This is a genomic window from Pseudomonas sp. TR47 (assembly GCF_044143025.1).
Classification (GTDB): domain Bacteria; phylum Pseudomonadota; class Gammaproteobacteria; order Pseudomonadales; family Pseudomonadaceae; genus Aquipseudomonas; species Aquipseudomonas putida_E.
Genome location: NZ_JBHFCS010000018.1, coordinates 1 through 55,084, shown reverse-complemented (window position 1 = coordinate 55,084; position 55,084 = coordinate 1). Strand labels below are relative to the sequence as shown.

55 protein-coding genes (1 of these 55 cut by a window edge) are annotated in these 55,084 nt (G+C 62.8%); 23 read left to right on the top strand and 32 right to left on the bottom strand.

The genetic code is table 11. The features are described 5' to 3' along the window. A protein-coding gene (locus ACEWE8_RS18495) for a response regulator transcription factor (RefSeq protein ID WP_046787756.1) crosses the window boundary here: on the top strand, positions 1–59 show its 3' portion. Its footprint begins 568 nt before the window's first position; the window shows 59 of its 627 coding nt (coding positions 569–627); its start codon lies off the left edge, out of view; its stop codon occupies positions 57–59. Between the two features lie 45 nt (positions 60–104). Here the strand turns inward: ACEWE8_RS18495 and ACEWE8_RS18490 are convergent, their stop codons facing one another. The 7 genes from ACEWE8_RS18490 to metG form a co-directional block, all read right to left on the bottom strand. Continuing rightward, positions 105–281 carry a PA3496 family putative envelope integrity protein gene (locus ACEWE8_RS18490; RefSeq protein ID WP_046787755.1) on the bottom strand — a complete coding sequence of 59 codons (177 nt, stop codon included), beginning with the start codon at positions 279–281 and terminating at the stop codon, positions 105–107. 104 nt (positions 282–385) lie between these two features. Then, positions 386–1,024: an endonuclease III gene (gene nth / locus ACEWE8_RS18485; RefSeq protein ID WP_046787754.1), complete on the bottom strand. Its 639-nt coding sequence runs from the start codon at positions 1,022–1,024 to the stop codon at positions 386–388. 4 nt (positions 1,025–1,028) lie between these two features. Beyond that, positions 1,029–1,553: an Rnf-Nqr domain containing protein gene (locus ACEWE8_RS18480; RefSeq protein ID WP_046787753.1), complete on the bottom strand. Its 525-nt coding sequence runs from the start codon at positions 1,551–1,553 to the stop codon at positions 1,029–1,031. Beyond that, complete coding sequence (locus tag ACEWE8_RS18475; protein ID WP_046787752.1) at positions 1,546–2,148, bottom strand: RnfABCDGE type electron transport complex subunit G; 603 nt, start codon at positions 2,146–2,148, stop codon at positions 1,546–1,548. Before ACEWE8_RS18475 ends, ACEWE8_RS18480 begins: the two co-directional genes overlap by 8 nt. Next, the gene (locus ACEWE8_RS18470; protein ID WP_046787751.1) at positions 2,145–3,116 is read right to left on the bottom strand and encodes an RnfABCDGE type electron transport complex subunit D; all 972 of its coding nucleotides are present in this window, start codon (positions 3,114–3,116) and stop codon (positions 2,145–2,147) included. The genes ACEWE8_RS18475 and ACEWE8_RS18470 overlap by 4 nt, the downstream gene beginning before the upstream one ends. Before the next feature lie 8 nt (positions 3,117–3,124). Next, the gene (locus ACEWE8_RS18465) at positions 3,125–3,673 is read right to left on the bottom strand and encodes an Rnf-Nqr domain containing protein (protein WP_046787750.1); all 549 of its coding nucleotides are present in this window, start codon (positions 3,671–3,673) and stop codon (positions 3,125–3,127) included. A 92-nt stretch (positions 3,674–3,765) separates the two neighbouring features. Next, positions 3,766–5,811 carry a methionine--tRNA ligase gene (gene metG / locus ACEWE8_RS18460; protein WP_046787749.1) on the bottom strand — a complete coding sequence of 682 codons (2,046 nt, stop codon included), beginning with the start codon at positions 5,809–5,811 and terminating at the stop codon, positions 3,766–3,768. Between the two features lie 156 nt (positions 5,812–5,967). On the opposite strand from metG, the gene apbC reads away from it, so the two are divergent. Then, complete coding sequence (apbC, locus tag ACEWE8_RS18455) at positions 5,968–7,062, top strand: iron-sulfur cluster carrier protein ApbC (protein WP_046787748.1); 1,095 nt, start codon at positions 5,968–5,970, stop codon at positions 7,060–7,062. Positions 7,063–7,263: 201 nt separating this feature from the next. Here apbC and ACEWE8_RS18450 read toward each other — a convergent pair whose 3' ends face one another. Next, positions 7,264–7,473, bottom strand: coding sequence for a cold-shock protein (locus tag ACEWE8_RS18450; RefSeq protein ID WP_012273869.1), 210 nt, complete (start codon positions 7,471–7,473; stop codon positions 7,264–7,266). Between the two features lie 330 nt (positions 7,474–7,803). Here ACEWE8_RS18450 and dcd point away from each other — a divergent pair, with 330 nt between their 5' ends. Then, positions 7,804–8,370, top strand: a complete 567-nt coding sequence (gene dcd, locus ACEWE8_RS18445; protein ID WP_012313046.1) for a dCTP deaminase — start codon at positions 7,804–7,806, stop codon at positions 8,368–8,370. Between the two features lie 98 nt (positions 8,371–8,468). Beyond that, on the top strand, positions 8,469–8,696 hold the full coding sequence (locus tag ACEWE8_RS18440; RefSeq protein ID WP_046787747.1) for a hypothetical protein: 228 nt from the start codon (positions 8,469–8,471) through the stop codon (positions 8,694–8,696). Between the two features lie 13 nt (positions 8,697–8,709). Here the strand turns inward: ACEWE8_RS18440 and pdeM are convergent, their stop codons facing one another. From pdeM to ACEWE8_RS18385, 11 genes are all read right to left on the bottom strand, one after another. Further along, positions 8,710–9,369 (bottom strand): ligase-associated DNA damage response endonuclease PdeM, encoded by a 660-nt coding sequence (gene pdeM / locus ACEWE8_RS18435; RefSeq protein WP_046787746.1) that lies wholly within the window; start codon positions 9,367–9,369, stop codon positions 8,710–8,712. Further along, the gene (locus tag ACEWE8_RS18430) at positions 9,366–11,819 is read right to left on the bottom strand and encodes a ligase-associated DNA damage response DEXH box helicase (RefSeq protein WP_046787745.1); all 2,454 of its coding nucleotides are present in this window, start codon (positions 11,817–11,819) and stop codon (positions 9,366–9,368) included. The genes pdeM and ACEWE8_RS18430 overlap by 4 nt, the downstream gene beginning before the upstream one ends. 68 nt (positions 11,820–11,887) lie before the next feature. Continuing rightward, on the bottom strand, positions 11,888–13,003 hold the full coding sequence (locus ACEWE8_RS18425) for a succinylglutamate desuccinylase/aspartoacylase family protein (protein ID WP_046787744.1): 1,116 nt from the start codon (positions 13,001–13,003) through the stop codon (positions 11,888–11,890). Between the two features lie 97 nt (positions 13,004–13,100). Continuing rightward, positions 13,101–14,762, bottom strand: a complete 1,662-nt coding sequence (locus tag ACEWE8_RS18420) for an ATP-dependent DNA ligase (RefSeq protein WP_046787743.1) — start codon at positions 14,760–14,762, stop codon at positions 13,101–13,103. After that, entirely contained in the window at positions 14,759–15,775 is a 1,017-nt protein-coding gene (locus tag ACEWE8_RS18415) for a ligase-associated DNA damage response exonuclease (protein WP_046787742.1), read from the bottom strand. Before ACEWE8_RS18415 ends, ACEWE8_RS18420 begins: the two co-directional genes overlap by 4 nt. 106 nt (positions 15,776–15,881) lie before the next feature. After that, positions 15,882–16,220 carry a hypothetical protein gene (locus ACEWE8_RS18410; protein ID WP_046787741.1) on the bottom strand — a complete coding sequence of 113 codons (339 nt, stop codon included), beginning with the start codon at positions 16,218–16,220 and terminating at the stop codon, positions 15,882–15,884. A gap of 108 nt (positions 16,221–16,328) precedes the next feature. Further along, positions 16,329–18,770 (bottom strand): penicillin acylase family protein, encoded by a 2,442-nt coding sequence (locus ACEWE8_RS18405; protein WP_395589342.1) that lies wholly within the window; start codon positions 18,768–18,770, stop codon positions 16,329–16,331. Between the two features lie 173 nt (positions 18,771–18,943). Continuing rightward, on the bottom strand, positions 18,944–19,147 hold the full coding sequence (locus ACEWE8_RS18400; RefSeq protein WP_012313055.1) for an SEC-C metal-binding domain-containing protein: 204 nt from the start codon (positions 19,145–19,147) through the stop codon (positions 18,944–18,946). A 7-nt stretch (positions 19,148–19,154) separates the two neighbouring features. Continuing rightward, positions 19,155–19,631, bottom strand: a complete 477-nt coding sequence (locus ACEWE8_RS18395) for an LEA type 2 family protein (RefSeq protein WP_046787739.1) — start codon at positions 19,629–19,631, stop codon at positions 19,155–19,157. A gap of 2 nt (positions 19,632–19,633) precedes the next feature. After that, positions 19,634–20,110 (bottom strand): YchJ family protein, encoded by a 477-nt coding sequence (locus tag ACEWE8_RS18390; RefSeq protein WP_046787738.1) that lies wholly within the window; start codon positions 20,108–20,110, stop codon positions 19,634–19,636. A 3-nt stretch (positions 20,111–20,113) separates the two neighbouring features. After that, complete coding sequence (locus ACEWE8_RS18385) at positions 20,114–20,608, bottom strand: DUF6231 family protein (protein ID WP_046787737.1); 495 nt, start codon at positions 20,606–20,608, stop codon at positions 20,114–20,116. 159 nt (positions 20,609–20,767) lie between these two features. Here ACEWE8_RS18385 and ACEWE8_RS18380 point away from each other — a divergent pair, with 159 nt between their 5' ends. The 3 genes from ACEWE8_RS18380 to ACEWE8_RS18370 all read left to right on the top strand — a co-directional run bounded on the left by ACEWE8_RS18380 (position 20,768) and on the right by ACEWE8_RS18370 (position 22,556). Next, positions 20,768–21,460, top strand: a complete 693-nt coding sequence (locus tag ACEWE8_RS18380) for an OmpA family protein (RefSeq protein WP_012313059.1) — start codon at positions 20,768–20,770, stop codon at positions 21,458–21,460. 87 nt (positions 21,461–21,547) lie between these two features. Further along, on the top strand, positions 21,548–22,261 hold the full coding sequence (locus tag ACEWE8_RS18375; protein ID WP_046787736.1) for an OmpA family protein: 714 nt from the start codon (positions 21,548–21,550) through the stop codon (positions 22,259–22,261). Between the two features lie 19 nt (positions 22,262–22,280). Continuing rightward, positions 22,281–22,556 carry a DUF1145 domain-containing protein gene (locus tag ACEWE8_RS18370; RefSeq protein ID WP_012313061.1) on the top strand — a complete coding sequence of 92 codons (276 nt, stop codon included), beginning with the start codon at positions 22,281–22,283 and terminating at the stop codon, positions 22,554–22,556. Between the two features lie 15 nt (positions 22,557–22,571). Here ACEWE8_RS18370 and ACEWE8_RS18365 read toward each other — a convergent pair whose 3' ends face one another. Further along, positions 22,572–23,036: a CopD family protein gene (locus ACEWE8_RS18365; RefSeq protein ID WP_046787735.1), complete on the bottom strand. Its 465-nt coding sequence runs from the start codon at positions 23,034–23,036 to the stop codon at positions 22,572–22,574. Positions 23,037–23,134: 98 nt separating this feature from the next. Between ACEWE8_RS18365 and dinG the strand changes: the two genes are divergently transcribed. The 6 genes from dinG (at position 23,135) to ACEWE8_RS18335 (ending at position 31,296) form a co-directional block, all read left to right on the top strand. Then, positions 23,135–25,279: an ATP-dependent DNA helicase DinG gene (gene dinG / locus ACEWE8_RS18360; protein ID WP_046787734.1), complete on the top strand. Its 2,145-nt coding sequence runs from the start codon at positions 23,135–23,137 to the stop codon at positions 25,277–25,279. Positions 25,280–25,360: 81 nt separating this feature from the next. After that, a complete protein-coding gene (locus tag ACEWE8_RS18355) occupies positions 25,361–27,628 on the top strand; it encodes a beta-galactosidase (protein WP_046787733.1) in 2,268 nt (755 codons plus the stop codon). A gap of 107 nt (positions 27,629–27,735) precedes the next feature. After that, positions 27,736–28,881, top strand: a complete 1,146-nt coding sequence (locus ACEWE8_RS18350; protein ID WP_046787732.1) for a serine hydrolase domain-containing protein — start codon at positions 27,736–27,738, stop codon at positions 28,879–28,881. A 99-nt stretch (positions 28,882–28,980) separates the two neighbouring features. Next, on the top strand, positions 28,981–29,964 hold the full coding sequence (locus ACEWE8_RS18345; RefSeq protein WP_046787731.1) for an OmpA family protein: 984 nt from the start codon (positions 28,981–28,983) through the stop codon (positions 29,962–29,964). A gap of 19 nt (positions 29,965–29,983) precedes the next feature. Then, positions 29,984–30,631, top strand: coding sequence for a pyridoxamine 5'-phosphate oxidase (pdxH, locus tag ACEWE8_RS18340; protein ID WP_046787730.1), 648 nt, complete (start codon positions 29,984–29,986; stop codon positions 30,629–30,631). A gap of 200 nt (positions 30,632–30,831) precedes the next feature. Further along, positions 30,832–31,296: a glycine zipper 2TM domain-containing protein gene (locus ACEWE8_RS18335; protein WP_012313068.1), complete on the top strand. Its 465-nt coding sequence runs from the start codon at positions 30,832–30,834 to the stop codon at positions 31,294–31,296. Positions 31,297–31,373: 77 nt separating this feature from the next. On the opposite strand, the gene ACEWE8_RS18330 is transcribed toward ACEWE8_RS18335, so the two are convergent. The 7 genes from ACEWE8_RS18330 to ACEWE8_RS18300 all read right to left on the bottom strand — a co-directional run bounded on the left by ACEWE8_RS18330 (position 31,374) and on the right by ACEWE8_RS18300 (position 38,926). After that, positions 31,374–32,981, bottom strand: a complete 1,608-nt coding sequence (locus ACEWE8_RS18330; RefSeq protein WP_046787729.1) for an NAD(P)/FAD-dependent oxidoreductase — start codon at positions 32,979–32,981, stop codon at positions 31,374–31,376. Positions 32,982–33,084: 103 nt separating this feature from the next. Beyond that, positions 33,085–33,759 (bottom strand): COG3650 family protein, encoded by a 675-nt coding sequence (locus tag ACEWE8_RS18325; protein WP_046787728.1) that lies wholly within the window; start codon positions 33,757–33,759, stop codon positions 33,085–33,087. 222 nt (positions 33,760–33,981) lie between these two features. Beyond that, positions 33,982–34,683, bottom strand: coding sequence for an ABC transporter ATP-binding protein (locus tag ACEWE8_RS18320; RefSeq protein ID WP_046787727.1), 702 nt, complete (start codon positions 34,681–34,683; stop codon positions 33,982–33,984). After that, positions 34,684–35,451 carry a high-affinity branched-chain amino acid ABC transporter ATP-binding protein LivG gene (gene livG, locus ACEWE8_RS18315; protein WP_039604710.1) on the bottom strand — a complete coding sequence of 256 codons (768 nt, stop codon included), beginning with the start codon at positions 35,449–35,451 and terminating at the stop codon, positions 34,684–34,686. It lies immediately after the preceding gene. Next, positions 35,448–36,704 (bottom strand): high-affinity branched-chain amino acid ABC transporter permease LivM, encoded by a 1,257-nt coding sequence (locus ACEWE8_RS18310; protein WP_012313073.1) that lies wholly within the window; start codon positions 36,702–36,704, stop codon positions 35,448–35,450. The genes livG and ACEWE8_RS18310 overlap by 4 nt, the downstream gene beginning before the upstream one ends. Continuing rightward, entirely contained in the window at positions 36,701–37,624 is a 924-nt protein-coding gene (gene livH / locus ACEWE8_RS18305) for a high-affinity branched-chain amino acid ABC transporter permease LivH (RefSeq protein WP_008097482.1), read from the bottom strand. The genes ACEWE8_RS18310 and livH overlap by 4 nt, the downstream gene beginning before the upstream one ends. Before the next feature lie 186 nt (positions 37,625–37,810). Further along, positions 37,811–38,926 (bottom strand): branched-chain amino acid ABC transporter substrate-binding protein, encoded by a 1,116-nt coding sequence (locus tag ACEWE8_RS18300; RefSeq protein WP_012313074.1) that lies wholly within the window; start codon positions 38,924–38,926, stop codon positions 37,811–37,813. A 359-nt stretch (positions 38,927–39,285) separates the two neighbouring features. Between ACEWE8_RS18300 and ACEWE8_RS18295 the strand changes: the two genes are divergently transcribed. Then, positions 39,286–39,600, top strand: a complete 315-nt coding sequence (locus tag ACEWE8_RS18295; RefSeq protein WP_046787726.1) for a DUF2288 domain-containing protein — start codon at positions 39,286–39,288, stop codon at positions 39,598–39,600. Positions 39,601–39,760: 160 nt separating this feature from the next. Further along, positions 39,761–40,648, top strand: a complete 888-nt coding sequence (locus ACEWE8_RS18290; RefSeq protein ID WP_080952187.1) for an NAD(P)-dependent oxidoreductase — start codon at positions 39,761–39,763, stop codon at positions 40,646–40,648. Here ACEWE8_RS18290 and ACEWE8_RS18285 read toward each other — a convergent pair. Both ACEWE8_RS18285 and rapA read right to left on the bottom strand, forming a co-directional pair. Further along, a complete protein-coding gene (locus tag ACEWE8_RS18285) occupies positions 40,548–42,812 on the bottom strand; it encodes a bifunctional diguanylate cyclase/phosphodiesterase (RefSeq protein WP_119688372.1) in 2,265 nt (754 codons plus the stop codon). The genes ACEWE8_RS18290 and ACEWE8_RS18285 overlap by 101 nt on opposite strands. Before the next feature lie 201 nt (positions 42,813–43,013). Next, positions 43,014–45,860 (bottom strand): RNA polymerase-associated protein RapA, encoded by a 2,847-nt coding sequence (gene rapA, locus ACEWE8_RS18280; RefSeq protein WP_012313078.1) that lies wholly within the window; start codon positions 45,858–45,860, stop codon positions 43,014–43,016. A gap of 130 nt (positions 45,861–45,990) precedes the next feature. On the opposite strand from rapA, the gene ACEWE8_RS18275 reads away from it, so the two are divergent. The 7 genes from ACEWE8_RS18275 (at position 45,991) to ACEWE8_RS18245 (ending at position 50,856) form a co-directional block, all read left to right on the top strand. Further along, a complete protein-coding gene (locus ACEWE8_RS18275; RefSeq protein WP_046787723.1) occupies positions 45,991–46,686 on the top strand; it encodes a M949_RS01915 family surface polysaccharide biosynthesis protein in 696 nt (231 codons plus the stop codon). A 108-nt stretch (positions 46,687–46,794) separates the two neighbouring features. Then, the gene (locus ACEWE8_RS18270; protein WP_046787722.1) at positions 46,795–47,124 is read left to right on the top strand and encodes a hypothetical protein; all 330 of its coding nucleotides are present in this window, start codon (positions 46,795–46,797) and stop codon (positions 47,122–47,124) included. A gap of 78 nt (positions 47,125–47,202) precedes the next feature. Continuing rightward, entirely contained in the window at positions 47,203–47,364 is a 162-nt protein-coding gene (locus ACEWE8_RS18265) for a hypothetical protein (RefSeq protein WP_168216549.1), read from the top strand. A 135-nt stretch (positions 47,365–47,499) separates the two neighbouring features. Further along, entirely contained in the window at positions 47,500–47,616 is a 117-nt protein-coding gene (ccoM, locus tag ACEWE8_RS18260) for a cytochrome c oxidase subunit CcoM (RefSeq protein ID WP_008097462.1), read from the top strand. A 180-nt stretch (positions 47,617–47,796) separates the two neighbouring features. Beyond that, positions 47,797–49,785: an FUSC family protein gene (locus ACEWE8_RS18255; RefSeq protein ID WP_046787721.1), complete on the top strand. Its 1,989-nt coding sequence runs from the start codon at positions 47,797–47,799 to the stop codon at positions 49,783–49,785. Further along, on the top strand, positions 49,772–49,978 hold the full coding sequence (locus ACEWE8_RS18250) for a DUF1656 domain-containing protein (protein WP_046787720.1): 207 nt from the start codon (positions 49,772–49,774) through the stop codon (positions 49,976–49,978). The genes ACEWE8_RS18255 and ACEWE8_RS18250 overlap by 14 nt, the downstream gene beginning before the upstream one ends. An 11-nt stretch (positions 49,979–49,989) precedes the next feature. Beyond that, positions 49,990–50,856, top strand: coding sequence for an HlyD family secretion protein (locus tag ACEWE8_RS18245; protein WP_046787719.1), 867 nt, complete (start codon positions 49,990–49,992; stop codon positions 50,854–50,856). A 13-nt stretch (positions 50,857–50,869) separates the two neighbouring features. Here ACEWE8_RS18245 and ACEWE8_RS18240 read toward each other — a convergent pair whose 3' ends face one another. Further along, the gene (locus ACEWE8_RS18240) at positions 50,870–52,084 is read right to left on the bottom strand and encodes a GAF domain-containing sensor histidine kinase (RefSeq protein ID WP_046787718.1); all 1,215 of its coding nucleotides are present in this window, start codon (positions 52,082–52,084) and stop codon (positions 50,870–50,872) included. 185 nt (positions 52,085–52,269) lie between these two features. Between ACEWE8_RS18240 and ACEWE8_RS18235 the strand changes: the two genes are divergently transcribed. Beyond that, complete coding sequence (locus tag ACEWE8_RS18235; protein ID WP_046787717.1) at positions 52,270–52,593, top strand: DUF2025 family protein; 324 nt, start codon at positions 52,270–52,272, stop codon at positions 52,591–52,593. A gap of 14 nt (positions 52,594–52,607) precedes the next feature. Here ACEWE8_RS18235 and ACEWE8_RS18230 read toward each other — a convergent pair whose 3' ends face one another. After that, positions 52,608–53,693 (bottom strand): diguanylate cyclase, encoded by a 1,086-nt coding sequence (locus tag ACEWE8_RS18230; RefSeq protein ID WP_046787716.1) that lies wholly within the window; start codon positions 53,691–53,693, stop codon positions 52,608–52,610. 223 nt (positions 53,694–53,916) lie between these two features. Further along, complete coding sequence (locus tag ACEWE8_RS18225; RefSeq protein ID WP_012313088.1) at positions 53,917–54,813, bottom strand: formate/nitrite transporter family protein; 897 nt, start codon at positions 54,811–54,813, stop codon at positions 53,917–53,919. Positions 54,814–55,084 lie beyond the last annotated feature (271 nt).

Genomic DNA, 55,084 nt, shown 5'->3' with positions numbered 1-55,084 from the left:
TCAATGCTCACTCGCTGGTGGACTTGATCGAATTGGCCCGGCGCCATGGCCTGACGTGACCCTGAATACAGATAGCCTCCTTGAGGGAGGCTTTCTCGGTGTCGTTACAGGTCGTAGTCGAAATCGGCGAGTTGCCGTTGCAGGCGCCGCTCTTCTAGGAGGTTGTCAATGGTGCGACGCTTGCTCAGGTTGGTCTTTGCGGTTTCAACCAGAGGTTCGGCGTCGTCTTCAGCTGTGACAAAGTCTTCTTCGATCGACAGTTCGTCTTTATCGGTACTCATGAGTCGCTCCAAGCCAAGGGGCCATTGGCCGTCCTTATAGCGAGAAAGCGAAGTTTGGTAAAAAAGATTTTTTCAATCGGGGCGCGCATGAAATCGCTATCGAATCAATCGTCCGACGTCTTCTGCTTGAACTCGCACAGGTCTTCGATCCGGCAACTGCCGCAACGTGGCTTGCGTGCCTGGCACACGTAACGCCCGTGCAGGATGAGCCAATGATGGGCATCGAGCAGATAATCCTTGGGTACGAACTTGAGCAGTTTTTTCTCGACTTCCAGCACGGTCTTGCCCGGCGCGATACCGGTGCGATTGCTGACCCTGAAAATATGCGTGTCGACCGCCATGGTGGGCTGGCGGAAGGCTGTATTGAGTACCACGTTGGCGGTCTTGCGGCCAACACCGGGCAGCGCCTCTAGCGCTTCACGGCTTTGCGGAACTTCGCCTCCATGCCGTTCGATCAACAAGCGACAGGCTTCGATCACATTCCTGGCCTTGCTGTTATACAGCCCAATGGTCTTGATGTACTCGCTCAGGCCTTCGACCCCGAGTGCGTAGATGGCGTGGGGGGTGTTGGCGACCGGGAACAGGCGGGCAGTGGCCTTGTTGACGCCGACGTCGGTGGACTGTGCAGACAGTGTCACGGCCACGAGTAGTTCGAAAGGGGTGGTGTAAGCCAGCTCTGTCTTGGGGTCGGGATTGTCTTCGTGCAGCCTGCGAAAGATCTCCAGGCGTTTTGCGGCATTCATGGGGTCAACGCTTTCCTTGACGACGTGAGAGGGCGGGGCCCGGGCGTAGACGATTGTACAAGGCCAACAGCATGCCGAGCAGTATCAGTGCGCCGGGAGCAAGACTGGCCAAGGGTATGCCCAGCCCCTCGGTCAGCCACTGACGGATAACGCCAAGCGACAGGCAGAGGCCCATCAGGCCGGTCATCTGCAGGCAAAGTTGACGCCAGCGGTCCTTGTCTACCAACAGGTGGTCCGTAACCAGGCACTGCAGGCAGATCAGCGCCGGGAAGTAACCCAGCGCCAGGGCAAGCGGCAACGCCCAGGCGCGCAATGCCATCTGCAGGCAACTGACAAGGGCCGCTAGCAGTAGCAGGCTTGCCAGCGTGTACAGCGCACCGCCAAGCCTTGAGCGCACAAGAGTCAGCAGGGCCTGGTGAAGCACCGTCAGCACCAGCATGCTGGTGCCGATGACGGCGGCTTGAGTGAGCGTGCGTGTGGCGCCGAGTACAGGCGCAAGGCCTGCCACCAAAAGCCAGAACCTAGTCATGGGCGAGCGTCCCGAGCAGAAGTGCACGATGCTGGTCGAAGTAGCGCAGGGCATCCTGCTGTGCCTCGATCACCGCACGCGAAGTGACCGTCGCGCCGGCCAGTTGGTCGAAATCACCTTGGTCGCGCTTGAGTGCCCAGCGATCCTCCAGGCGACGGTCGGCAAATTGCGCGAGCCAGTTCACTTGCGGGTCGCTGATGCGTCCTCCGAGCCCCGGGCTTTCCTGATGGTCGATCACTTGTGTGCCGATCAGTCGACCTTGCACGTTTATGGCAATGGTCAAACGGATTGGTGCGGCGTAACCCTGTACCTGGCTAACCAGGACGACGGCTACGGGGGTCGTGCCGCGGTCAGCACGGTAGGCGGCCATTATGCGGCTATGCGGCGGTTGTTCTGCAGGGAGTGGCACCGGGGTGCTCAGTGGCTGATTGTCATAGCTGTGGGGGGGCAGCACCGAGAGAAACCGGCGTGCGTAAAACTGTTGCTCGGCCTCGGCGATGGGGGCGCGGGTCCAGCGCTGCCAGGCCAACGTGCTCGCCAGTGCCAGGCTGCCCACTGCCAGCAGTATCAATGCGCTGCGCACGTGGCGCCTCATGGCCTCACCTGCCGGTACCGCAAGGCAAGGCGGTCCAGCGAGGGTACCGCAAGGTTCATCAGCAGGATGGCGAAAGCGGTACCATCGGGGTAACTGCCCCACGTCCTGATCAGGTAGATCAAAGCCCCTGCGCTCAGCCCGAACAGCAGCCTGGCAACGTCGGTCTTGGGGCCGGAAACAGGTTCCGTGGCAATGAAAAACGCTGCCAGCATGGTCGAGCCGCTGAGCAGGTGTAGCAGTGGTGAGCCGTTGGAGTCCGAGCCGGAGCCATTCCAGGCCAGCAGGCTGAACAGAAACAATCCTGCCAGCAAACCTGCAGGCGCATGCCAACTGAACACCTTGCGCTGCAACAGAAAAAGCCCACCCGACAGGAACGCCAGATTGACCCATTCGATGCCATGGCCACCAACGTTGCCGAAGCCTGGGTGGCTGGCGAACAGCTCATCGATGGTCAGGCTACGGTTGTGCCTGAGGCCGTCGAGTGCGGTGGGTCCAGCCCACGCATCGATCTGCTCGCCATGGGCAAAGACCAACTGCAGACTATCGCTCAAGCCTGGCGCTTGTGCCGGCCAGTGGTTCATCTGCAATGGGAAGCTCAGCAGCACGAAGGCGTACCCAACCATCGCCGGGTTGAACACGTTACGGCCGGCCCCGCCGAAAGCTTGCTTGCCCAGGCCTATGGCAATCCCCGCTGCAATCACCGGCAACCACCACGGCGCCCCGGTGGGCAGGGCGAGGGCCAGGAGCACTGCAGTGACCAAGGCGCTACCATCGCTCAGTGCCGATGTGACCGGTTGGTTGCGCAACGCCAGCGCTGCCGCCTCGCAGCAAACAGCGGTGATCGCGCACAGCCCCAGGCTCCAGAGCAGGCCCCACCCCAGTAGCCAGAACGAAGCCAGCAGGCCAGGCAGGCAGGCCAACAAGACCAGGCCCATGGCTTTGCGCAGGCGTGGGTCAGGTGGTGCCATGGTCGGGCTCATTGCGTGAATATGCCGTTGAGGCCAGAGAACGCCATACCCATCACACTGGCGCCAAGCAGGGCGATGGGTAGGCCGCGCAGTGCGCCTGGCACCTGTGCGTGTTCGCAGCGCTGACGGAGGTCGTCGAACCACGCCAGGGCCAGCCAGAAGCCAAGCCCCGCCAGAGCCCCCCAACTCAGCGTGGCCAGCCATTCGCCCTGTTCACCTATTGCCTGAAGTGTCAGGCCCAGGGCCATGACATTCCCCAGTATCGGCCACATGAGGCTCTGCGTGGGCCACTGCGGGCGCAGCCTGGCAAGCGTCTGGGGGATGCCCCACGCGAGTAGCGCCTGCCAGGGCAGCAGCAGGAACATACGCAGCTCCTGCAGTTGCCAAGGCGCCACGATCAAGTGTTCAAGCAGTTGGCCGCCGGTGACTGCCAACATTATCGACAACGCGCAGGCCAGGCCGCACACATGTACGCGCAGCCGGGAGGCAGGCTGTCGGTGCAAAAGCAGGTGGCTGACCAGTGCGGCGCTGATCAGAATCAGGACATAGTCGTTCATGCAAATGACGATAGCCGTGAATCGCCTGCGCTGTCCGGCAATGCGCAAGGAGGATGAAAAAGCCCCGGCGGTGAGGCCGGGGCTGAGGGAGGTTACTTGATACGCTGGCCTGGCTTTGCGCCACTGTCAGGGCTGAGCAGGTAGATTTCTTCACCGCCAGGGCCTGCTGCCATGACCATGCCTTCGGAGACGCCAAAGCGCATTTTCCGTGGCTTGAGGTTGGCAACCATCATGGTCAGGCGGCCTTCGAGCCTGGATGGATCAGGGTAGGCCGACTTGATGCCCGAGAACACATTGCGGCGTTCGTCACCGATGTCCAGGGTCAGTTGCAGCAGCTTGTCGGCACCCGGCACCGCTTCGGCCTTGACGATCAGCGCCACGCGCAGGTCGACGGCAGCGAAGGTGTCGAATTCGATCTCTGCCGACAGCGGGTCCTTGGCCAGTTCGCCATTGCCGGCCGGTGCCTGCGCCTGGCCTTCGGCTGCCAGCAGGTCTTCCTTGCTGGCGGCAATCATGGCTTCGACCTTGGCAGGTTCTATGCGGCTCATCAGGGGCTTGAACGGGTTGAGCTTGTGGCTTTCCAGGCGCGACAGGTGGTCGCTCCAGGCCAGTGGCGCGACATTCAGGAATGCCTCGGCGTCGGCAGCCAGCACCGGTAGTACCGGCTTGAGGAAGATCACCAGCTGGCGGAACAGGTTGATGCCCTGGGCACAGATCGCCTGCACTTCGTCCTGCTTGCCTTCCTGCTTGGCCAGCGACCAGGGGGCTTTGTCGGCGATCCAGGCATTGGCACGGTCAGCCAGGGCCATGATCTCGCGCATGGCGCGGCCAAAGTCGCGGGCCTCGTAGGCTTCGGCGATGCCCGGGGCAGCAGCCAGGAATGCCTCGGTCAGCTCCGGGGCTGCGTCGCCGGCAACCATCACGCCGTCATTGCCTTTGTGGATGAAGCCTGCGCAGCGGCTGGCGATGTTGACCACTTTGCCGACCAGGTCTGAGTTGACCTTTTGCACGAAGTCCTCAAGGTTCAGGTCGAGGTCATCGACGCCGCGCCCCAGCTTGGCTGCGTAGTAGTAACGCAGGTATTCGGGCTGCAGGTGATCCAGGTAGGTGCGGGCCTTGATGAAGGTGCCGCGCGATTTCGACATCTTCGCGCCGTTGACGGACAGGTAGCCGTGCACGTTGACCGCTGTTGGCTTGCGCAGGCCCGCGCCTTCGAGCATGGCTGGCCAGAACAGGGCATGGAAGTTGACGATATCCTTGCCGATGAAATGGTACAGCTCGGCCTTGGAGTCTTTGTTCCAGAACGCATCGAAGTCCAGTTCCGGGCGGCGCGCGCACAGGTTCTTGAAGCTGGCCATGTAGCCGATCGGCGCATCCAGCCAGACGTAGAAGTACTTGCCAGGCTCGCCCGGGATCTCGAAACCGAAGTACGGCGCATCACGCGAGATGTCCCACTCCTGCAGCCCGGAGTCCAGCCATTCGGCGAGCTTGTTGGCCACCGCATCCTGCAAGGTGCCGCTGCGGGTCCACTGCTGCAGCATGGCCTGGAAGTCCGGCAGCTTGAAGAAGAAATGCTGCGAGTCGCGCAGCACCGGGGTGGCACCGGAGATGGCCGACTTGGGGTTTTTCAGTTCGGTCGGCGCGTAGGTGGCGCCGCATTTTTCACAGTTGTCGCCGTACTGGTCGTCAGCCGCACACTTTGGGCAGGTGCCCTTGATGAAACGGTCGGCCAGGAACATGCCCTTTTCAGGGTCGAAGTACTGGGTGACCGAACGGGTGGCAATGTGACCGGCGTCGCGCAGGCGCGAGTAGATCAGGCTGGACAGCTCGCGGTTTTCTTCACTGTGGGTGGAGTGGAAGTTGTCGAAATCCACCAGGAAGTCGGCAAAATCGCTGCTGTGCTCGGCCTGTACATTGGCAATCAGTTGCTCCGGCGTGATGCCTTCCTTTTCGGCGCGCAGCATGATGGCCGAACCGTGGGCGTCATCGGCGCAGACGTAGATGCACTGGTTGCCGCGCATCTTCTGAAAGCGAACCCACATATCCGTCTGGATGTACTCGAGCATATGGCCAAGGTGGATGGACCCATTGGCATAGGGCAGGGCGCTGGTGACGAGAATCTGACGTGGCTCGGACATGGTGGCTCGGCTACTTATCTGGCTCGGGGTAAATTGAAGGTGATCGGCCACTATAAAGGGCTGGCGAATATATTTCACCCCATGGACGCAACGGCTGACGATTGACGGGTTAGGATAGGCGCCTGTTCGATCAATCGTATGCCAATGGGAGCCTCCATGAGTGCCGTCACCCGTGCCGCCGTCGAAGGCGTGCTTCGTCAGTACACCGACCCTTATCTGAACCAGGACCCGGTCAGCGCCGGCTGTGTGCGTGCCATCGACATCCAGGGCGGGCAGGTCGCTGTGCAGCTGCAACTGGGGTATGCCGCCGGCTTGTTCAAAAATGGCTGGGCGCAGGTGCTGCAGACCGCAATCGAGAACCTAGACGGTGTCAGCTCGGCCCAGGTAACGATCGACTGCGTGGTCGCCGCGCACAAGGCGCAGGCCCAGGTGCCGGCCATGGCCAATGTCAAGAACGTCATTGCCGTGGCTTCGGGCAAAGGGGGCGTCGGCAAATCGACCACAGCCGCCAACCTGGCGCTGGCCCTGGTTCGCGAAGGTGCGAGGGTAGGCATTCTCGATGCGGATATCTACGGCCCCAGCCAAGGGGTGATGTTCGGCATCGCCGAAGGTACCCGCCCGCAGATCCGCGAGCAGAAATGGTTTGTACCGATCAAGGCGCACGGCGTGGAGGTCATGTCGATGGCGTTCCTCACCGATGACAACACGCCGATGGTCTGGCGTGGCCCGATGGTTTCCGGCGCGTTGCTGCAGCTGGTGACCCAGACAGCCTGGGATGACCTCGATTACCTGGTGATCGACATGCCCCCGGGGACCGGTGATATCCAGCTGACCCTGGCGCAGAAGGTGCCGGTGGCAGGTTCCGTGATCGTCACCACGCCGCAGGACCTGGCGCTGCTGGATGCCAAGAAAGGTGTGGAGATGTTCCGCAAGGTCAACATCCCGGTGCTTGGCGTGGTGGAGAACATGGCGGTGCACATCTGCTCGAACTGCGGCCATGCCGAACACTTGTTCGGTGAAGGTGGCGGCGAGAAGCTGGCCGCGCAGTATGATGTCGAGCTATTGGCTTCGCTGCCCTTGTCGATGCTGATCCGTGAGCAGGCTGACAGCGGCAAGCCGACGGCGATTGCCGAGCCGGAAAGCCAGATCGCCATGGTCTACCAGGAGCTCGCCCGTCAGGTGGGTGCGCGGATCGTGCTGCAGGAAGCGGCAGCACCGGCGATGCCGAGCATTACCATCAGCGAGGATTGAATAAGCGGGGGAGCCTGCGCAGCCTGCATGTGGGCGATGATGCAGCTCCACGGGCGACATGCCCCGCCGCATGAAATGCCGGGGCCGCTTTGCGGCCCTTTACGACCGGTCCGGCGCCCCGGCAAGGCTGCCCCTGCAAACGGCCATAAAAAAACCCGCCAGAAGGCGGGTTTTTTTTGAAAGCGAGGAAGCTAAATCGACTTAGGCGATTTGAACTTCTTCAGCCTGCATGCCTTTCTGGCCGCGGGTAGCGACGAAAGTAACAGCCTGGCCTTCTTTCAGGGTTTTGAAGCCGTCAGCTTGGATGGCTTTGAAGTGTACGAACAGATCGTCACCCGACTGAGGGGTGATGAAGCCGTAGCCTTTCTCGTCGTTGAACCACTTAACAGTACCGTTTTGACGGTTGGACATTTTTCTGTCTCCTTGGACAAAGTTGATAACGGTCAGGAAAAACCCTGCCCGGGACTGAGCGCAAAGAGAGCAGAAAATTCAGCGTTGGGCCGATCAGGATCGTGCATCAAACTAGAGATTCTCGGTGTCACGTGCAGCACAGTGGTGTCACCTTAACCCACTTTCCGCAACCTGCCAATCACCAAGATGGCCTTTGATGAAATTCAGATCGGCGGCGGGCGCCAAGCCCCGTCTGACGCGGGATGTGGTATGGAACTTTAACCTGAGCGCCGGGACCGGTAATATGCGCTTCTCGTTTTTTCACCTCGCAACTCTCAGGACACCCCCGCCATGAGCATCAAATCGGACAAGTGGATTCGCCGCATGGCGCAGGAACACGGCATGATCGAACCGTTCGTCGAGCGCCAGGTGCGCGGCGAGCACGACAGCCGGGTGATCTCGTTCGGCGTCTCCAGCTACGGTTACGACGTGCGTTGCGCCGACGAATTCAAGGTGTTCACCAACATCAATTCGGCCACCGTCGACCCGAAAAACTTTGACGCCGGCAGCTTCGTCGACGTCAAGAGCGATGTCTGCATCATCCCGCCGAACTCCTTTGCCCTGGCCCGCACCGTCGAATACTTCCGCATTCCGCGCAACGTCCTGACCATCTGCCTGGGCAAGAGCACCTATGCCCGTTGCGGCATCATCGTCAACGTCACCCCGCTCGAGCCAGAGTGGGAAGGCCACGTGACGCTGGAGTTCTCCAACACCACCACCTTGCCGGCCAAGATCTACGCCAATGAAGGCGTGGCGCAGATGCTCTTCCTCGAATCCGATGAAGAATGCGAAGTGTCGTACAAAGACCGTGGTGGCAAGTATCAGGGCCAGCGCGGCGTCACCCTGCCACGCACCTGAGCCGACGAGCGCGGGGAATTAGTTTTCGCTCGGGTACTCCAAGCTAATGAACAGTGCCGCCATGCATGATGCGTGGCGGCCCTCGTCAGGAGTTGCCCATGAAACTCGATCCCGTAATCAGTGCGAAGCTGGCTGTGCTGCAGCCCAACCAGATCGGCTTGCTGGCATGGTCCCTGCTGGCCCATCCTGCCCCGATGCATCTGGGCGGCGTACCAGGTCAGCCCGACCCGGATACCCCGCAACCGGCCCAACCTGGCGACACGCCGCCCATGGAGCCGGGTGAGCCAACCCTGCCCGACGAACCTCCACCTGCGCCGGTGGCATGAACGCTCGATGAGATCAGACTTGCAGGGCCCAGACTTGATCTGTGCCCGCAAGGTAGATGCGACTCCCTAGGCCGGGCTCGACAGTCCATCCCCCGGTGAATTCACCGAACGCCGGTAGCAGGCTGACCTGCTGGTCCATCAGGAAGCAGGGCAGCCTGAGCCGCTGACGAGCGCGCCCGCGCAAGACGAATACCGGATGCACATGGCCGCACAGCACCGGGTGATCAGGGTGTGCGACCGGTTCGTGCTGGAGCGCGAACGGTGCCAGTAGCCAAGGTTCTTCCTCCACTTCAATGTCCAGCTGGGCTGGTGGATCGCCGGCATGGCGGTCATGGTTGCCGCGTACCAGCACGATGCGCAAACCGCAGTGCTGTTCTCTCCAGGCCTGTAACTGAGCCATCGTTGCAGGCGCGTGCGCCGTTCGGGCGTGCAGGAAGTCGCCAAGAATGATCAATTGTTCGCACTCACAGGCTGCCAGCAGAGCGTCCAGGCGCTTGAGCGTGGTTTGGGTGGTACCGCGCGGCACGGGTTGATGCAGTGCGCGGTAACTGGCGGCTTTGCCGATATGCACGTCAGCGACCAGCAACGCTCGCCGGGCAGGCCAATAGAGCGCGCGGTCCGGCATCAGCCACAGTGTTTGCCCGCAATGCTCGATGACCAGGTGCGTACTCATGCCTTCCTGCTCGCTGCTTGTTCAAGGTCCGCGACCATGCGCGCAATGCGATCGGCCAGTTTCTCTGTGGTCAGGGTCTCACGCATGCCTTCGACCAGTAACGTGAAAGCCAGTGGCCCGGGCCGTTGCAATTCACGCACATCCAGGCGCAGCTTGCTCATCCTGGCCAATTGACCTTGCAAGCGTTCGACCTCCAGTTCCTCACGCAGCACCTCATCCCGCGCCTGGCCAAGCAGTAGGTTATCGGCGTCATGCTTGCGAAACACCTCGTAGAACAGCCCGCTGGAGGCCTGAATTTGTCGGGTGCTTTTCTGCGCGCCCGGGTATCCGCCGAACACCAGCCCGGAGATCTGGGCGATTTCGCGAAAACGCCGCAAGGCCATTTCACTGGCGTTCAGGCTAGCCAGTACATCGTCCAGCAAGTGTTCGGTGGACATCGCTGCGGGCAGGTGGCCTGCCCAGTCCACAGGGGCCGGGCTAAGCAGTTCGAAGCCGTAGTCGCTGACGGCAATGGATACCGATAGCGGTTGGTTGCGGCTGACTCGCCAGGCAATCAGGTTGGCCAGACCAAGGTTGGCCATGCGGCCGGCAAACGGGTAGACAAACAGGTGCGAGCCTTGGCGTGTGACAAGGGTTTCGGCCAGCAGCGTCTGCGTGGTAGGCAAGGCCGACCACTGGCCTTGGAGTGCGAGCAAGGGCCGCACCGTGCGCATTTCTCGATCATCGAAATGGCCGCGGGCTGCGGCGTCGAGTTTCTCCACCAGGGCATCGGCCAGTTCGCTGGACAGCGGCATGCGCCCGCCATTCCAGCGGGCTACGGCGGCTTTACGGGCGGTGCTGCGGCGTACATAAGCGGTCATGTTCTCCACCCTCACAAGCTCGAGTATCCGCCCGGCGAACACCAGGGTATCGCCTGGACGCAGGCGGGCGATGAAGGCTTCCTCGACACTGCCCAGATGCTTGCCGCCGCCGCCTTTGCTCCAATACTTGAGCTGCAGGCTGGCGTCGCTGACGATGGTGCCGATGCCCATGCGGTGGCGCCGCGCCAGGCGCTCGCTGACGACCCGCCACACGCCATCGCTGTGGGCCTCGACGCGCTGGTAATCGGGGTAGGCACTGAGCGAGCTGCCGCCGTGGCAGGCAAAGTCCAGTGCCCACTGCCACTGGCTGTCGCGCAGATCGCAAAAAGCCCAGGTGCTGCGTACCTCGGTGAGTAGCTCAGCGGGGCGAAAGCCGCCGCCCAACGCCATGCTGACCAGGTGCTGAACCAATACATCCATGCACAGGCGCGGGGAGCGACGGGCCTCGATATGGCCCGCCGCAAGTGCACTGCGAGCGGCTGCGGCCTCGACCAGCTCCAGGCTGTGAGTCGGCACCAGGGTGACCCGTGACTGGCGCCCCGGGGCGTGCCCGGAGCGCCCGGCCCGTTGCATCAGGCGGGCGACGCCTTTGGCCGAGCCAATTTGCAACACCCGTTCCACGGGCAAAAAGTCTACTCCCAGGTCCAGGCTGGAGGTACAGATCACTGCCTTGAGCGTGCCCTGCTTGAGGCTCAGTTCCACCCAGTCGCGGGTTGCGCGGGCCAGCGAGGCGTGGTGCAGGGCAATCTGCCCGGCCCAGTCGGGACGGGCGTCAAGCAGGGCCTGGTACCACAGTTCGGCTTGGGCACGGGTGTTGGTGAATACCAGGCTGCTGGCGCTGCTGTCGAGCTCCCGGGCAACCTGAGCGAGCATCTTCAGGCCCATGTGCCCGGCCCAGGGAAAGCGTTCGATGGTCTCGGGCAGGAGTGTGTCGACGACCAGGCGCTTGTCCTGGCGGCCCTTTATCAGTTGGCCACCCTTTGGCACCAGTACCTCGAGCGCATGCGGCAGGTTGCCCAGGGTGGCAGACAGCCCCCAGGTCACCAGTTGCGGATGCCAGCGACGCAAGCGTGCCAGGGCCAATTGCAGCTGTACGCCGCGTTTGTTCCCGAGCAGTTCGTGCCATTCATCCACCACGACCATGCGCAGGCTGGCGAAATCATCGCAGGCATTCGCACGCGTCAATAGCAGGGTCAGGCTCTCGGGTGTGGTGATCAATGTACTCGGCAGGCGCCGGGCCTGGCGGGCGCGCTCGGTGCTGCCAGTGTCGCCGCTGCGCACGCCGACACTCCAGTTCAGGTCAAGGTCGTCCAGCGGCGCTTGCAATGCGCGTGCGGTATCGGCCGCCAGCGCGCGCATGGGGGTAATCCACAAGACCTGCAATGGCGCCGGCTGACGCCCTGCGCGCGGCTTGGCGAAGGTGCGCAGTGCCGCCAGCCAGAGGGCGTAGGTCTTGCCGGCGCCGGTACTGGCATGCAGCAGCCCCGACTCGCCACGGCCGACTGCGGCCCAGGCTTGGCGCTGGAAGGCGAAGGGCTTCCAGCCGCGCATGCGAAACCAGGCATTGGCAATGTCAGGAGGGCTTGGCATGGGGCCGTCGGGTCCTTCGAAGGTTGTGCTTCTACTGACCACCGGCCCGGCGGTTTGGTTTTACCGGGTCAGTTGGCCAGCAGGTAGCCGCTGCGACACACCTGTTCACCGGCGACATGTGCAATGACCATGCCCGTCGTGGCCATGCGCCGAACGCTGCGGGCATACAGCAGGCCAGGCTGGCGGTTGTGCACGGCAGTCACCCGGTCGCTGAGCGGGTCGATGACTTCAGCGACCAGTTGCCCGGCTTCCAGATACTGACCGGGGCGGGCGTGATACACCAGCAGCCCGCCCAGCGGGGCCGATATCGGCTCGACGGCGGCCAACGGGGTCGCAGCCCGGGGCAGGGGTGGCAAGGGCACTGCAGGGCCTTCGATGACTCCGGCGTGAATCAGGTAATCGAGGATCGCCTGGCAGTCATGGCTGGCCAGGTCATGGCTGACATCGGCCTGGCCGCGCAACTCGACAGTTACCGACACGCTACCCAAAGGGATCGGGAAACGCTTGCCGAAGCGTTGCTGCAACTGCCACCAGACCAGGCTGAAGCATTCGTCGAACGACTGCCCGCCGGAGTCGGTGGCCAGCAAACTGGCCTGTGCACCCAGGTAGCGAGCCAGCGGCTCGACCTGAGGCCAGGCTTCCGGGGTGGTGTAGAGGTGTTCTACCGCCTCGAAGTCGCAGTGCAGGTCCAGGACCAGGTCGGCATCGCAGGCCAGCCGCTGCAGGGTCAGGCGCTGGGACTGCAAGGGGGTGTGTGCCGGGTGTGCGTCCAGGCCACGGCGCAGGTACTCGCGAATCAAGGCAAGGTTGTGGTCGGCGTCCTGGGTCAGATGGCCCTCCACCTGGTCGCCAATGCTGTCGGAAAGGTCGACGAAGTTGCGGTTGAAGTTCTCGCCGCTCTGTAATTCGAAACGACCCAGTGGTGCGTCCAGCATCACTTGCTCCAGGCCTACCGGGTTGGCCACCGGCACCAGGACGATTTCGCGGCGCAGGCGCCCTTGCTGCTCCAGTTCGGCCAGGCGACGCTTGAGGTGCCAGGCGACCAGCATGCCGGGCAACTCATCGGCATGCAGCGAGGCCTGTATGTACACCTTGGCGCCACCGCGCGGGCCGAAGTGGAAGCTGTGGAGTTGGCGAATGATGCCCGGTACGGGCGAGAGCAGGTCGTGTGTCGAATGGTGCATGGTGGTCCTGGCTGCGTGGCGAAAACGGTCTGCGACACGGGTCGGCACAAAGATAGAAGCATAATTTTAGCCAGTATGCTTCACCGTGCTGCCTTCTTCAGGCCAGCAGTGCCTGCAGGGTCGCCAGGTCATCGGCCTCCTCCACAGGTTTATCCAGGCGCCAGCGCAGCATGCGCGGAAAGCGCACGGCTATGCCGCTCTTGTGCCGTTTTGACAGGGCGATGCCCTCGAACCCCAGTTCGAACACCAGGGTTGGCTTGACGCTGCGCACCGGTCCGAAGGTCTCTACCGTGGTCTTGCGAATGATTGCATCGACCTTGCGCATTTCTTCATCGCTCAGGCCCGAGTAGGCTTTGGCAAAAGGCACCAAGGCACGCTCGGGGTCGCCGGGTGGCCCGCTCCAGACCGCGAAGGTGTAGTCACTGTACAGGCTGGCCCGCCGGCCGTGGCCGCGCTGGGCATAGATCAGCACGGCATCTACGCTGAACGGGTCGATCTTCCACTTCCACCACACCCCCATGTCCTTGGTCCGGCCCACCCCGTACAACGCATCGCGCTGTTTGAGCATCAGGCCCTCGACGCCCAGGCTGCGCGATCGTTCGCGCTGGATGGCAAGCGCGTGCCAAGTCTGCCCTTCGAGCAGAGGCGAAAGCAGTACCGGGGCCAAGGGATAGCTTTCCACGACACGCTGCAATTGCTGGCGGCGCTCATGTTGGGGGCGGCTACGCCAGTCCTCGCCTTGCCATTCCAGCAAATCGTACGCCTGCAATACCACCGGCGCATCGGCCAGCAGCTTCTTGCCCAGCGTCTTGCGGCCAATGCGCTGCTGCAGTAGTGCGAAAGGTTGCACGGCCAGTGCTTGGTCGTTACCCGAATCAGGCTTCCAGACCAGGATCTCACCGTCGAGCACGACGCCGTCGGGAAGGTTCTGCGCCAGGCTGTGCAGTTCCGGGAAGCGGTCGGTGACCAGTTCTTCGCCGCGTGACCACACCCACACCTGGCCATCGCGCTTGACCACTTGTGCGCGGATGCCATCCCACTTCCACTCGATCTGCCAGGCGCTGGGCGGGCCGAGCAGGGCGTCGAACTGTTCGATGGGGGCCTGCAGGGCATGCGCCAGGAAGAACGGGTATGGTTGGCCACCACGTTGGCTATGTTCGTCGGCCGATTCAGCGGCGATCAGCTTGTGGTAACTGTTGGCTGTCGGGCGATGGCTGATGTCGGTATAGCCCACCAGGCGCTGAGCTATGCGTTTGGCATCCAGCCCCGCCAGCTGCGCCAGTGCCCGGGTGACCAGCAGCTTGGACACGCCCACGCGAAAGCTGCCAGTGATCAGCTTCAGGCACAGCATCAGGCTGGGGCGATCCAACTGTGCCCACAGTGGCGGCAGGCGCTGCTGGACCTCTTCGGCGGGCAGCCCACGCAGTGGCAGCAGATGGGCTTCGACCCAATGGGCCAGCCCGCTCTCGCTACCTTGCTGGTTTTCAGGCAGCAACAAAGAGATGGTTTCCGCCAGGTCGCCCACGGCCTGATAGCTCTCTTCGAACAACCAGCCCGGCAGCCCGGCCAATGCCGTTGCCAGCTCGCGCAGCACCCGGGTGGGCACCAACTGCCGTGGCCGGCCACCGGAGAGAAAATAGACAGCCCAGGCGGCATCCTCGGCGGGGGCTGCGGCAAAGTAGTCGCGCAACGCTTGCAGTTTGGCATTGCTGGAGGTGGTGGCATCCAGGCGCAGGTAGAGTAGGGCAAAGGCCTTCATGCCTCAGCCTCCATTGCTGGAGTGTCGTCCTCGTCACCGTACTCGGTAACGAACGCTCGGGCATCGAGGCCACGTTCGCAGAGGTAGCGTACCAGCACATTGACCGAGCCGTGGGTGACCATGACCCGCTCGGCGCCGGTCTGTTCGATGGCCCATAGCAGCCCAGGCCAGTCTGCATGGTCGGAGAGTACGAAACCGCGGTCTACGCCGCGCCGGCGTCGGGTGCCGCGCAGCAGCATCCAGCCGCTGGCGAAGGCATCGCTGTAATCACCGAAGCGACGCATCCAGCTGCTGCCGGCGGCAGAGGGGGGCGCCAACACGATGGCCTGGCGCATGAGCGGGTCATTACGGGGAATATCACCGGCATAAAGGGTTTGTGGCAGGTGTACACCGCCCTCTCGGTATACCTGGTTCAGCGGCTCGACTGCGCCATGTACCAGGATCGGCCCGATGCTCGGATCCAGGCCATGGAGGATTCGTTGAGCCTTGCCGAAGGCATAGCAGAACAGCACGCTGGCCTTGCCCTGCTCGCGATTGGCCCGCCACCATTCATTCACCCCCGCAAATACCTGTGCCTGGCTGGGCCAGCGGTAGATGGGCAGGCCGAAGGTCGACTCGGTGATGAATGTGTGACAGCGCACTGGCTCGAACGGAGCACAGGTGCCATCCGGCTCGACTTTGTAGTCCCCGGAGGCAACCCAGACTTCGCCTTCATGTTCCAGGCGCACCTGTGCCGAGCCCAGTACGTGCCCGGCCGGGTGCAGGCTCAGGGTGACGCCGTGGTGGCGGATACGCTCGCCGTAGGGCAGGGCCAGTAGGTCGATATCCTGGCCCAGGCGGCTGCGCAGGATGCCGGCCCCAGGGGCTGCGGTCAGGTAATGAGTGTTGCCACGACGGGCATGATCGCCATGGCCGTGGGTGATGATGGCGCGCTCCACGGGCCGCCAAGGGTCGATGTAAAAATCACCGGGCGGGCAGTAAAGGCCTTCGGGACGGGCGATGACGAGGTCCATGGCGATGCCTGGCAAGAGGGCTTACAGGCTCAGAGCATCAGCGGGGTGTGGAAGTTCGCGTGGTGTTGGCAGCCAGCCCTGCACGTCAGGGCTGGCTGCGGGCTATTCAGCGCAGGGCCATTTTCCAGGCCGCGCCTTTGGTCTGTGCCACGCTGATTTTTTCGGCGTAGGCGATGTTCTTGATGAAGCCGCCATGCACCAGCCGTGGGGAGGTATGGAAGTAGTCCCAGGTGGTGGTGCCGTCATGGCTCTGCAGGTCTTGACTGTCGTAAGGGATTTCGAGGGTGACTGGCGACGCGGTTGCTGGCGTCGAGAAATCGCCGTCGATCATGCTGTAGCCTGCCTTGTCGTTACCGACCCACAGCTGAATGTCAATGGTGCTGCCCTGCGGCACGGCCAGCGATGCAGGCCAGGACACTTCGATCGTGAGGGTTTCTTTGCTCATGCTGAACATCCTTTTTTGATGGGTTGACCGCACTCGCTGTCTGAACGAGTGCGGCAAGAAAGGATGCTAAGCGCCGAGGCTTGAGGGATGCAGATGGAAACGCTGGGCCTACCGGCCTGGCACCAGGGTCAGCCGCTGGTTGCCATAGGCCCGGGCAAAATGCTGCGGCTGTACTGGCAGGCTCATGAACCGGCCCTTGAACCAGGCATCGAGCCCGTCGCTGTAATGGGCACTGGCCGGGTTACCGGATTGTCCGGTGCTGGTCAGTACCTGTAGTGGTTCTGCCTGGCCAAAGTCGACGATCATGCGTGCCGAGGCCGGCAGGCGGGTGTCGAAATCGCTGCCCCACGCATAAGGCGTCAGGGCCAGGGTGCTGAAGTCACCGCCAGCCGCCTGTGGCGATCGGCTGAGCGCATCGCCCAGGCCGTGGTAAGCAGGGGCAGGCCAGCGATATTGGTGCAATTTGCCCCATTGCCAGGCGCGGCGATCGGCACCCAGCTGGGCTGTACCTGCATCCACGGCAGCGGCCAGGCTGCGGGCCAGGATGGCCGGTTTGTCTTCCTTCTGCGCCGTGGTGCGATCATCCCAGAACGGGCTGTCTTCGCGGCCAAGCAGGTGGTCTGCCTGGGCCGAGTAGGACAGGCGCGCATTGCTGACGAACGCCTGCCAGGCAGTGCCGGATTGCGGGCCGAGGTCGTCGAGGAAGGTCTGGAGCGCCACTTCCTGTAGGAACAGCTCATACAGCGCGGCATCCGCTGATACCGGGCTCAGGCGACCATCGAACGCCTTGAGGCGGGCCAGCGCGTCGCGGGCCTTGTCGCGCTGGGCGGCTGGTAGAGCGTCGATCGCTTGCTTGAGCGGCTGGGCCATGCCAGGGGCGTCGAACATCTGCTTGAGCTTGTCGGCCAGCAGCGTCTGCTGGTCGTTTTGCAGGGCCATCAGGCTGCGGCTGTCGTGACGGCCATTGCCGGCCAGCTGGCCCAGGCGCTCGGCGCGTTCGGGGTAATACCAGGTGTTGGACCGCTGCATGCCGTAGCCGCGTGGCAAGCTGCGCTGGTTGGCATGGGCGATCCAGCCGGCCGGCGGGTCCTGGTCGTAGGGGTGCAGCATCGGGTCGGCGTAACCGTCCCAGTCGTAGTGACCCTCCCAGCCCGGAGATGGCAGCAGGCCCTGGCCCTCACGGCGGTTCGGGTAGCGGCCGCTGACTTGCCAGCCAATGTGCTCAGGTTCGGCAAACACGAAGTTGAGTGCGGCAGCCGCCACCTCGCGGGTGCTGTCAAACGCGCGTTCCACGGTTTGCGCTCGGGTCAGGTCGAACAGCGCATCCAGGCTGCGATCACCCTTGGGCTGCGGCAAGTTAAGGGCCAGCCCAAGGCTGGGGCTGCCGGTCTGGGCGAGCAGGGTACCGTGGCGGGTGTCGTACATCACTTCGCGCAGCGGGCGTTGGCCACGGACGAAGAAGGTTTCGCTGCGTGCGCGAGCCGGCAACCACTTGCCGTCGGCCAGGTAGCTGACCTGGCTGCCGTGATGGCGCAGCCGTTCCAGGTACAGGTCCTGGTTGTCGGCCATCACCGCGCTGCTGCTCCAGGCCAGCTTGCCGTTGTAGCCGGCCAGGACGATGGGCAGGCCCGGCAACGACAGGCCTGCAACCTGGTACTTGCCGGTGTGGATCTGCACCGGGCTCAGGGCCCATGCTGCGCGGCTGTCGCTTGCCAACAGGCTTTTTCCGCTGCGGCTGCGTTGCGGGCCCAGGGCCAGGTTGGCCGAGCCCGGGCTGCCGAGCAGGTTCAGGTCGGCGAGCTTCTGGCTGGCGGCTGCCAGCGCAGCCAGGCCCGGTAGTTGGCTGCTCAGGTTCAGACCCTTCAGCTTGTCCGCCTCAGCTTCAGCCAGGGGTTCGTCTGGCGCGCCAGGCAGCAGCCAAGGCAGCTTATCGCTGCCGACCTTTTGCGCCAGGGTCAGGGCGCTGAGTTCTTCCTGCAGGTTCACCGACTGGCTGAAGGCATACAGGCTGAAGATCAGCGCCGAATCCTCGGGCTTCCAGTATTCCGGGCGGTAGCCGCTGCTGGCGAGGTTGGCCGGCAGTTTGTCGCGGTAGCGGAACAGGTAGGCATTGACCCCGCGGGCGTAGACTTCGAAGAAGCGCTTGAGCCGGGGCGAAGCATCGGCGTACAGCTGGGTGGCGTTTTGCTTGAGGTTGGCGGCGCGCATCAGGCGGTCGATGTCCAGCGCCTCGCTTCCGGCCAGTTCCGCCAGGCGGCCCTGGGCCAGCAGGCGCATGGCGAGCATTTGCCCTATACGGTCGCCGGCGTGGACGTAGCCGAGGCTGAACAGTGCATCATGGAAGCTGCTGCTTTCGATCAGCGGTGCGCCCATGGCGTTGCGGCGCACCGAAACATTCTGCGCCAGGCCTTTGAGCGGCTGAACGCCGGTGGTCGGTGGCACACTGTCCTGATAGCCGCCCATCTGGCAACCGGCAAGCCCGAGCATGCCGAGCAGCGTGGCAGCGGTGGCGAACCGTGGGCGGAAGGGAGGAAGGACGGGGGCGGCCATGACAAGGGCTCCTGCAAGGCGTGGCGGGGTTCGAATGGCGCTAAGGTAGTGAGCGCGCAGGCGCCGTGCAAGGTGCGGTGAAGCTTTATTTACCAGCGGTCGGTAGCTTCAAGCTGCATGAGGTGCGGGCCTGCATTTTCCTGCAACTTGAAGCTTGCCGCTTGAAGGCTTGATCAGGCCCCGTGGCACTTCTTGAATTTCTTTTCGCTGCCGCACGGGCACGGGTCGTTGCGGCCGACGTCCTTCAATGCATTGCGAACCGGCTCCTGATGGCCGTGATTGCAATGCGGGCCGTGCACATGGCCGTGGTCGTGATCGTGGTGATGATCGTGTCCGTGGTTGCAGTCGGGGCCATGAACATGGGGTTGTTGGGTCATTGCAGGGTTACTCCGGTAAGAAATCACCGGGGATTATCTCACCACTGCGCGATAAGTGCAGGTCCCGGTGGATGATCAGCCCGGTCTCGAGTTCGCCCTGCAAGCGGTAGTGCAGCGGCTGCTCGCTCTTGAGCAGTTTGGCCAACGGCTTGAGCTGGCGCCACAGATTGGTCCGCGCAGTGATCTTGAAGGTGCGCCGGGCATGCCCGCCGACACTGCGCCAGACACTGGCCTGATCCTCTACCAGCATCAGGTCGTTGAGCCAGACCGAATAAGCCAGGTTACGAATGAACAGGCGGCTGTCATTGGGGTTGTCGACACGCAGGTGCAAGACGAACTCCTGCTCCAGCAAGCGCGCCTTGACTGTTTCGACCTTGACCAGGTGCACCTGCGGGTCGCGCCAGTCATCGTCACCCCATATCGCGCAACCCGCCGGCAACGTCAGCAGAGCGCTGAGCAGGAACAGGCGGGCCAGGGCGATCACGCTCAGTTACCGACGTAGCCGGCGCAGCATTTCTTGAATTTCTGCCCGCTGTTGCAGGGGCAGGGGTCATTGCGGCCAGCCTTGAGCTCGACGGTCGGGTCGATGAAGTACCAGCGCCCGTCATGCTGCACGAAGGCGGAGCGCTCGCGGTGCTGGTGATCACCCTCCAGATCGTGCCAGCGCGCCGTGAACGTGACAAAGGCATGCTCAGGCTGGCCTCCGAGCACCTCGGCGTTCTCCACCTCCAGGCCAAGCCAGGTGCTCTGGGCGCTCCAGGCCGCAATCGCGTTGCGATCCAGACCCGTCTGCTGGGCTGGCAAGGTGGTGCCTACCAGGTAATCGATCAGGCCGAGCACGTAGGCGCTGTAGCGCGAGCGCATCAGTGCCTGGGCATCCGGTGCCGGGGTGCCGGCGTGGTAGTGCCCGCAGCAGGCGTCCAGCAGGTTACCGCTGCCACAGGGGCAAACCGAGACACTCATTGATCACCACCAGTACTTGCCGAAGTTTTCAGGGTTGGCCCAGAACCTGGCGTTGAGCCAGTCGGGGACCTGCTTGTAGTCATGTAGATCATAGGTGAACAGGCTCAAGACCTGCTCGTCGCGTCGGAATTTCTCGCTGGCCGACAGGGCCAGGGCAAAAAAATCGGTCTCCTGCCAGCCACAGGCGTGCAGGTCGGCCAGCACGGCGACACGGCTGGCGTTGAGGTTGCGGATGCCACCCAGCAGTTCCAGGCCAGCGCGTTTGGGCAAATGTTCCAGGCAGTCCACCAGCAATGCCAGGTCGAAGCGTTGTGCGGCAACATGCGCTGCAAGCGCGCCTGGCTGGCACGTCTCGATCGTCACCTGCGGATGTGCCTGGGCAAACGCCTCCAGGGCAGGAAAACGCGTGCCTACCAGCAGCAGACGTTGCGGGGTGAAGCGCTCCAGCAGGGCCGCCAGGGCCTGCTGGGGTGTGCGTTGGGAAAAACCGTCGGTCATTGCCAATCCTCGTTCAGGTCTTCCAAGACTAACGGGCTGTCGGCCGTGGGCAAAGCACCGTATGACCCTGTCGTGGCTTATTGGTGGCAGGGATGAGATGCGCGGTCTTTACTCCCATGGATCGGCCTTATGCCGATTCCCCCTAGGAGAAGCTACGAAATGAGCATAGTACGCACAGCGATACCCCTGGTACTGCTCACCAGTGTGTTGACTGGTTGTGCAGGTTTGCAAAAAACCGACTGGCCGAAGTGTGCTGCCGTCGGGGGTGTGGGCGGCGCTGCCCTGGGCGCCATCGAAAGCTCCAGCTGGGCTGGCTGGGGTGCGTTGCTGGGCGGTGGCCTGGCAGCTGGCTACTGCTGGGCCAACGGCGATGGTGACGAGGATGGCGATGGTGTGCCGGACAGCCGTGACAAGTGCCCAGGTACTCCGCGTGGTGTGCAGGTCGATGCCAATGGCTGTCCGCCCGAGCCGGCGCCTGTGGTCGAGGAAGTCGTGGTACAGAAGGAGGAAGTCATCGTCATCCGTGACGTACACTTCGAGTTCGACTCTGCGCGCCTGACCCCAGCCGACAAGGAACGCCTGAACACCATTTCCACACGCCTGAAGCAGGAAGCGCCGAGCGCTCGTCTGAGCGTCACCGGCCACACCGACAGCGTGGGCTCCGACAGTTACAACCAGAACCTGTCCGAGCGCCGTGCCCACTCGGTGACCGATTACCTGGTCGAGAGCGGTGTACCACGCGCCAGCTTCGTGTCGGTGGTCGGTGCCGGCGAAACCCAGCCTGTAGCGGACAACGCCACAGCCGATGGGCGTTCGATGAACCGTCGCACCGAGATCAAGATCGAGCGCTGACGGCGTGCGCCCGCGCCTTGAGAAGTGGCGCGGGCGCGTCTTTACTCCTGTAGGCCGGTTGCGGCCAACGACACAGGAGCATTCATCATGAGTGTCATGTCAAAGGCGGCGCTGCCGTTGCTGGTGGTTTCCAGTCTGCTGGCAGGCTGCGCCACCCACAGTGACGGCAGTGCGCCCCTCAATCAACGGACCTGGCCCATCTGCAGCCTGCTCGGTGGGCTGGCCGGCGGTGGCCTGGGCGCTATCGAAAGCTCGAGCTGGGCTGCAGGCGCTGGCGCCCTGGGTGCGATCGCCGGCGGCCTGATCTGTTACGCCCAGGATGGGGACGAAGATGAGGATGGCGTCTTCGATCGCCGTGACCGTTGCCCTGACACGCCTGCCGGCACGGCGGTCGACCACATGGGCTGCCCGCTGCCGCAGTATCCGCCCAGCCAACCTGCGCCTGAGCCCCAGCCAGAGGTGATCTCCCTCGACGATCAGGGCCAGGTGATGTTCGCATTCGACTCTGCCGACTTGACGGTGGGCAGCCAGCAACGGCTGCAAAGCCTGTTGCCCAGGCTCAGCGAGTTGGGTGTATCGCGGATCAAGGTGGTTGGCCATACCGACAATGTCGGGTCTGACAGTTACAACCAGGCACTCTCCGAGCGGCGCGCGGCCAGCGTCGCACAGTATTTGATCAGCCAGGGCCTGGCACCGCAGAAGGTAACGAGCGAAGGGCGCGGGGCTAGCGAGCCGGTGGCAGAAAACGACACCGAACAAGGCCGTGCGCAAAACCGGCGGGTGGACCTGCACCTGAACTGAGCAGCGATGGGAGCGGCAGATGAAATTCATTCTGGGCGTGGGTAAAACCCTGACCATCGCTTTCTGGGGCGTGGTGCTGTTCAACCAGATGCTGCCACAGCCGCTGCCGTTCAATCTGTTGATCAATGCTGCGGGTATCGCCTTGCTGGGGCTGCACGTTCTGGAAGTGCTGTTCTTCAACGGCAGCTTGCGTGGGCGCAGCCACCGCTGGTTCGATCGTTTGCAGATACTGCTGACGGGCATTTTCCACGTGATGTCCATACCGCGGCAGGCAGAGCTGACGCGCCGTGGCTGACACGGCGCCGCCTCGCTATGTCGGTAACCGCGAACTGGCCACCGCCACCACCGCCAGCCCCAGCAGGAGGTTGGCCCCTACCATGCGCCGGATCCGGCCCAGCGCCGCAGCACCTGCGGCCCAGTCTTCGGCCTGCACGGCAGCCTTCAGCTCAGGCAGCAACAGCGCCTGGATACGCATGAACAGCGCGAACATGGCGATCCCGCCCCCCATCATCACCTGTACATACCGGGGGGCTGTCTCGAAACCGTTGAAGCGCATGTGCAACATGCCGATACCACTTATCGCCAGAATGGCTACCGCCAGCCAGACCCATCTGAAGAAACGTCGGAAAACTTCCACCCAGAGCCGAAGCCGGGCTGGCCCCTCAAGGGCTGCAACCGTTGCCGGGCGCAGCACCAGCCAGGCGAAGAACATGCCGCCGACCCACACAAGGGCGGCCAGGACATGCAGTGTGTAGGGGAGGGCAAAGGCAAGCATCCGGATCTCCATGCGGCACAATGGGCAATAGCGGGGTATGATAGCCGCCCCATGCGAAACACTGAAAATATATCCAGCCCTTCGGGCGCCTGCAGACCATGATCAGCAACGAACTCAAAGCCACCATCCAGGGCGCCTACTCGCGTTTTCTCGAAGCCAAGAGCCTCAAGCCGCGTTATGGCCAGCGCCTGATGATCGCCGAAGTGGCCAAGGTACTCGGCGACATCGCCTGCGACGACGAAGGCCGCCGTGCGGGCGAGCCTGCCGTGGTCGCGGTCGAGGCAGGGACCGGTACCGGCAAGACGGTTGCCTACAGCCTGGCCGCAATCCCGGCTGCCAAGGCGGCTGGCAAGCGCCTGGTGATCGCCACCGCGACCGTGGCCCTGCAGGAGCAGATCGTCTTCAAGGACCTGCCCGACCTCATGCGCAGCAGCGGCCTGAACTTCAGCTTCGCCCTGGCCAAGGGGCGCGGCCGCTACCTGTGCCTGTCCAAGCTCGACGTCCTGCTGCAGGAGGGCCATGCGCAATCGGCCACTGCCCAGCTGTTCGAGGAAGAGGGCTTTCACATCGAGGTCGACGAGCGCAGCCAGAAGCTGTTCAACAGCATGATCGAGAAGCTCGCCGGCAATCGCTGGGACGGCGACCGTGACAGCTGGCCCGAGGCCCTGGAAGACCAGGACTGGGCGCGGCTGACCACCGACCACAGCCAATGTACCGGCCGCCACTGCCCGAACTTCCAGCAGTGCGTGTTCTACAAGGCCCGCGAAGGCATGGGCAAGGTCGATGTGATCGTCACCAACCACGACATGGTCCTGGCCGACCTGGCCCTGGGTGGCGGCGCGGTGCTGCCTGACCCGCGTGACACGATGTATGTGTTCGACGAAGGCCACCACCTGCCCGACAAGGCCATCGGCCACTTCGCGCACTTTTCCCGTTTGCGCTCCACTGCCGACTGGCTGGAGCAGACCGCCAAGAACCTGACCAAGCTGTTGGCCCAGCACCCGTTGCCGGGCGATCTGGGCAAGCTGATCGAGCAGGTGCCGGAGCTGGCGCGGGAAATCCGCACCCAGCAACAGTTCATGTTCACCTTGTGCGAGCAAGTCGCCGACTTCCGTCCCAGCGAGGACGTGGAGGGGCGTGAGCGCCCGCGCTATCGATTTGAAGGCGGCGTGGTACCCGAGCAGATCCGCGACGTCGGCATCGAGCTGAAAAAGGGCTTCGCCCGCCTCAACGACCTGTTCACTCGCCTGGCCGACCTGCTCAAGGAAGGCATGGACGGCGAGGTCAACATCGGTATCGCCAGCCATCAGGCCGAAGAGTGGTACCCCTTGTTCGGCAGCCTGGTCACCCGCGCCCAAGGCAACTGGGAGCTGTGGACCGCCTTCACTGCCGAGGACCCGCAAGACAGCCCGCCCATGGCCCGCTGGTTGACCCTGGCCGAAAGCGGCGCGCTGTTCGACATCGAGGTCAACGCCAGCCCCATTCTGGCAGCCGAAATGCTGCGGCGCAGCCTGTGGAGCGTGGCCCATGGCGCGCTGGTAACCTCGGCGACGCTGACCGCGCTGGGCAAGTTCGACCGTTTCCGCATGCGCTCGGGCCTGCCGCGCGATGCGATGACCTGCGTGGTGCCCAGCCCGTTCGTGCATGGCGATGCCGGCCTGCTGCGGGTGCCCGACCTCAAGGCCGACCCGCGCGATGCTGCGGCGCATACCGCTGCGATCATCCGCGAGCTGCCGAACATCGTCGAGGACGCCCGCGGTGCGCTGGTACTGTTCTCCTCGCGCAAACAGATGCAGGAAGTCTTCGACGGCCTGGACCGCGACTGGCGCAAGCTGGTGCTGATTCAGGGCAACCTGTCCAAGCAGGAAACCCTGAACAAGCACAAGGCGCGGGTCGATGATGGCCAGCACAGTGTGCTGTTCGGTCTGGCCAGCTTCGCCGAGGGCGTCGACCTGCCCGGTGCCTACTGCGAGCATGTGGTGATCGCCAAGATCCCCTTCGCCGTGCCTGACGATCCGGTCGAGGCGGCACTGGCCGAGTGGATCGAGGCCCGCGGTGGCAACCCCTTCATGGAAATTGCCGTACCCGATGCATCGTTGAAGCTGATTCAGGCCTGCGGTCGCCTGCTGCGTACCGAGCAGGACCGGGGCGTCATTACCTTGCTTGACCGGCGTCTGGTCACCCAACGCTACGGCAAGGCTATTCTCAATGCGCTGCCGCCCTTCCGGCGGGAGATTTCCTGAAGGCCGGAGCATGATGTGCCGGCCCGTTGTCCACCACTCTGTCGCGGGCCCATGAGGGCCTGGAAGGAGAGCCTGAGCCCTATGATCCGCCGCACCTTGCCTGCTGTTCTCACCCTGTTGTTCAGCGCCTCTGCGATGGCCGGGCAGCAGACGCTGTTCAGCTTCGTGCGCCCGGCTTCGGTCGTCAATGTGGCCACTGAAGGGGCCGGGATGCCGCAGTACAACGCAGAACAGACCGCAGAAGGCGAGGTGTTGCGGCGGGTGGTGTTCAACCCGGTCGAACGGCCGACCCTGCGGCTGAGCCCTCACAGTGGCGCATGGGATTGGTCGGCCGGGCAGTTTCTGACCTTGCGCCTGCAAAGTGCCATGGACTGGGCACTGACCGTCGATGTCACGGTGCTGGGCAGCGATGGCCGTACCCTGACCAGCCGTATCGACCTGCCTGCAGGGCCCGCGCAGACGGTCATGGTGCCGCTCAAGGCCAGTTCCCCCCTGAGCCAGGGCATGCGCGCCGGCCCACCGATGCCCTGGACCCATGAAGGGCAACGGTTGCTGCTGACCAGCAGCGCCGGTGAGGTCGATCTCAAGCAGGTGGTATCTGTCAGCCTGAGCATCCCCGGCCCCAAGGTTGCGCAGAACCTGCTGATCGAGAAGGTCGGTATTCAGGACGACGACCTTGCCTACCGGGCGGCCTACCACGCACTGATCGATGCTTATGGCCAGTCCACGCGCGGCCGCTGGCCCGAAAAGGTGGTCAACGATGAACAACTGAAAGCTGCTGACAACCGCGAGCAGCAACAGCTCAAGGCCTGGCTGGCCGAGCATCACAAGCAACAGCTGGACAGCTACGGCGGCCTGCTTGCCGGGCCGGCGTTCGACGCCAAGGGTTTCTTCCGTACGGAAAAGCGTGACGGCCGCTGGCACCTGGTGACCCCCGAGGGCCATCCGTTCTACTCGTTGGGCGTCAATGCCGTGGCTGCCGATGGCGGGCGTACCTATGTCGCGGGCCGCGAAGGGATGTTCGGCGTGCTGCCGGGCGAAGGTGACGCGCTTGCCGCCTTTTATGGCGAGGGCAACAACGATGATGGCAATGCATCGTCGCAGGGGCGCAACTTCAAGAAGGGGCGTTGGTTCGACTTCTATGCAGCCAACATCCAGCGCGCCCATGGCAAACCTTGCCCGGCAGGGGAGGAGGGGCAACCTGCCGCGCCCTGCCCGCCCCTTGCGCTGGATAGCGCTCGTTGGCAGGCGCATACGCTCGACCGGTTGCAGGCCTGGGGCTTCAACACCCTGGGCAACTGGAGCGACCCCGAACTCGGCCAGGCCAAACGCATGCCCTATACCCTGCCGCTGTCGATCGTCGGTGACTATGCCAGCATCAGCACAGGCATGGACTGGTGGGGGCGCATGCCCGACCCGTTCGATCCGCGTTTCGCCATGGCCACCGAGCGAGCCGTGGCCATCGCCGCGCGTGACCACCGGGATGATCCCTGGCTGATTGGGTACTTTGCCGATAACGAGCTGGCCTGGGCTGCGCCTGGTAATGACCCCAAGGCCCGTTACGGCCTTGCCTATGGCACCCTGCGTCTGACAACCGATGTACCGGCCAAGCGTGCCTTCCTCAAGCAACTGCGCGACAAGTACCGTAACCAGCAGGGGCTGTCCAAGGCCTGGGGCATCGACCTGCAAGCCTGGGAATTGATGGAAGACCCAGGCTTCGAGGCGCCGCTGCCCAACCCCGAGCACCCTGAGATCGAACGCGATTACCAGCACTTCCAGCAGGTGTTCGCCGAAACCTATTTCAAGACCATCGCCGATTCGCTGAACTGGCATGCGCCCAACCATCTTCTGCTGGGCGGGCGCTTTGCCGTCAGCACACCCGAAGCGGTCAAGGCCTGCGCCGAGTTCTGCGATGTGCTGAGCTTCAACTTCTATACCCTCAAACCCGATGACGGCTACGACTTCGCCCAGCTGGCGGAGCTGGACAAGCCGGTGCTGGTGTCCGAATTCCAGTTCGGTTCCCGTGACCGTGGGCCTTTCTGGCCGGGGCCGGTGGAAGTGGCGCGTGAAGAGGATCGGGGCCCGGCCTACGGCAACTTCCTCAAGGCGGCACTGGCGCAGCCGATGATTGTCGGCGCTCACTGGTTCCAGTACCTCGACCAGCCTGCCAGCGGGCGTTTGCTCGATGGCGAAAACGGGCACCTCGGGCTGGTGGCGATCACCGATATGCCATATCCGGGTTTTGTCGAGGCGGTGCGCAAGAGTAACCGGCAGGCCGTTGGTCAGTTGAGCAGCCTGTTGCACGAAGGGGGCTCTACCACGGGCGCGCCAACCGACGAGGCGCCCTGAAAAGGGTGCTTTTCTGCGTGATCATCCAGCCTTGCCCAGTAGGCAAAACCGCCAACTACTGAAACAATGCCTCCCTTTTTCAGCAAGGTCGAACGGAGAACAGGCGGGTGCAGATCCAGGGTCACTATGAGCTGAAGTTCGAGGCAGTGCGCGAAGCGTTTGCGGCATTGTTCGATGATCCCCAGGAGCGCGGCGCGGCGCTGTGCATTCAAGTCGGTGGCGAGACTGTAATCGACCTTTGGGCGGGCAGCGCCGACAAAGATGGCCAGCAGGCCTGGCACAGCGATACCATCGCCAATCTGTTCTCCTGCACCAAGACCTTCACTGCCGTCACCGCACTGCAACTGGTCGGTGAGGGCAAGCTGGCGCTGGATGCTCCGGTGGCGCGCTACTGGCCCGAGTTTGCCCAGGCAGGCAAAGAGAGCGTCACCCTGCGCCAGCTGCTCAGCCACAGGGCGGGTTTGCCCGCCATCCGCGAGCTGCTGCCAGCAGAGGCCCTGTATGACTGGCAAACCATGGTCGATGCGCTAGCCGCCGAAACACCTTGGTGGGCGCCGGGTACCGCGCACGGCTATGCCGCCATCACCTACGGCTGGCTGATCGGCGAGCTGATCCGCCGCGCCGATGGCCGTGGCCCAGGGGAGTCGATCGTGGCGCGTACCGCGCGGCCGCTGGGGCTGGACTTCCATGTAGGCCTGGCGGACGAAGAATTCGATCGCGTGGCCCATATCGCACGCGGCAAGGGCAACGCCGGCGATGCTGCCGCCCAGCGCTTGCTGCAGGTGACCATGCGTGAGCCCGAGGCGTTGTCTACCCGTGCGTTCACCAACCCGCCGGCCATCCTCACCAGCACCAACAAGCCTGAGTGGCGCCGCATGCAGCAACCGGCGGCCAACGGTCACGGCAATGCCCGTAGCCTGGCGGGTTTCTATGCCGGCCTGCTCGACGGCAGCCTGCTCGAGTCTGAATTGCTCGATGAACTGACGCGTGAACACAGCATCGGCGAGGATCGTACCCTGCTGACCCAGACCCGTTTCGGCCTTGGCTGCATGCTGGACCAGCCTACAGTGGCCAACGCCACCTTCGGCCTGGGGGCGCGGGCCTTTGGGCATCCCGGCGCAGGTGGTTCGGTCGGTTTTGCCGACCCCGAGCACGACGTTGCCTTCGGTTTCGTGGTCAATACCCTTGGCCCTTACGTGCTCATGGACCCAAGAGCCCAGCAACTGGTGCGTGTCCTTGGCACTTGCCTTTGATCGGGTAACGCGGGTATTGCGCAACCCCTTTGACTATCCTCAATGCCAACGCCTCAAGTGTGTGGGCAAAATTTCTTTCTATTTCATGGTGTATCGCTGATGTCTTCACATAAAACCTTAGCTCTCGCCCTGTGCCTGACCGCTATGACCGGCTGCGCCAGCCATTCCCAGGATGCCGCGAAGGGCGGCCTCAGCAGCTGGTGGCCATTCGGTACGGACGAGGTCGCCGAGCAGGAAGTGAAGCAGGCCGTCACCGAAAAAGTCGCCAAGGCCGATGCCAAGTCCGAGAGCGCCAGCCGCTGGTGGTGGCCCTTTGGCGGTGACGACAAGCAGGCCAAGGGCCCGGTTGTACCAAAAATCGACGAAAAGGCCACCCAGGCCTGGCTCGATCAGTACGAGCCAAAACTGCGTGAAGCGATCAAGGACAGCAAACTGGAGCTGGAGCGCCGTGAGAATGTGTTGGTTGTGACCATCCCGGCTGACAGCTCCTACAACCCGGACCGTCCGAACATGCTGTTGCCTATGAGCCTGGGCCCGATTACCCGTGTGGCCAAAGCCGTCGAAGGCGACCCCAAGACTGCCGTGCTGGTGCTGGGCCACGCCGACACCAGCGGCGCTGCTGCTACCAACCAGAAGCTCAGCCTGGAGCGCGCCGCTTCCGTGTCGGCGATCTTCCGTTTGAGCGGCTTGAAGCGTGACCGTCTTTCGCTCAAGGGCATGGGCTCTGAAATGCCGCGCGCGGCCAACGACAGCGTCGAAGGCCGGTCCCTTAACCGCCGCGTGGAGATGCTGTTGACCCCGCAGAACACCATGCTTGCCCTGATGGCCAAATATCAGCGGCCAGCGCCGGCACCGGCCTCGATGGTCGCTGTCCAGGACGCTAAGGCACCCGCTACCAAGGCAGCTGTTACCAAACCAGCCGCCAAGGCAGCGGCCAAACCTGCTGCCAAAAAGCCTGCAGCCAAAGCCAAGGCACCTGCTAAAACCACCGCCAAAAAGAAAGCCGCGCCGGCCAAGCCCGCTGCCAAGAAAGCTACCGCCGAGAAAAAAGTAGCCGCCAACAGCCCTGCGAAGACCAACTGATCGTCAAGGAAACGCAGCCATGACCCAATCCCTGGCCGATATGCGCCGCGACTACACCCGTGATGGCCTGGCAGAAGCCCAGGCGCCGGGCGAGCCGTTCGCTCTGTTCCATCAGTGGTTCGCCGATGCGGTAAAGACCGAGCAGGCACCGGTGGAGGCCAATGCCATGACCCTCGCCACGGTCGACGGTGATGGCCGTCCCCATTGCCGCGTTTTGCTGCTCAAGGGGCTCGACGACCGAGGGTTCACCTTCTTCACCAACTACGACAGCGCCAAGGGCCAGCAACTCCAGGCCAACCCCTACGCTGCCATGACCTTCTTCTGGCCGGCGCTGGAACGTCAGGTGCGCATTGAGGGGCGTGTGGAAAAGGTTACGCCCCAAGAGTCGGATGACTATTACCAGGTCCGCCCGCTGGGTAGCCGCCTTGGGGCCTGGGCGTCACCGCAAAGCCGGGTGATTGCCAGCCGCGAGGCGCTCGAAGGGCTGGTGAAGGCCACTGAGGCCCGGTTCTCCGACACCCAGCCCCACTGCCCCGAGCATTGGGGAGGCTACCGCCTGCTGCCCGAGCGCATCGAGTTCTGGCAAGGGCGGGCGAGCCGGCTGCACGACCGGCTGAACTATCGGTGGGTCGATGGCCAGTGGCAGCGCGAGCGCCTGGCTCCGTGACGTTCATGGGGCTGCGCGGTAGCCCCATGCATACTGTCACCACTTCAATGCAGTAAACCCTGACTATCCTCTGTCTAGATTTCCAGGCCCGGCTCGGAGACTGTACCGTAGCTGAACGGAAATAATTTTATGGCTTTGCTACCGTGACAGCCGTCGAGGTGCAGCGTCTAATGGACACCTGACTTATGGAGACTTTACCCATGCGTAAATCCGCTTTGCTGGTGGCGACTTTTACCACCATGTCGTTGTTGTTGGGCGGCTGTGCTTCGAGCCTGACCGGCGACAGTTACTCCCGTGATGAGGCCCGTCGCGTGCAGACCGTGCGCATGGGTACTATCGAGTCCCTGCGTCCGGTCAAGATCGAAGGCACCAAAACCCCTATCGGCGGCGGTGCAGGCGCGATTGTCGGTGGTGTTGCCGGCAGTGCCATTGGTGGTGGCCGTGGCAGTATCGTTGCAGCGGTAATCGGTGCCGTGGCCGGTGGCCTGGCGGGTTCTGCTGCCGAGGAAGGCATCACCCGCACCCAAGGTGTCGAAATCACCGTGCGTGAGGACGATGGCAGCATGCGCGCCTACGTTCAGGCCGTGCAGGAGAACGAAATCTTCCGCGTCGGTGAGCGTGTGCGCATCATGACTGTCGACGGTACCAGCCGCGTTACGCACTGACCGCGCGCAAACAAAACCCCGAACTGGCCAGGCCCGCTCGGGGTTTTTTATTTGCCTGCCCTGGCCCTGTCGCCGGCTTACAGCCCAAGCATATCCCGCGCCACGGCTTCGGCAATGCGAATGCCATCAACACCCGCCGAAAGAATGCCCCCGGCGTACCCGGCACCTTCACCTGCAGGGAACAACCCCTTCACGTTCAGGCTCTGGTAATCCTCGCCGCGGGTGATGCGCAGCGGCGAGGAGGTGCGTGTCTCGATGCCAGTCAGCACTGCATCATGCAGGTTGTAGCCTTTGATCTGTCGATCGAAGGCTGGCAGCGCCTCGCGGATGGCCTCGATGGCGAAATCCGGCAAACTCGGCGCCAGGTCACCCAAGGTCACGCCCGGCTTGTAAGACGGCTCGACGCTACCCAGCGCGGTGGAGGGTTTGCCTGCAACGAAGTCACCCACCAACTGTGCCGGTGCCTGATAGTTGCTACCGCCCATTACATAAGCGTGCGCCTCCAGGCGCTCCTGCAGCTCGATACCCGCCAGCGGGCCGCCCGGGTAATCGCGCTCAGGGTCGATACCGACCACGATGCCGGAGTTGGCGTTGCGCTCGTTACGCGAATACTGGCTCATGCCATTGGTGACGACGCGGCCTGGTTCGCTGGTGGCAGCGACCACGGTACCGCCGGGGCACATGCAGAAGCTGTATACAGAGCGGCCGTTCTTGGCGTGGTACACCAGCTTGTAGTCAGCGGCACCCAGTTTCGGGTGACCGGCATATTTGCCAAGGCGCGCCTTGTCGATCAGCGTTTGCGGGTGCTCGATACGGAAGCCCACCGAGAAGGGCTTGGCTTCCATGAACACGCCTTTGCCGTGCAGCATGCGGAAGGTGTCACGGGCGCTGTGGCCCAAGGCAAGCACCACGTGGCGCGACTGCAACAGCTCGCCGCTTTCCAGCACCACGCCGCTCAGTTGGCCATCGTCGATCAGCAGGTCGGTGACTTTTTCCTGGAAGCGCACTTCACCGCCCAGGGCGATGATGTCCTGGCGCATCTGCTCGACCATGCCGGTCAGGCGGAAGGTACCGATGTGCGGCTTGTTGATGTAGAGGATCTCGTCCGGCGCACCGGCCTTGACGAACTCTTCCAGTACCTTGCGGCCATGGTGAAGCGGGTCCTTGATCTGGCTGTACAGCTTGCCGTCGGAGAAGGTCCCGGCACCGCCTTCGCCGAACTGCACGTTGGACTCGGGGTTGAGCACGCTCTTGCGCCACAGGCCCCAGGTGTCCTTGGTGCGCTGGCGCACTTCCTTGCCACGCTCGAGGATGATCGGCTTGAAGCCCATCTGGGCCAGCAGCAGGCCGGCGAAGATACCGCACGGGCCGAAGCCGACCACGACCGGACGCTCCTGCAGGTCGGCAGGGGCGTGGCCAACGTACTTGTAGGTGACATCCGGCGCGACGCTGATGTTGCGATCGTCAGCGAACTTGGCTAGTAGCTCCGCTTCGTTGCTGGCTTCAAGGTCGATGGTGTAGATGAACAGCAATTCGCTGTTCTTCTTGCGCGCATCGTAGCTGCGCTTGAACAGGTTGAAGCTGAGCAGTTGCTCATCGCGGATGCCCAGGCGCTGGACAATGGCTTCGCGCAGCGCTTCGTCGGGATGGTCCAGGGGCAGCTTCAGTTCGGTGATTCGTAGCATGGCAGGGTCCAGTATCCCGGCCATGGGCGGCCGGCGGCTTTACACAAACCGCCAAGTATAAGCTGTTCGCCGCCCTGACTGGCAGGATAAAAGTGCCCGGCGATCAGTTGTCGCGTGCACCGCCGTAGTAGCCGCAGCCCTGCAGGGTCTGGCCATCGATGCGCAGCTCGGCGCGCAGGTGGTGCACGGCACCGGTGGCAGTATCGACGCAACGCTGCGGGGCGACCCACAGTTCCACCTGCTGGCCGTTGGCTTCGCTGCTCAGGGTCAGGCCGCCGCCGGGCACTTCCTCTTCCAGGAAGGGCAGCGGCAATGGCTCCTTGCCAATGCGGTTGAGCACCATGCCTTTGCCACTGGCCTTGATGTCCCACTCAGGCTCATGGCCGCTGGCGCGCAGGGTCAGCTGCTTGAAGTTGGGATCTTCGCAGGCGCGGGTGGACGGGTCCAGGCGGTACAGGCGGCGCACCTCGAGCTGGCCGTCGCTGTTGGCCTGCTTGCTGCCGGTGAGGCGCCCGCGCACATCGGCGAACAGTTTGTCACCGGCGTCGTCTGCCAGGTTGGCGGCTTCCTGCAAAATGCCGGTGCCGGCCACATCCTTGATCACGAAGCGACGGGGTTCATTGCAGGGCTTGAACAGCAACTGGCCGCCCCCGGCGCTCAATTCGCCCTGCATGCGCACAGTGCCGATGTTCGGATCGCTTGGTGGGGCGGCCAGCATCTGGCAGCCGGCGAACAGGGGCAGCAGGGCGGTGAGTAGCAGGGAAGGGGTGAGGCGCATGGGACGGGGCTCCGGGATGCTTGCTGAAGTGCAGGCCACGGTACCCATGCCAGGCGCTGATCACAAGAGAAAGCAATTTGGGGCCGCTTTGCGGCCCATCGCCGGCAAGCCGGCTGCTACAGGAACAGCGCTGACCCTGTAGGCGCTGGCTTGCCGGCGATGGGCTGCGTAGCAGCCCTCATAAAGCTAACTGACTGGCCTGAACCCGAGGCCCTTTGCCAGTCAACCGCCCAGGTAGGCGTCACGCACTTTCGGGTCGGTCAGCAGCGCCTCCCCCGTGCCTTGCATTACAACCCGGCCATTCTCCAGCACATAGGCCCGATCTGCGACTTTCAACGCCTGGTTGGCGTTCTGTTCCACCAGGAACACCGTCACGCCATCGCGGCGCAACTGTTCGATGATGTCGAAGATCTGCTGGATGATGATAGGCGCCAGGCCCAACGAGGGCTCGTCGAGCAGCAGCAGCTTGGGCTTGCTCATCAGCGCCCTGCCGATGGCCAGCATCTGCTGCTCGCCGCCGGACATGGTGCCGCCGCGCTGGAGATAACGCTCTTTCAGCCTCGGGAACAGTTGCAGGACTTTGTCCAGTTGCTCCTGATAGTCGCCTTTGTCGGTGAAGAAGCCGCCCATGGCGAGGTTTTCCTCGACGGTCAGGCGGGCGAACACACGGCGGCCCTCGGGGACCACGGCGATGCTCTTGCGCATGATGTGCGAAGAAGGCTGGCCGACCAGCTCTTCACCCAGGTACTTGATGCTGCCGCTGTGCGCCTGCGGCGAGCCGCACAGGGTCATCAGCAAGGTTGACTTGCCCGCACCGTTGGCACCAATCAGGGTGACGATCTCACCCTGATTGATCTCGACGTTGACGCTGTGCAACGCCTGGATCTTGCCGTAGAAGGTGGAGACGTTCTCGAACTTCAGCATTTACGCTTCCCCCAGGTAGGCTTTGATCACGTCAGGGTTGTCGCGAATTTCCTCCGGTGTGCCGTTTGCCAGGGGCGTGCCCTGGTTGATGACGACGATATGGTCGGAAATGCTCATCACCAGCTTCATGTCGTGTTCGATCAGCAGCACGGTGACGTTGTGCGACTCACGCAGATAGGCGATCAACGCCTTGAGGTCCTCGGTTTCCTTGGGGTTCAGGCCCGCTGCCGGCTCGTCCAGCATGATGATCCGCGGCTGGGTCATCATGCAGCGGGCGATTTCCAGGCGGCGTTGCTGGCCGTAGGCGAGGGTGCCGGCGGTACGGTTGGCGAACTCGGTCAGGTTGACCTTCTCCAGCCAGTACTGCGCGCGCTCCAAGGCCTCTTTCTCGCTGCGGCGGAAGCTTGGGGTCTTGAACAGGCCGGCGAAGAAGTTGGTGTTGAGGTGGCGGTGCTGGGCGATCAGCAGGTTTTCCAGCGCGGTCATCTCTTTGAACAGGCGCACGTTCTGGAAGGTCCGCACCACGCCCTTGCGGGCGATCTGGTGGCCGGCCAGGCCTTGGATCGGCTGGCCGTCGAGCAGGATGGTGCCGCCGCTGGGCTTGTAGAAGCCGGTGAGGCAGTTGAACACGGTGGTCTTGCCGGCGCCGTTCGGGCCGATCAGCGCCACTACCTGTTTTTCCTTGACGGTCAGGGCCACGCCGTTGACCGCCAACAAGCCGCCGAAGCGCATGCTCAGGCCGCTGACTTGCAGAATTTCGCGGCTCATCGACGCAGCTCCATGTGTGGACGTTGCATAGGCAGCAAGCCTTGCGGACGCCAGATCATCATCAACACCATCAGCGCACCGAACATCAACATCCGGTATTCGCTGAACTCACGCATCAGCTCAGGTAGCAGGATCATCACGATGGCCGCGAGGATCACGCCCAGTTGTGAGCCCATGCCGCCAAGCACGACGATGGCGAGGATGATCGCCGACTCGATGAAGGTGAACGACTCGGGTGTCACCAACCCTTGACGGGCGGCGAAGAAGCTGCCGGCGAAACCGGCGAAGCAGGCGCCCAGGGTGAATGCCGAGAGCTTGATCACGGTCGGGTTCAGGCCCAGCGCGCGGCAGGCGATCTCATCTTCACGCAGCGCCTCCCAGGCGCGCCCGATGGGCATGCGCAGCAGGCGATTGATGACGAACAGCGCCAGCAGTGCCAGCAACAGTGCCACCAGGTAGAGGAAGATGACCTTGTTGATCGAGTTGTACGGCAACCCGAAGTACTCGTGGAAGGTCTGCATCCCCTCGGCAGCACGCCGCTCGAAGGTGAGGCCGAAGAGCTCCGGTTTGGGGATGTTGCTGATGCCGTTGGGGCCGCCGGTCCAGTCGGTCAGGTTTCGCAGGAACAGGCGGATGATCTCGCCGAAGCCCAGGGTCACGATCGCCAGGTAGTCACCGCGCAGGCGCAGCACCGGGAAGCCGAGCAGGAAGCCGAAGGTGGCGGCCATCAGGCCGGCGATCGGCAAGCATACCCAGAAGCTCCAGCCCAGGTAGTGCGACAGCATCGCATAGCTGTAGGCGCCGACAGCGTAGAAGCCGACGTAACCCAGGTCCAGCAGGCCCGCCAGGCCGACCACGATGTTCAGGCCCAGGCCCAGCAACACGTAGATCAGGATCAGCGTGGCGATGTCGACGGCGCCGCGCGAGCCGAAGAACGGCCAGACCAGCGCCACCACGATCAGCCCGATGATGATCCAGCGTTGTGTCTTGGGCAGGGTCAGGTAATTGCTTACCGCGGGCGAGATCAGCTTGCGATCCGAGCGGCGGCCCATCACCGAGCTCCACTGCCTGTCGAACAGCACGCGCAGGAACATCAGCACCGAGCAGGCGGCGATGATGCCGATGGTGAACGAGCCCTGGCTGTGCACCACCAGGCTGATGCCATCGATGCTCAGTTTCAGGCCCAGCACCGGGAAGGCCACGGCCCACACCAGCAAGGCGCTGAAGAACGCCTGTTTGAGATTTCTGTTCATACTTTTTCAACCTCCGGGCGGCCGAGGATGCCGGTCGGCCGGAACAGCAGGACAAGAACCAACAGGCCGAATGCCACCACGTCCTTGTACTGGTCGCCGAAGATGTCAGCGCCAAAGGCTTCGGCCACGCCCAGCACCAGGCCACCGAGCATCGCGCCCGGAATGCTGCCGATGCCACCCAGTACCGCCGCCGTGAAGGCCTTCAGGCCCACCAGGAAACCGGCGTTGGGGTTGATCACGCCGTACTGCATGCTCAGCAGCACAGCCGCCACCGCCGCCAGCGCGGCACCGATGACGAAGGTCAGGGCGATGATGTTGTTGGTGTTGATGCCCAGCAGGTTGGCCATCTTGATGTCCTCGGCGCAGGCGCGGCAGGCGCGCCCCAGGCGAGAGCGGGAGATGAACAGGGTCAGCAGGGTCATGGCCACCAGGGTGACCACGAACACCAGGATCTGCATGTAGCTGATCAGGACTTCTTCAGCACCGCCTGGCCCGAAGGAGAAGCTCCCGGGGATCAGGTTAGGGATGGATTTGTCCTTGGAATCCTGCGACAGCAGCACGGTGTTCTGCAGGAAAATCGACATGCCGATGGCGGAAATCAGCGGGATCAGACGGTTGCTGTTGCGCAGGGGGCGGTAGGCAACCCGTTCGATGCTGTAGCCATAGGCGCTGGTGACGAAGATCGTCGCGACGAAGGCAACGGTCATCAGGATCGGCAGCGAATGGATACCCATCATGGCCAGCCCTGCGAGGGCGATGAAGGCCACATAGGAACCGATCATGTACACCTCGCCATGGGCGAAGTTGATCATGCCAATGATGCCGTACACCATCGTGTAACCGATGGCGATCAAGGCATAGGTGCTGCCGATGGTCAATCCATTAACCAGTTGTTGGAAGAAATGGTAGATCTCAGGCATTACAGCGCTCCTAAAAACCTGATTTGCATTTCGCTGGCGGGGGTAGGCCAGGAAACCGCGAGTGACGGTTTTAAGATTTTCAGGTGAACCGGCCCCCGGATCGCGGGAGTCAGGTCCATGAACCTCGTAAAACAAAGCCCACTGCTCGCACAGTGGGCTTTTACGGTCAGCTATTCAGTCACGCAGTTACTGAGGGGAGACTTCGGTCTTCGGCTTGCCGAAGTGCCATTCGTAGACCACGAACTTGAAGTCTTTGAGGTCGCCTTTTTCGTCGTACGACAGCGTGCCGGTCGGGGTCTTGAACGAGCCGGCGTGGATGGCGGCTGCCACCTTGTCGGTGTCTTCGGACTTGGCAGCCTCGATGCCTTTGGCGATCAGCTCCACGGCGGAGTAGGCCGGGAACACGAACGGACCGCTCGGGTCCTTGCCGTCAGCCTTGATGGCATCGACGATGGCCTTGTTCTCAGGGTCGGCGTCGAACGACTTCGGCAGGGTGACCAGCAGGCCTTCGGAGGCGTTCTGGGCGATCTGCGAGATCGAGTCGTTGCCTACGCCTTCTGGCCCCATGAACTTGGCTTTCAGGCCTTTTTCCTGAGCCTGGCGCAGGATCAGGCCCAGCTCTGGGTGGTAGCCGCCGTAGTAGACGAAGTCGACGTTGTTCTGCTTGAGCTTCTGGATGATCGAGGAGAAGTCCTTGTCACCGGCGTTCAGGCCTTCGAAGACGGCAACCTTGGTGCCTTTGCCTTCCAGGGTCTGCTTGACGGCGGTGGCGATGCCTTCACCGTACTGCTGCTTGTCGTGCAGCACTGCAACGACCTTCGGCTTGACGTGGTCGGCGATGTAGTTGCCGGCCGCAGGGCCTTGGGCGCTGTCCAGGCCGATGGTGCGGAAGATCAGCTTGTAACCACGGGCGGTGATTTCCGGGCTGGTGGCGGCCGGGGTGATCATGATCACGCCTTCGTCTTCGTAGATGTCGGACGCTGGCTGGGTGGAGCTGGAGCACAGGTGGCCGATGACGAACTTGACGCCGTCGTTGACCACTTTGTTGGCGACTGCCACGGCCTGTTTAGGGTCGCACGCGTCGTCGTATTCCTTGGCTTCAAGCATTTTGCCATCGACGCCGCCCTTGGCGTTGATGTCCTTGATGGCCTGTTTTGCGCCGATGAACTGCATGTCGCCGTACTGGGTCACAGGACCGGTTTTCGGACCGGCGATGCCGATCTTGATGGTATCGGCGGCAAACGAATGGCTGGCTACCCCGGCCAGTACCATTGCGGCGAACAGCTTGGAAATCTTGATCATAGTGCTCCACTCATTCTGTTGTAATTCTTATAGTCCTGGCGGCCAGGGCTACAGACCGGGCGGGATTTGCGGTATGGCCACGCCACACTGCATGCCCACCTTCCCCCGGAACATGTCCCGGAACTGTACCGGTACAGTGTAGAGCGCTGCCCGAGCGCTTGAAAAGCGGGCGAAAAGCGCCTGTTTCGCGGGTTGTCGCATGATCGACACAAAGATACAGAAAGGCGCCATTACATCGCCTGCATCTTCGGCCCTACCCCACAAGTTCTGGGCCAATCGACCAAATTACATATTTGAAACCGGGTTTTTCTGCAAAAATGCCGGCCTTTTTTATTGGCCGATATTTGCGGTAAAAACCCATGACTGATCAAACAAGCACCCTCTATGCCAAATTGCTCGGCGAGACGGCAACTATCGAGTGGAAGGCATTGGAGCGTTTTTGGGCAAAGGGTGACCTGATTTGGGTCGACCCCAGCCTGGACCTGATAGCGGTTGCCGAAGTGATGGCGCAGAATCGCAGCGAGATGTTCGCCAAGTGGCGTGATGATGGCACCGTGGGCCCTGTCACGGCCGAACAGGCGCTCGACCTGCAAACCCGCGATCCAGAGATATGGGCGGTCGTGGTTTCGCCGTTCATCGTGATTCAGGTGAAGAGCGCCAAATCCGCCGGATGATTTTGGTGCGCGAAAATGCGCAGCCGCCCCATTCTGGTGCTCGATGGCGTTCAGGTGGGGTGGAGGTAGGTAACAATTCGGCGTGGCGGTAACAGTTTACGGGATGCGTAATGGGGCCGTGGTACGGCCCGGATAACTATCGGATTTGCCAGGAGTCGTTATGAGCACTGAACTGCCTTCGCTTGGATTCGCCGGGATTGGTCTGATGGGGCTGCCGATGTGTCGGCGCCTGCTGGCCGCAGGTTACCCGCTGACCGTCTGGAACCGCAGCCCGGAAAAGTGTGCCGAGCTGGTCGCGGCTGGCGCGCAGCTGGCTGCCGACCCTGCCGGGTTGTGCCGGGGCAGCGACATGGTGCTGCTGTGCCTGGCCGATACGGAGGTGGTACGCGAGGTGGTTTTCGGCGAGCAGGGTATCGCCCAGGGTGGGCGTAGCGGGCAACTGCTGGTCGACTTGTCCAGCCTTGAGCCGACCGCTACCCGCGAGATGGCTGCCGAACTGGCCGCCCTGTGTGGCATGGCGTGGCTGGATGCGCCTGTCTCCGGTGGCACGCCGGGCGCCGAGGCCGGCAGCCTGGCGATCATGGTCGGCGGCGAGGCTGCCGACCTGGAACGAGCGCGCCCGGTATTGCTTACCCTTGGCCAGCGGGTCACGCACATGGGCGGGGTGGGGGCGGGGCAGGTGACCAAGGCCTGCAATCAGATGATCGTGGCCTGCAATGCCTTGGTGGTTGCTGAAGTCGTGGCGTTGGCCGAGCAGTCAGGTGTGGACGCAACGCTCATCGCCCAAGCCCTGGCCGGTGGTTTTGCCGACTCCAGGCCACTGCAGATCCTGGCACCGCAGATGGCCGAAAGCCGTTTCGAACCGGTGAAATGGCATGTGCGCACGCTGCTCAAGGACCTCGACGGTGCGGTCAAGTTCTCCCGCGAACAGGGCACGGCGACCCCCCTCAGTGGCCTCGCCGCGCAATTGATGCGCCTGCACGGTAGCCAGGGTTATCTGCAAAAAGATCCGGCGACCCTGGTAGAGCTGTATCGCAACAAGCGCTGAAGGCTTCTTCCTGGCGGTCGAGCCGTTCCAGGATCGGCCGCAGGTCCGCCAGCGGTACCGGCCGGCTGAGCAGGTAGCCCTGCAGGTAGTCGCAGCCGTTGGCGGCCAGAAACTCATGCTGCTCGACAGTTTCTACACCCTCGCTGACCACCTGTAGATGCAGGGTATGGGCCATTGCGATGATCGCCTGGACGATCTCACGGTCCTTCAGGCTGGCAGGCACGTCCTGAAGAAAGCTACGGTCGATCTTGAGGACGTCCAGAGGCAGGCGCTTGAGGTAAGCCAGTGACGAGTACCCTGTGCCGAAGTCATCGATCGAAAGGCTGACACCTTGGCCACGAATTCGCTTGAGCAGGCTGAGCGTGCGCTGGATGTCACCCATCAGGGCATTCTCGGTGACCTCAAGTTCCAGGTGTCGAGGTGCCAGGCCCGCTTGGAACAGTGCCATTTCCACTTCTTTGGGCAACCCGTCATGGCCCAGCGTCACCGCTGAGCAGTTGACCGTGAGCTTGAGGTCGGCGAAGCCATGGCGATGCAACTGCGCCAGGTCATCACAGGCGTGGCGCAACACCCACAGGTCCAGGTCGACGATCAGGCCGTTGGCTTCGGCAATGCCGATGAACCGGTCCGGGCTCAGCAGCCCATGCTGCGGATGCTGCCAGCGTACCAAGGCTTCAAGCTTGGCTACCTGGCCGCTACCCAAGTCATAGATGGGCTGGTAATGCACGCGCAGCCCACGTTCTTCAAGCAAGGCGATGCGCAGCTCTTCTTCCAGTTGCAGTTCAAGGGTGGCGCGGTTTTTCAGGCTGCTGTTGAAAAAATGCAGGCTGTTGCGCCCGCTGCCCTTGGATTGATACAGGGCAAGGTCGGCGTGCTTGAGCAGCTCTTCAGCGGTGAGGCCGTCGTCGGGGTAAATGCTGACGCCGATGCTGGTGGTCATGACCATGCGCCGCCCGCCCAGGTCGATGGGGTCCTTCATGCGCTGCATGATGCGCTGCGCCAGATGGCGAGCTTCGTCAGGCCCATTGAGGCTGGTAACCACGCAGAATTCGTCGCCGCCGAAGCGTGCCACCAGGTCGTGGCTGCGTGTGGCCGCTTTGATATGGCTGGCGATCACCTTGAGCAGTTGGTCACCGGCGTCATGGCCGAGGCTGTCGTTGATCCGTTTGAAATGGTCGATATCGAGGAACATCACCGCCAGGCGGTGCACTTCGGGGTTCTGTTCGGCCAGGCGTTCGGCGAACACCTGGTTGAAGCCTCGACGGTTGACCAGGCTGGTCAGTGCATCGTAGTGAGCGGCTTGCTGCAAAGAAGCGCGGGCCTGGTCCAGTTGGCTGAGCAGCATGTTCACCCTGCGCAGGTCGTGTTCCTTGCTCTGCAGCTTTTTGTCGGCCAGGGCAGCGCTGATGCTGCTTGCGCTGATCAGCAGGGTGATGAAGGCCACGGTCAGGCCCAGTTGCAGGCTGTTGTCGGCGGAGGGCAAGCGCAGGGCGGTGTCGGCAGGAATGACCAGCGTCATCGCGGCCATTGCGGTGAAATGGGTGGCAACGATGCCGCCGGCCATGAGCAGGCTCGCGCCATATTTCAGGGCTTGATGCACAGTGCCGCTGCCGTTGCGGAAGTAGCGGGCCATCAGCAGTGCGGCCAGGCTGGTCAGCAGTGCGATGGCCGTGCTGGCCAGCAACAGTTCGGTCTGGTAGTACTGCTTGGCCCCGGTCTGCAACGCCGCCATGCCGACAAAATGCATGAGGATGATACCCAGGCCGATCAGCATGGCGCTTTGCAGGTAATGCTGCGGCCCCATGCGCTCGCGATCGAGGCTGGTCATCGCCATCCAGGCCACACCCAGTGCAATCAGCAGCGAAAGGCCGCTCAGTGAGGCGTCGTAGTGCATTTCCAGCGGTGCCCTGAACGCCAGCATGCTGATGAAGTGCATCGCCCAGATCCCTCCGGCCAGGCAGCAGGCACCCAGCATGCGCCATTGCCTCTGGGCAGCCGGTTGCTCGCTGTGGGATTGGCGCTCGGCCATGTCCAGGGTGGCAAAGCAGGCAGCGCTGGCCACAGCGAAGGCGATCAGGATCAGTAGTGGTTCATGACGGCAGTCGATAACGATGCTACCGCTAGCCGGCACATCGGAGAACAGTTGCAGTCCCAGCCATTCCATTGCTTGCCCCATGGTCGAGTTCGCACTGGTCTCCAATCAACCCCCAAGGAGACTATCCAGAAAGGAGTATAGGAACGGGTGTTTAAACCTTCCGGGGTAATGGCTCTTTGATTGCAACGATTTGGTTATTGGGGTGATAACGCGCGGGTATAAAGGAGAGGGGAGGTGCATGGGCACCTCCCCAATGGCTGCAATCCAGTCTTAGCCAGCGACCAGCACGCGGATCGCCTCCAGGCGCAGTGCGGCCTTTTCGAGCATTGCCAGGCCATCTTCGCGCTGCTTGCGCAGGGCGTCGATTTCGCTGTCGCGTACGCTCGGGTTGACGGCTTTCAGAGCGGTCAGGCGCGCCAGTTCTTCGTCGGCTTCGGCGGCCAAGCGGCGTTGCGCCTCTGCCACACGCTCGACGTGGGTCGGCATGATCTTGGCTTCACCGCCACTGATGCGCTTGGCCAGCACGTCACGCTGGGCCTGTACGAACTTGTTGGCGCTGGCCCGAGGCACGCTTTCGAGCTGCTCGTTGAGCGTTTCGAAGGCCACGCGCGAGGCCAGGTCGTTGCCGTTGGCATCGAGCAGGCAGCGCAGCGCCGCAGGCGGCAGGTAGCGGCCCAGTTGCAGGCTGCGCGGCGCCACCACCTCGCTGACGAACAGCAGTTCAAGCAGCACGGTGCCAGGCTTGAGCGCCTTGTTCTTGATCAGCGCGACGGCGGTGTTGCCCATCGAACCGGACAGTACCAGGTCCATGCCGCCCTGCACCATCGGGTGTTCCCAGGTGAGGAACTGCATGTCTTCGCGCGACAGCGCCTGGCCACGGTCGTAGGTGATGGTGACGCCTTCGTCATCGCCCAGCGGGAAGCTGGCGTCGAGCATCTTCTCGCTCGGCTTGAGGATGAGGGCGTTTTCCGAGTGGTCTTCGCTGTCGATGCCAAAGGCGTCGAACAGGGTTTCCATGTAGATCGGCAGAGCGAACTGGTCGTCCTGCTCAAGGATGTCCTCGACCAGCGCCTGGCCTTCGCCGGCACCGCCGGAGTTGAGCTCCAGCAGGCGGTCGCGGCCGCTGTGCAGTTCTGCTTCCAGGCGTTCACGCTCACCTTTGGCTTCGGCTACCAGGGCATCCCAGGCCTTGCTGTCCCCGCCTTCGAGCATCGGCAGCAGGCGCGGGCCGAACTGGTGCTGCAGGGCGTTGCCGGTCGGGCAGGTGTTGAGGAAGGCGTTGAGTGCTTCGTGGTACCACTGGAACAGGCGCTCTTGCGGGCCTTCCTGCAGGTAGGGGATGTGCAACTGAATGACGTGCTTCTGACCGATCCGGTCAAGGCGGCCGATGCGCTGCTCGAGCAGGTCCGGGTGGGCCGGCAGGTCGAACATCACCAGGTGGTGGGCGAACTGGAAGTTGCGCCCTTCGCTGCCGATCTCGGAGCAGATCAGCACCTGGGCGCCGAACTCTTCGTCGGCGAAATAGGCTGCGGCGCGGTCGCGCTCAAGGATGCTCATGCCTTCATGGAACACCGAGGCAGGAATGCCGGAGCGCACGCGCAGCGCGTCTTCCAGGTCCATGGCGGTTTCGGCGTGGGCGCAGATCACCAGGACCTTGGTGCGCTTGAGCATCTTCAGGGTGTCGATCAGCCAGTCGACGCGAGGGTCGAAACGCCACCAGCGCTCGTCGTCGCTGACTTCACCTTGTGCCTGGAACGCGACTTCCGGGTACAGCTCGGCGTGCTCGCCGGCTGGCAGGTCGCGGTACTGTTCCGGCATCGGCAGCGGGTAAGGGTGCAGTTCGCGCTCCGGGAAACCCTGGATGGCCGCACGGGTGTTGCGGAACAGGACGCGGCCAGTGCCATGGCGGTCGAGCAGCTCGCGGATCAGGCGGGCGCTGGCCTGGCTGTCGCCATCGCTGACTGCAGCCAGCAGGGCTTCGCCCTCGGCACCCAGGAAACCCTGGATGGTGGCGTGGGCCTTGGGTGACAGGCGGCCTTCGTCGAGCAGTTCCTGTACGGCTTCAGCCACCGGGCGATAGTGCTCGCTTTCGGCACGGAAGGCTGCCAGGTCATGGAAGCGATTGGGGTCGAGCAGGCGCAGGCGGGCGAAGTGACTGTCCTGACCAAGCTGCTCGGGGGTGGCGGTGAGCAACAGTACGCCCGGGATGACCTGGGCCAGTTGCTCGACCAGGCTGTATTCGGTGCTGGCCTTGTCTTCGTGCCATACCAGGTGGTGGGCTTCATCGACCACCATCAGGTCCCAGCCTGCGGCGAACAGCGCGTCCTGGGCCTTTTCGTCCTCGACCAGCCACTCCAGGGCGACCAGTGCCAACTGGGCGTCCTCGAACGGGTTGCTGGCGTCGCTTTCAATGAAACGTTCGGCGTCGAACAGTGCCACCTGCAGGTTGAAGCGCCGACGCATTTCCACCAGCCATTGGTGCTGGAGGTTTTCCGGTACCAGGATCAGCACGCGGTTGGCACGCCCGGTCAGCAACTGGCGGTGGATCACCAGGCCGGCTTCGATGGTTTTGCCCAGGCCCACTTCGTCGGCCAGCAGTACGCGAGGTGCGCTGCGGTCCGCCACTTCGCGGGCGATGTGCAACTGGTGGGCGATCGGCTGCGCGCGGCAGCCTCCCAGGCCCCACAGCGACGACTGGACCTGCTTGCTGGTGTGCTGCAGCGTGTTGTAGCGCAGGCTGAACCAGGACAGCGGGTCGATCTGACCGGCGAACAGACGGTCGCTGGCCAGGCGGAACTGGATGAAGTTCGACAGCTGGGTTTCCGGCAGGGTGCGCGGCTGGTTCTGGCCGTCGAGGCCGTGGTAGACCATCAGCCCGTCGATGTCCTCGACTTCGCGTACCGTCAGCTTCCAGCCTTCGAAGTGGGTGATCTGGTCACCTGGCGAGAAGCGCACGCGGGTCAGCGGCGCATTGCGCAGGGAATACTGGCGGGTGTCGCCAGTGGCCGGGTAGAGCACGGTCAGCAAGCGGCCATCCTGGGCCAGGATGGTCCCCAGGCCGAGCTCCGCTTCGCTGTCACTGATCCAGCGTTGCCCCGGTTGATACTGCTGCGCCATACTGCCTGAACTCCCGCGATGAAAAGCCGGCTATGTTAACGGATAGGCCCGGCGGACCATAGAGTTGAAGTCCAAGAGTCTAGCTGTTTCATCGCAGAACACCGTCTTGCCGATGAGGGCTACGCACGCCATGCCGCTCAAGCACCGCTGGTTGAACGCCTCTCTGGCCGTGGGCAGCCTCGCGCTGCTGGCCGCTTGCGAGCAGAAAAACTTCGAGAGCCTGCCGGCGATCCCGGTGGAGCAGCTTGAGGTGCTGGGTGTGCAGACGCCGATCAAGAGCGTGCATTTCCGTGACCGTGACGGTGAAGGCCTGCTGGTGCTCAGCCGCAGCGATGGCCAGGCGGTCGATGCCGAGTCCGAGCAGGAAGTGGACAAGGTAGAGCTCAAGGCCACGCTGTACGGGCGAGCCACCGAGGGCGACGGGTTCAAGCCGCGCTGGCAGATCGAGCAGGAAACCACCTGCCCTGGCCTGGACCTCGATGTCGACTTCTACAACGATGTCAGCGATGTGGGTGACCTGAACAAGGACGGCATCGCCGAGGTGACGGTGGCCAGCCATTCGTTCTGTGGCGGCGGCATCGACCCGCATGACATTGCCATCGAGATGCGTGAGGGCCAGGCCAGTTACACCATCACTGGGCAGTCGCTGATCACCCCGGCAGGCGAAGACCCGATCGGCGGTGAGCGCGAGGACAGTGCCTCGCTGAAGAACGCGGCGCCAGTGCTGCGCGAGCACATGAACGCCGTCTGGCAGCAGGTCTTCAAGCGCCCTTGGAGCGAGGCCAGCCCGCCAAGTGACGACGACCCTGACGACGAAGCTCCATAGCAGCTGTCTATACTGGCATGACGTGGCCGGTTTCGGCCGCATTACCCTATTCGCCGACCCTCAAGGCGGCTGACAACCGGCCGATACCCTGGGCACAGGAGAATTCTCATGCTGCCGCCGATCATTCCGCTCAGTGCCGCCCCAGTGACCTCGCAACAGGACCCGGTCAAGCCGACCCCGGACATCAAGCCCGTGGTCCCCACGCAGCCTGCCTCAGGGGAGAGCGCCATTGACCTCAAGCAGCAACGCGACCCGCAGGAGCAGGTCTTGCTGCTGCGTGAGGAGCAGCGCCGGCAGCAGCGGCGTAATAAACAGGGTGGCGACGAGCGCTACAGTGCCTTGCCGGGTGAAGAAGTCAACGGCGACAACACCGTACCGGTGGCCCCGCTCATGGGCGAACAGCCGCGCCAGGGCCTGCTGGTCGATATCGAAGTCTAGGCGCCCTGTGCCGCAGGGCTGGTCATGGCCAACGCCTGGCGGCATCATGCAAGTCTCTGTTGATCCTCGAGCCCGCCCATGAGCCAAGACAACCTCATCGACTTCGATGCCGAACGTGCCAAGCGCGTGCACGACCTCAAGGAAAAGCGCCTGAACGAAGTGCGTCAGGCGTTCGAGCAAGCCATGCCGCTGGGCAAGTCGAAGAAAAAGAAGCCCAAGAACAAGCCCAAGAAGCGCTGAAACTTGACGCAGGTCAACCCTGCATCCGCCTCGCGTGCCCGGCTCCGGGCACCATTGACCTCGATCAATTTCCCCGTCCCCCGTATTCGTTACCTTGCATCCATCGGACAACGGCAAACGAATCGGGAGGCCAACATGTTCTTCGACAATGTGGTTATCGCTGGTGTGGTAACGGTCGGGTTGATGTTCGCGTTCTTTGCCGGTCTTGGCATTTTCATCTGGAAGGACTCGAACAAGCGCAAGCCGCGCTGACCTTCCAGGTTCACGGGCACGCAAGGCATTTAGGGCGACTTCGGTCGCCCATTTTTTTTTGCCTTGATCGGTTGATATGACAGCGCCTAAAGATGATTAGCTAGCTAATTATTTGTTTCAGCATTATCCTTCCCTTCATTGTCTATCGTTTACCAGATCATCCCCCGCAAGGTCCGTTTCGTGCCCATCACCTTCCAGGCCCTGTTCGCACCCAGCAGCCTCGCCATCAAATTCGCCATCAAAACCCTGCTTGGCGGCGGCCTTGCCCTGTGGCTGGCCATGCGCTGGGGGCTGGAGCAGCCGGCCTGGGCGCTGATGACCGCGTTCATCGTGGCCCAACCCCTGTCGGGCATGGTGATACAGAAGGGCCTTGCTCGCTTGGCCGGGACCTTGGTCGGCACCTTCATGTCAGTGCTGTTCATCGGCCTGTTCGCGCAGACGCCATGGCTTTTTCTCATCACACTGGCGTTGTGGCTGGCCCTGTGTACCGCGGCTTCGACCCAACTGCGAAGCGCCTGGGCTTATGCCTTTGTGCTGGCCGGCTACACCGCAGCGATCATTGCCTTGCCCGCGATCGACAAGCCCCTGCAAGTGTTCGATCAGGCGGTGGCGCGCTGTACCGAGATCTGCCTGGGGATCTTCTGTGCAACGGCCACCAGCGCGTTGCTCTGGCCGATGCGCGTGGAGCAGCAACTTGCCGGGCAGGCGCGCCAGGCCTGGCACAGCGGTTTCCAGACGGCCAGTGCCATGCTTGGCGGTGAAGACCAAACGCGCGAAGGCCTGCTGGAGATCCTGGGGCGTATCGTTGCCATCGATACCCAGCGCGAACATGCCTGGTTCGAAGGCCCGCGTGGGCGCCAGCGGGCAAGGGCCATTCGTGGCCTGAGCCAGAAACTGATGGTGCTGCTGCGGATCTCACGCTCGGTGCGTCGCCAGTGGCGGCAACTGGATGAGCAGCAAACCCTGCGTCTTGGCCCATGGCTGGAAGAAGTGCGCGCCCTGTTGGCCAAGCCCGATCAGCCGAGCCTGTTGTTGTTGCGTCAGCGCATCTGGGACGCCGCGCATGACGAGCAGATCAGCTCTGCCGAGCATTTTTGCCTGGCCCGCATGACCCTGCTACTGGACTACGCCATGGCTGCCACCCAGGCTCTCGATGATGTCGAAGTGGGCAGGGCGCCGAAGGATGTGGCGCAGGGGCTGGCAGCCCACCGCGACTGGTCGCTGGCGTTGCTGTTCGGTTCACGCAGTGCGCTGGCATTTCTGGTGATGAGTGGTTTCTGGCTTGCCACCGCCTGGCCCTCTGCGCCCGGTGGCCTGGTGTTGACGTGTGTGGTCTGCAGCCTGTTCGCCAGCCGTGAAAATGGTGCGCAGATCGGGCTCAGCTTCTTGCGTGGCATCCTGCTGGCGATCCCGACGGCATTGCTGGTGGGGCAAATCATCCTGCCGCAGTGGAGCAGTTTTGCAATGCTTTGCCTGGGCATGGGCGTACCTCTGTTCTTTGGGGCTCTGGGTATGGCTCACCCGCGCACCGGGGCCACGGCGACTTCTTATTGCCTGCACTTCATCGTACTGGTGTCGCCGCTCAATGCCATGCAGTTCGGTGTGGCGAGCATGCTCAACAGTGCGCTGGCCATGCTGGTGGGTGTAGGTGCGGCGGTCATGGCGTTTCGCCTGCTGGTGTTCCGCCACCCGGCCTGGCTTGGCCGGCGCCTGCGCGCGGCGACCCAAAGCGACCTGGTGCGTCTGGCCCGGCGCGACCTGCGTGGTGCCGACAGCTGGTTTGGCGGGCGCATGGCCGACCGTCTGATGCAATTGGCACGGCACGCCGGCGAGCTGCGCGAGGCCGAACGCAAGCGTTGGGACGATGGCCTGCATGGCCTGGACATCGGCGACGAACTGCTGCATTTGCGCATGTGCCTGGCAGTCGCCCAGGCGCCGTTGGGTGATGCCGAACGTGAATATCTGCAGCAACTGGAAACAGTCCTGGCCAGCGGGCCGGCAGCCGGACGAGGGCAGCGCCTGGATGCCGCCAGCGAGCGATTCATCGCGGCGCTGCAACGCCTGCCGTCGAGTGACCCGTTACGCCTGGCCGAAGGGGCGGTATTGCAGTTGCAGAAAAGCTGGGGCAAATGGTGCCGCTGGCAGGAGGAAGCCCATGGGGTTGCGTGAGTGGGCATTGGGCGGCGTGCTGCTCAGCCCTTTTCTGATCTACGTGCTGTTGGCTCTGGTGCTTACCGGTTTGTTGCGCTTTGTCGTGCACGCCACGCCGTTGGGGCGCTGGATCTGGCATGAAGCGCTGTTCGACGCAGCGCTGTTCGTTTGTGTGCTGTACCTGGTAGTTCGCCTGCTGGGGCCTTTGTAAGGAGTGATTCGATGCGTGCTGTCGTCCGTACCCTGGTGACCCTCTGCGTGGTCGCCATCGCCGTTCTGGCCGGCTATAAACTCTGGCAGTACTACATGCTCACCCCATGGACACGTGATGCACGGGTGCGGGCCGACGTAGTGGTCATCGCGCCCGACGTGTCCGGCTGGGTGCGTGAGCTCAAGGTGCAGGACAACCAGCGGGTCAAGGCTGGCGACCTGTTGATGAGCATAGATCGGGAGCGCTTCCAGGCCGCGTTCGATCAGGCCAGCGCCGTGGCAGAAACGCGTGCCCAGCAGTTGCACCTGCGCGAGCGCGAAGCTGCGCGGCGCACGGCATTGGGGCCCGGGGCGATCAGTGCTGAGCTGCGCGAAAACGCGCAAATCAATGCCGCCATTGCCCGCGGTGAGTTGCATGAGGCGCAAGCTCAGTTACAGGTGGCGAAAATCAACCTTGCGCGCAGTGAAGTACGAGCCCCCCGCAGTGGGCACATCACCAACTTGCGCCTGGCTCAGGGCAACTATGTGAATGCCGGCCAGTCGGTAATGGCCCTGGTGGATGACTCGACCTTTTTTATCCAGGCCTACTTCGAAGAAACCAAATTGCCGCGCATACGCGTGGGCGATTCGGTGACGGTCTGGCTGATGGGGGCAGGAGAGGCCATGCAGGGGCATGTGGAAAGCATCAGCCGGGGTATCACCGACAGTAACAGTAACCCTGACAGCCAGTTGTTGCCGGAGGTTGAGCCAACCTTCAACTGGGTAAGGCTGGCCCAGCGAATACCTGTGCGCATCCGGCTGGACGACATTCCCGAAGGCATGAACCTCAGCGCGGGGATGACGGCCAGCGTGCAGGTGCACGAGGATTCGCCCAAGTGATCAGGGCGATGCGTTACAGCCCGATGGTCGACGGCCCCGGCACTTGCCTCAGGGGAACGGCCGGCAAGTGAAAGCTGAATAGCGTGCCGCGTTGCTTGTCGGAGATGACCTCCATGCGTCCGCCGTGGGCCAGGGCAATCTGATTGGCTATGTAAAGGCCAAGGCCAAGCCCCTGTCTTGGCGCCGCAGACAGCGGCCTGAATGGCTGGAACAATTGGTTCAGGGTTTGTGGGGCTATGGGGGCACCGCTGTTGTGCACACTAAGCACGAACTCCTCATCGGCAATCGCCGCCCTGACCGTCACCGGCCCGTCAGGCGCACCATGGGTCAGCGCGTTGGCGATCAGGTTGGAGAGTAGCTGGGTCACCCGTTCGCGGTCACAGTACAGGCCGCCGATATCACCGATCTGAAGCACGATCTGCCGCTGTGGGTGTGCGTGCTGCAGTTCTGCAGCGACATGCATGAGCCCTTCTGTCAGGTCCGGGCAGGGCTGCAGGTTCAATGGGATGCCGCTGCCAAGTCGGCCTCGGGCAAAATCCAGCACATCGCGCACAAGCTGTGAGGCCCGCTGGCCACACGTGTGAATGTGGCGGGCGATCGCGCGGTTCTTGTCGTCGTCCAAGCGCTGAGTCAACAGTTCGGCGCCTGCGGTGATGGCAAACAGAGGATTGCGCAGATCATGGCCAAGCACTGCGATGAACTGTTCGCGCACTTCTGCCATCGTCCGTTCCTCGCGCAGGGCGCGCTCGGTGTGCTGGACGCTCTCCTCACTCTCGATCTGGATGGCCAGCAAGCGGGCGAACGACTCCATCATGGGCTGGATTGATTGGCCTTTGAGCGAGGCCGGATTCGGGTCCAGGGCACAGATGGTGCCGAAGAAGCGGCCATCTGTTCGGAACACCGGCACGGATATGTAGCTTTCAAAGCCATAACGCTGCGGCGTCTGGTGCCGGCAGTAGCGCTCATCTTCGCTGGCTTTGTCGATCACGATGGTCTGGTGAGAGCTGCGAATCTCGTGGCACAGCGTAGTTGCCACCTCAAGCTCGCCGCCCACTTCAAGGCCAAAGCCCAGGTTGTCCAGTACGGCGCAGGCAGTCCAGTTGCATTCGGTAACCCGTGCCACGGCGGCGAAGCGCATGCCGCTGGTTTCGCAGATGACCTGAAGGATGGCGGGCACGGCGCTGATGCGGCCGATGGTGGCAATATCGGCGCTGATGGCGTTGGTCATGAACGGTCCCAAAATTGGCGACGGAAAAGGGTAGGGCATCAGTCTAGCGGGGGGCTCGGGCCAATGGCGAAAAACCTTGGCGAAACGCCCGGCGATTAAGCTAGGCTGGGCTGGCGCGTCGCCCAGTAGAGGCGACCGTTGCCCGCCTGGCGTGCGTCACTTCCAATCATTTGCGAGGTTTCGACATGGCCATCACATCCCAGGACATCTGCAGTGCTGCCGACCAGCTCAAGGGCTTTGTCGGCTTTCATGGCAAGCGCGGCGTTCATATCGTGCGTTTTTCCGAAGACGCGTTCGGTATGGACGTGGCTGACGAGAGCATCATCCCGTGCAGTGAGTTCGTCTGGCGGCCGGAGCAGGGCGCGCGCATGGCGCTGTGTCGGCAACGCCTGGCGCTGTTGCTGGAGCAGCGTGTGGACGACCGGCTGAACATTGCCGAACCGTTACGCCAGTATCTGCGGCGCAGTGACCTGCCGGAAATTCTGGCGCAGCGCTCGTTGCGCTGCTGACAGCGCAACGGCGGTCAGCGAGGATATTCTGCCAGGGATGCCGGCTGAAGCGCCGTGGCCTCATCATGGTCGGAATTGACCTGGTCGCGACCGCGTCGCTTGGCGCAGTAGAGTGCCTTGTCTGCCTGTTCCAGCCAGTGTTCGGGGGATTGGAGGTCTGCCCGGAAGGCTGACATGCCGATACTAAGGCTGACTTTCAAATGCGGCAGTTGCGGGTCACGGTAGCAAACGATGCGCTCGCGCAGACGCTCCATGGCCTGCCTGGCCTCACGCTCACTGGTATCGGGCAGAATCACGCAGAATTCGTCGCCACCATAACGCCCTGCCAGGTCGCCCGCCCGCAGGTTGCGTCTGAGCTCGTCGCTCATCTGTCGCAGCACGCAATCGCCGATCACGTGGCCGAACGTGCCATTGATGGTCTTGAAATGGTCGATATCGATCAGGGCAATCACTGATGGCATTTGCAAGTTCTGGCAAGTCTGGAAGCGCAGCAGGAGCAGGTCCTTCCAGGCGCCGTGATTGAGCAGCCCGGTCAGGCTGTCAGTCAGGCTCAGGTCGCGAAGGCGGCGCTTGTGTTCGGCAAGCTTGATCGCCAGGCGGTAGCACACCCAGCCCAGGGCCAGTGGATAGAGTGTCAGCATTGGCAGGCAGGCAAAGATCTGCAGTGGTGTGGCGTTGAGCTGCAGCCCTGTGCCCAGCAGTGCGCTGGCCAGCAGCATGCCGACCAGTTGCGCCACTAGCCCTCGCATGACCAAGCGTTTGCCGCCAGCGGCCACATTGTTCATGGTCATCATCGAGAGCACAGTGACGCAGGGCAGGGGGTTGAAATGCATGGCTGCGGTCCAGAAACCACCCATCAGTGAATCCAGCAGCAGGTTGCGCTGTTCCGCCTGGTACGGTGCAATCGACCGCCGTGCCCACTGGTAGGCCACATGGGGCCAGAGCAAGCCGTTGAAGAGCAGCAGCAACCATGCCCAGGTGGGGGGCGAAAGTGGCGCGACCGCTGCGGCGACGCTGAACAGGCCAATGCCCAGGCCGATCATGCGCGGCAGGTAGATACGCCTGACGAAAGAAAGTCCCTTGCCGCTGCGGTTGTCCATGATGGTGGTCGTTCTTCTGCTGAGTCGCCGTTTATCGCACAACTCACGTCAATAGTGTTCAACAGTCTGCCATTGACGAAAAATGACCTTGCAAGCCATTTCACGGTTGATGCGGCCCCTATGGGGGGCTGCGTGTTTTTTTGTGCCTGGGGGCTTGCCACTCATGATGCTCATGGCGGATTCCATTGGCGGGCCTGAACCTGCTGCGGCGGTGCGCTGAAGGTCATTGCTTGTTGTCCTGCTTGCCGAATGAAGACTTTTTTTCATCCTTTAATAGCTGCGAAGGTGGCTTGCCGCTGTCGCTGCGCACCTGCGCGTGGCTGATCAGGGCGAAAATGAAGCTGCCTCCAATGATGTTCCCGGCCAGGGTCGGCAGGGCAAACTCAAGCCAGAAGCTGCGCCAGGTTTCGTCTCCGGCCCAGACCAGATAGGACACCTCGACCGAGCCTACGACGATGTGAGTGAAGTCGCCCAGGGCCATCAGGTAGGTGATCATCAGGATGATCCAGATCTTGGCGTGCTCCATGGACGGGATCATCCACACCATGGTCGCTATCATCCAGCCCGATACGATGCCCTTGGCGAACATCTGGCTGATATCGTTCTCCATCACCTTGCGGCCGATCTCGAGGAAGGCGACATCCGTCTTGCTGTCGAAAATGGGTAGTTCGAGCATGACCCAGGCGACCAGCAAGGTGCCTGCCAGGTTGCCGACCAGCACTACGCCCCACAGCCGCAAAAGGCGCCCGAGGTTGGCGAAGGTCGGCGTTGTCATGATCGGCAGCACCGCTGTGATGGTGTTTTCAGTAAACAGTTGCTGACGCGCCAGGATCACCGCAAGAAAGCCTGCGCTGTAGCCAATGCTGGCGACAACCTGGGCACTCTCACCCTCCGGCAGGCGAGCGTAGAACAGCCCCATGGCCATGAATGAAAGGCCCATGGTCAGGCCTGCTGCCAGGGCCGACCACCACAGCGCCGCGAGGGTGCGCTCCAGTTCCTGGTCGCCCTGGTAGCGAATGATCTCGTGCAGAACCGCCGCCCTCGGGGGTTGGTTATGGCTGACTTCCTTCTCTTCATCAGCCGACAGGCCAGGGGTCTTCTCGCTCTGCGCATCGCTCATGCCATTGCCCTCCACGGAGTGTTTATCTACAGAGCGATGGTTCATGCATTTAGTTGCCGGGCGGCTGCAAAATGCATCTTGAAGTTTTTTTAGATCAAGGTGTTGACTCAAATTTCAAACCGCGTATTATTCGCCTCCTCGCAGCGTTGAACGCGACGAGGCAGGCGGTAAGTTGTTGAAGTTCAAGGCTTTTGAAAGAAAGCAGATTCAAAAAAACTTCAAAACAAACGCTTGACAGCAAATGAGGAAAGCGTAGAATGCGCGCCTCGGC

Excerpts from the sequence above, each read along its gene's own strand:
- livG (WP_039604710.1), bottom strand. The coding sequence starts at position 35,451 with ATGAGCCGCGAAATTCTGCAAGTCAGCGGCCTGAGCATGCGCTTCGGC.
- pdxH (WP_046787730.1), top strand. The coding sequence starts at position 29,984 with ATGACCCAATCCCTGGCCGATATGCGCCGCGACTACACCCGTGATGGC.
- ACEWE8_RS18480 (WP_046787753.1), bottom strand. The coding sequence starts at position 1,553 with ATGACTAGGTTCTGGCTTTTGGTGGCAGGCCTTGCGCCTGTACTCGGC.
- ACEWE8_RS18465 (WP_046787750.1), bottom strand. The coding sequence starts at position 3,673 with ATGAACGACTATGTCCTGATTCTGATCAGCGCCGCACTGGTCAGCCAC.
- ACEWE8_RS18400 (WP_012313055.1), bottom strand. The coding sequence starts at position 19,147 with ATGACCCAACAACCCCATGTTCATGGCCCCGACTGCAACCACGGACAC.
- ACEWE8_RS18275 (WP_046787723.1), top strand. The coding sequence starts at position 45,991 with ATGCCGCTCAAGCACCGCTGGTTGAACGCCTCTCTGGCCGTGGGCAGC.
- ACEWE8_RS18225 (WP_012313088.1), bottom strand. The coding sequence starts at position 54,813 with ATGAGCGATGCGCAGAGCGAGAAGACCCCTGGCCTGTCGGCTGATGAA.
- ACEWE8_RS18430 (WP_046787745.1), bottom strand. The coding sequence starts at position 11,819 with ATGCCAAGCCCTCCTGACATTGCCAATGCCTGGTTTCGCATGCGCGGC.
- ACEWE8_RS18330 (WP_046787729.1), bottom strand. The coding sequence starts at position 32,981 with ATGCTACGAATCACCGAACTGAAGCTGCCCCTGGACCATCCCGACGAA.
- ACEWE8_RS18470 (WP_046787751.1), bottom strand. The coding sequence starts at position 3,116 with ATGGCACCACCTGACCCACGCCTGCGCAAAGCCATGGGCCTGGTCTTG.
- ACEWE8_RS18335 (WP_012313068.1), top strand. The coding sequence starts at position 30,832 with ATGCGTAAATCCGCTTTGCTGGTGGCGACTTTTACCACCATGTCGTTG.
- ACEWE8_RS18270 (WP_046787722.1), top strand. The coding sequence starts at position 46,795 with ATGCTGCCGCCGATCATTCCGCTCAGTGCCGCCCCAGTGACCTCGCAA.
- ACEWE8_RS18230 (WP_046787716.1), bottom strand. The coding sequence starts at position 53,693 with ATGGACAACCGCAGCGGCAAGGGACTTTCTTTCGTCAGGCGTATCTAC.
- ccoM (WP_008097462.1), top strand. The coding sequence starts at position 47,500 with ATGTTCTTCGACAATGTGGTTATCGCTGGTGTGGTAACGGTCGGGTTG.
- ACEWE8_RS18380 (WP_012313059.1), top strand. The coding sequence starts at position 20,768 with ATGAGCATAGTACGCACAGCGATACCCCTGGTACTGCTCACCAGTGTG.
- ACEWE8_RS18390 (WP_046787738.1), bottom strand. The coding sequence starts at position 20,110 with ATGAGTGTCTCGGTTTGCCCCTGTGGCAGCGGTAACCTGCTGGACGCC.
- ACEWE8_RS18490 (WP_046787755.1), bottom strand. The coding sequence starts at position 281 with ATGAGTACCGATAAAGACGAACTGTCGATCGAAGAAGACTTTGTCACA.
- ACEWE8_RS18235 (WP_046787717.1), top strand. The coding sequence starts at position 52,270 with ATGGCCATCACATCCCAGGACATCTGCAGTGCTGCCGACCAGCTCAAG.
- apbC (WP_046787748.1), top strand. The coding sequence starts at position 5,968 with ATGAGTGCCGTCACCCGTGCCGCCGTCGAAGGCGTGCTTCGTCAGTAC.
- ACEWE8_RS18295 (WP_046787726.1), top strand. The coding sequence starts at position 39,286 with ATGACTGATCAAACAAGCACCCTCTATGCCAAATTGCTCGGCGAGACG.
- ACEWE8_RS18365 (WP_046787735.1), bottom strand. The coding sequence starts at position 23,036 with ATGCTTGCCTTTGCCCTCCCCTACACACTGCATGTCCTGGCCGCCCTT.
- ACEWE8_RS18425 (WP_046787744.1), bottom strand. The coding sequence starts at position 13,003 with ATGCACCATTCGACACACGACCTGCTCTCGCCCGTACCGGGCATCATT.
- ACEWE8_RS18405 (WP_395589342.1), bottom strand. The coding sequence starts at position 18,770 with ATGGCCGCCCCCGTCCTTCCTCCCTTCCGCCCACGGTTCGCCACCGCT.
- ACEWE8_RS18440 (WP_046787747.1), top strand. The coding sequence starts at position 8,469 with ATGAAACTCGATCCCGTAATCAGTGCGAAGCTGGCTGTGCTGCAGCCC.
- rapA (WP_012313078.1), bottom strand. The coding sequence starts at position 45,860 with ATGGCGCAGCAGTATCAACCGGGGCAACGCTGGATCAGTGACAGCGAA.
- ACEWE8_RS18475 (WP_046787752.1), bottom strand. The coding sequence starts at position 2,148 with ATGAGGCGCCACGTGCGCAGCGCATTGATACTGCTGGCAGTGGGCAGC.
- dinG (WP_046787734.1), top strand. The coding sequence starts at position 23,135 with ATGATCAGCAACGAACTCAAAGCCACCATCCAGGGCGCCTACTCGCGT.
- dcd (WP_012313046.1), top strand. The coding sequence starts at position 7,804 with ATGAGCATCAAATCGGACAAGTGGATTCGCCGCATGGCGCAGGAACAC.
- ACEWE8_RS18245 (WP_046787719.1), top strand. The coding sequence starts at position 49,990 with ATGCGTGCTGTCGTCCGTACCCTGGTGACCCTCTGCGTGGTCGCCATC.
- ACEWE8_RS18300 (WP_012313074.1), bottom strand. The coding sequence starts at position 38,926 with ATGATCAAGATTTCCAAGCTGTTCGCCGCAATGGTACTGGCCGGGGTA.
- ACEWE8_RS18285 (WP_119688372.1), bottom strand. The coding sequence starts at position 42,812 with ATGGAATGGCTGGGACTGCAACTGTTCTCCGATGTGCCGGCTAGCGGT.
- ACEWE8_RS18320 (WP_046787727.1), bottom strand. The coding sequence starts at position 34,683 with ATGCTGAAGTTCGAGAACGTCTCCACCTTCTACGGCAAGATCCAGGCG.
- ACEWE8_RS18345 (WP_046787731.1), top strand. The coding sequence starts at position 28,981 with ATGTCTTCACATAAAACCTTAGCTCTCGCCCTGTGCCTGACCGCTATG.
- ACEWE8_RS18370 (WP_012313061.1), top strand. The coding sequence starts at position 22,281 with ATGAAATTCATTCTGGGCGTGGGTAAAACCCTGACCATCGCTTTCTGG.
- ACEWE8_RS18355 (WP_046787733.1), top strand. The coding sequence starts at position 25,361 with ATGATCCGCCGCACCTTGCCTGCTGTTCTCACCCTGTTGTTCAGCGCC.
- ACEWE8_RS18265 (WP_168216549.1), top strand. The coding sequence starts at position 47,203 with ATGAGCCAAGACAACCTCATCGACTTCGATGCCGAACGTGCCAAGCGC.
- ACEWE8_RS18385 (WP_046787737.1), bottom strand. The coding sequence starts at position 20,608 with ATGACCGACGGTTTTTCCCAACGCACACCCCAGCAGGCCCTGGCGGCC.
- livH (WP_008097482.1), bottom strand. The coding sequence starts at position 37,624 with ATGCCTGAGATCTACCATTTCTTCCAACAACTGGTTAATGGATTGACC.
- nth (WP_046787754.1), bottom strand. The coding sequence starts at position 1,024 with ATGAATGCCGCAAAACGCCTGGAGATCTTTCGCAGGCTGCACGAAGAC.
- ACEWE8_RS18290 (WP_080952187.1), top strand. The coding sequence starts at position 39,761 with ATGAGCACTGAACTGCCTTCGCTTGGATTCGCCGGGATTGGTCTGATG.
- ACEWE8_RS18375 (WP_046787736.1), top strand. The coding sequence starts at position 21,548 with ATGAGTGTCATGTCAAAGGCGGCGCTGCCGTTGCTGGTGGTTTCCAGT.
- ACEWE8_RS18415 (WP_046787742.1), bottom strand. The coding sequence starts at position 15,775 with ATGGACCTCGTCATCGCCCGTCCCGAAGGCCTTTACTGCCCGCCCGGT.
- ACEWE8_RS18310 (WP_012313073.1), bottom strand. The coding sequence starts at position 36,704 with ATGAACAGAAATCTCAAACAGGCGTTCTTCAGCGCCTTGCTGGTGTGG.
- ACEWE8_RS18325 (WP_046787728.1), bottom strand. The coding sequence starts at position 33,759 with ATGCGCCTCACCCCTTCCCTGCTACTCACCGCCCTGCTGCCCCTGTTC.
- ACEWE8_RS18240 (WP_046787718.1), bottom strand. The coding sequence starts at position 52,084 with ATGACCAACGCCATCAGCGCCGATATTGCCACCATCGGCCGCATCAGC.
- pdeM (WP_046787746.1), bottom strand. The coding sequence starts at position 9,369 with ATGAGTACGCACCTGGTCATCGAGCATTGCGGGCAAACACTGTGGCTG.
- metG (WP_046787749.1), bottom strand. The coding sequence starts at position 5,811 with ATGTCCGAGCCACGTCAGATTCTCGTCACCAGCGCCCTGCCCTATGCC.
- ACEWE8_RS18250 (WP_046787720.1), top strand. The coding sequence starts at position 49,772 with ATGGGGTTGCGTGAGTGGGCATTGGGCGGCGTGCTGCTCAGCCCTTTT.
- ACEWE8_RS18410 (WP_046787741.1), bottom strand. The coding sequence starts at position 16,220 with ATGAGCAAAGAAACCCTCACGATCGAAGTGTCCTGGCCTGCATCGCTG.
- ACEWE8_RS18450 (WP_012273869.1), bottom strand. The coding sequence starts at position 7,473 with ATGTCCAACCGTCAAAACGGTACTGTTAAGTGGTTCAACGACGAGAAA.
- ACEWE8_RS18420 (WP_046787743.1), bottom strand. The coding sequence starts at position 14,762 with ATGAAGGCCTTTGCCCTACTCTACCTGCGCCTGGATGCCACCACCTCC.